Below are 52,353 nucleotides of genomic sequence, written 5' to 3'. Positions count from 1 at the left end.
CAGCAGCCCGCGGCTCCGGTGCAGCCCGCTCCGGCCCAGCCGCAGTCCCAGCCGGTTCCCGTCCAGCAGCCGGCCCAGCAGCCGTTCACGTTCGCTCCGAACACCGGCAGCGTCCCCGCGCAGCAGCCGTACCAGCAGAACCCGTATCAGGAGTATCCGTACGCGCCCGACGCGAACGACCCGGCGGGGGATCTCGACATCCCCGACTTCCTGCGCTGACGGCACGGCGAGAGACGACGAGAAAGGGTTAATCCATGGCAGGGTTCATGAAGAACGCGATGTCCTATCTGGGCATGTCCGACGTGTCCGAGAACGATGACGACTTCGACATCGACGAGGAGCCGGAGACGCCGGAACCTTCGGGCTCGTTCGACTCCGACCATACGGTGACCCCGATGCCGTCGAAGCCCGTGGCCTCCGCCGCCGCGGCATCCGCCTCCGGCGCGTCGGGATCACGTGCGTCCAACCCGTTCCAGGGCAGGCTCAGCCGCATCACGACCATCCACCCGAAGTCCTATGAGGACGCGCAGATGGTCGGCCGCGCCATCCGCGACGGCATTCCGGTCGTGCTCAACCTGACCGGCGTGCCCGAGGCCATCGCCTACCGCATCGTCGACTTCTCCGCCGGCGTCGTGTTCGGCGTGCACGGGTCGATGGAACGCGTCACGCCGCGCGTGTTCCTGCTGAGCCCCTCGCAGGTGAACATCAAGGTCGAGGAACCGTCCAACGCCAACAGCGCGCGCGACCTGTTCGCCGACTGACCGACCGACCACGGTTCCGTCCGTATCCCGATGCCCCACGGCTCATGGCGAGCCGCGGGGCGTTTCGGTATGTCGTCAGCGAACGTCCAGCCCGTTCCCAGCGGAGCTGATACGGTGGAGACATGCTGTTCCTCATCCTCATGCGCCTCGTCGACGGGCTGATCGACGCCTACATCACCGTGCTGTTCATCCGCATGATCCTCGACTGGGCCGCATTGCTTGCGCCCCGCTGGTATCCGAAGGGCGTCGTCGCCTGGCTCATCAACATCGTGTACAGCGTCACTGAGCCGCCGCTTCGGTGGCTACGTCGCTACATCCCGCCGCTGCGGCTCGGTGCCGTCGCGTTGGACATGAGCTTCATCGTCCTGTACTTCATCCTCGTCCTGCTGCGCGTGCTCATCTGATCCGCGGGCGGGCCGTATGCGGTCCGTCCCGGTCCGCTCCTGGTCCGCTCCGGTCCGCCCCCGATCCCGCGCGTGCGCGAAAGCGCGTGTCGCGCCGCCCATAAACGCGGATAATCTGCGTGAATGCTGGGGGTACGTGCTAATGTCATATGTTGATACCAACGTAAGCGAGGCACAGCCCCAAAGCGAGGTGTAGATTTATGGCTCTGTTGACGCCTAAGGACATCAGGGAGCGCACGTTCCAGACGGTGCGATTCAAGGAAGGATACGACGTCGACGAGGTCGACGACTTCCTCGACCAGGTCACCGAGACCGTCGAGGCGCTCGGCAAGCAGGCCGTCGCCGGCCAGTCGACCCAGGCGCTGGGTCCGGACGTGACCGCCCTCAACAAGAAGATCTCCGAGCTGAATGCAACGGTGCAGCAGCTGCAGGGGGAGAACAATCAGCTCAAGACCGCCGCCCAGCAGGCGGCCGCCGGTGGAGATCAGGCGCAGGCCGTCGCCGCCAAGCTGGCCGAGGCGGAGAACGCGAACAAGGCGCTGGCCGCGCAGAACGAGCAGCTCAAGGCGCAGGTCGACCAGCTCAACGCGCAGATCGACCAGCTCACCGCGCAGGCCGCCCAGGCCTCCGGCAACCAGGACGCCGTCGCCCAGCAGATCGCCGCCGTCCAGAAGGAACGCGACCAGTTCCGCGCCCAGGCCGAGGACATGGCCCGCAAGATCGCCGCCTTCCAGCAGCAGGCCGCCGGCCTCCAGCAGCAGGCGCAGCAGGTCCAGGAGCTCACCCGCCAGCTCGAGGAGTCCAAGAAGCGCGAGAACCAGCTGCGCGAGCAGGTCGCCAAGGTCGAGCCCGACACCGAGACCGGCTCCCTGCGCAAGATCGCGGGTGCCGCCGCCGGCGCCGGCAGCGAGCCCGAACGCGCCACCGCCATGCTCACCCTCGCCATGCAGCTGCATGACCAGTATGTGGACAAGGGCAAGGCGAAGGCCAAGGAGATCACCGAGAAGAGCCAGAACGACTACAACGAGCTCATCGGCAAGGCCAACGACTACTCCAACCGCACCCGCACGGAGGCCGACGAGTACAACAAGCGCGTCCACTCCGACGCCGACGCCTACTCGAAGCGCACCCGCTCCGACGCCGACGCCTACTCGGTCAAGACCCGTCAGGACGCCGACACCTACCTCGGCACCAAGCACAACGAGGCCGACCAGTACGAGGCCGAGGTCCAGCGCCGCGCCGCCGAGTACGACCAGAAGGTCCGCACCGCCGCCGACGAATACGGCAAGCAGACCCGCGCCGAGGCCGACGACTACGGCAAGCGCACCCGCAAGGCCGCCGACGAGTACGGCGAGCAGACCCGCAACGAGGCCGAAGGCTACGGCAAGAAGACCCGTACCGCGGCCGACGACTACGCGAACCAGGTGCGCGAGAACCTGACCCACGAGGCGAAGGCCATCGAGGGCAACATCCAGGGCCTCAAGCAGTTCGAGACCGAATACCGCGCCCGCCTCACCGAGTTCCTCGGCCAGCTGGTCAACCAGGTGTCGGACAACAACACCTACAACCAGACCGAGCAGTCCGGCGACTGATCCAAGGCCCGCATCTCGGTATGAACATGGTTCATCATGGACGGCCGCGCATCCGCGTGGCCGTCTTTGCTTGTCTCGCCGTCATCGCGCTGGCAGTCGACCAGCTCACGAAGCTCTGGGCCTTGTCCGCGTTGTCCGACGGACGCACCGTGCGCGTCATCCCCGGTCTGCTGTCGCTCACGCTGGTGCGTAATCCCGGTGCCTCGCTCGGATTCGGATCGGGCGCCACATGGGTGATTTCGCTGCTCGCCATCGTCGCGTCCGTCGCGCTCGTCGTGCTCGCATGGCGCACCACGTCGATGGCGTGGTCCGTGACGTTCGCGTTCGCGTTCGCCGGCGCGTTCGGCAATCTCATCGACCGCGTCGTCTATGCGGACGGATTCCTCGACGGCCGGGTCGTCGACTTCCTGAACTACGGATGGTCGGTCGGCAACGTGGCGGACATCTTCCTCATGGTGGCCGGCGTGGCCATCGTACTGATGATCCTCTTCAACGTGCCGTTCGGTTCGGACGCGCGTGCCGACGCGCATGATGCCGCCGATGCCGCCGCCGGTTCCGCAGCGGAAGGCGGCAAGGCATGAGCCGCCTCGCGCCGGCGCCCGACGCGCTGGTCGGCAGGCGGTTCGACGTGGCCGTCTCGAAGATGCTCGGCGTCTCACGGTCGAAGGCCGCGGACCTCATCGACACCGGACAGGCCAGGGTGCTTGACCGGTCCATCAACAAGTCGGGCATCCTGCAGGCGGGGGAGACCGTCGAATTCGACCTCGCCGAGGAGCGCGACACCCCCGAGCCGATCGCGACCGACATGGCCGTCGTCTACGAGGACGACGACGTGGTCGTGGTCGACAAGCCGGTCGGCGTCGCCGCGCACGCGTCCGTCGGCTGGACCGGACCGACCGTGCTCGGTTCGCTGCGCGACCGCGGCGTGCACATCACCTCCTATGGCGCGGCAGGGCGCGAAGGCATCGTCTCCCGGCTCGACGTGGGCACGAGCGGGCTCATGCTCGTCTGCAAATCCGACCTCGCCTATGTGGAGATGCGCCGGCAGTTCGCCGAACACGAGGTCGTCAAGACGTACCATGCGCTCGTGCAGGGATCGCTCAAACAGGACAAGGCGACCATCGAGGCGCCGATCGGGCGCGCGAAGGTCTCCGACTTCCGCTTCTGCGTGACGCCCGCCGGCAAGCCCGCCGTCACGCATTGGGACGTGATGGAGCGCTTCGGCTCCGAGGCGACCCTCGTCTCCGTGAACCTGGAGACCGGGCGCACGCATCAGATCCGCGTGCACTTCTCATCGATCGGGCATCCGCTCGCCGGCGACCACATGTACGGCGCGAACCCGGTGCTCGCCGCCGAACTCGGATTGGAACGCCAGTGGCTGCACGCCATGCAGCTGGAATTCCGCCACCCGCGCACGCACGTGTGGACGACCGTCACGTCAAACTATCCGGCCGATCTGGAGCATGCGCTCGACGTGATGCGCAAGCGACACGCGGAACCGGCGGAGGCGACGGCGGCATCCGTCCCGTCGGGTGCCGCCGTCGCCGCGTAGGTGGCGGCGAGCCGTTCGCCCACTTCGCGCAGCCGTGCGCGCAGGGACGCCGGTTCGACGATCTCGATGCTCGCGCCGTCCGCGTACTGCAACGCCCACCACAACGTCGCCTTCTCGTTGGCGACCACGCGCACCTTGTAGACGGGCCGCGCGCGCCGTCCCGCGTCGCCGCCGACGCCACCGGCATCGCCGGCGCCACCGTCGTCACCGCGCGGCGGCGCGACCCGCGTGACGCGCGCGTCGTCGAACCAGTCGAACAACGGTTCCAGCGACCCGGTGATGCGCATGCGGATCGGCACCGCCGGACCGGTCACCGGGTAGGGGCGTTCCGCCATATGCCGGTCGATGTCGAACGGCTCTCCCGGCACGTCGCTGAAATCGTCGAGACGATGCGTGATCGAATGGTCCGTCCCGTCGACCCTGAGGTCGCGGAACCGCTCCACGTGCAGGTACGACAATCCCTCGTAGACGTGCATGTGGCACACGAGATAGTACATGTTGTTCTTGTACATGAGATGGTACGGGTCCGCGCGGTATTCGCGCACCGTGCCATCGCCCCTGCGCCGGGGCACGAGATCGCCGTTCTCGTCGTACGTGCAGTAGTGGAACGTGATGACGCGCTCATGGTCGATCGCGTCGTTGAGCAGTTCGATGTTGTTGAGAAACTCCGTGTTGTAGTTCTTCGGCGTGTCGAGACGGCTCAATCCGCGCAACTGGCCGGAACGGCCGGCGAACGAGTAGATCTTGGCGATGAGGTCGCGCAGGTATTCGCCGTCCGGGCGCGACAGCATCGCCCCGTCGGTGAGCAGACGCATTTGCGCCGTGTCGAAGACCGGCTCGATGGTCCAGCCGGGGCGCGGGTCGGCGCTCTCCGCGTGCACGAGATCCGCACGGTCGAGATGCCCGACCCGGCGTCCGAGCGGCGACATCGCCTCGAACGCGCGCAGATGGGTGCGCACCGTCTTCTCGTTCACGCCGAGCCGCTGCGCGATCTCGGCGGCGGAAAGCCCGTGCTCGCGGTCCGTGTGCGCCGCGAGCAGTTCGAGGATCTCCACCACGATCTGCGCGGTCGAGGCCCGCGGTGTGCGGGAGGCGCCCGTCATGCCTCGCCGTATCCGGCGTCGTAGCCGTCGTAGCCGTCGTAGCCGTCGTCGCCGTATCCGCCCGCGTAGCCGTCGTCGCCGGAATCCATGTACTCGCGCGCGCTCACCCGGTTCACGTTGCGCGCGTCGTCCACGGCGTGCTGGATGACGCGGCGCACCTCGAACCCGTGGATCACGTTCTTCAGCACCGTCTGACCGCCCGACGACTGGTCGCGCGTCTCCAACGTGATCGTCGACAGTCCGAACAGACGCTGGAGCAGCGAGCGCGTAATCGTCATGTCGACCACGCGGAACAGCTTCGTCACGTCGTAGGTCTCACGCAGCACGCCGGTCTTCACCGCGAGCTCGTCCGCGGTGAGCGTGTACGTGGTGAACGTGAACGGCGTGCGGCACCAGTTGCGTTTGCGCTGCGACCACAGGATGTCGCCATCGGCCATACGAGACATGTCGGCTCCCTTCATTGCCATCGCCGATGCCATCATCGGCGCTTCCCATCCTACGCGCGACCGCCGTCCGGATTCCTCCGACGGCTCAGGTGAGCAGGGCGTGCGGTAGGGTGGAACGCATGGCCAATTCGGGAGACTTCGTTCATCTGCACAACCACACGCACTATTCGCTGCTCGACGGGGCGTCCAAGATCCCGGATCTCGCCAAGTACACGGCCGAGCTCGGCATGCCGGCGGTGGCGATCACCGACCACGGCAACATGCATGGCGCGTACGAGATGTACACGAACTGCGTGGCCAACGGCGTCAAGCCGATCATCGGCATCGAGGCGTACGTGACGCCGGAGACCGCGCGTCAGGACAAGTCCCGCGTGCATTGGGGCACCGAGGACCAGCGCCGCGACGACGTCTCCGGCGGCGGCCTCATCACCCACATGACGATGTGGGCGGAGAACGACGAAGGCCTCGTCAACCTCATCAAGGCCTCCTCCGTGGCGAACCTCGAAGGCCGCGTCCAGCGCTACCCGCGTATGGACAAGGAGGTGCTCGCCACCTACTCGAAGGGCGTGATCGCCTCGTCCGGATGCCCGTCCGGCATCATCCAGACCAGGCTGCGCCTCGGGCAGTTCGACGAGGCGCTGCGCGCAGCCGGCGAATTCCAGGACATCTTCGGCCGCGACAACTTCTTCATCGAGCTCATGGACCATGGCCTGAAGATCGAGAGGGAGGTCACCTCCGGCCTGCTGACCATCGCGAAGAAGCTGGACGCGCCGCTGCTCGCCACGAACGACTCCCACTACGTGCACGCCGAGGACGCGGAGGCGCAGGACGCGATGCTGTGCATCAACTCCGGCTCCCACCTCGACGATCCGGACCGCTTCAAGTTCGACGGCACCGGCTACTACATCAAGCCGGCCGCCGAGATGCGCGAGCTGTTCAAGGAGTTCCCCGAGGCGTGCGACAACACGCTGGAGATCGCCGAACGCTGCAACGTGATCTTCGACGACCACGAGGACGGCGCGTTCATGCCCCAGTTCCCCTGCCCGGAAGGCTGGGACGAGGCCTCGCTGTTCCTCAAGAAGGTCGAGGAGGGACTGGAACGTCGCTACGACGGCAACGTGCCCGAACACGTGTCGAAGCAGGCGGACTACGAATGCGGCATCATCTGCCAGATGCAGTTCTGCGGCTACTTCCTCGTCGTCGCCGACTACATCCAATGGGCGAAGGACCACGACATCATGGTCGGCCCCGGCCGAGGCTCCGCCGCAGGCTCGATGGTCGCCTACGCGATGGGCATCACCGAGCTCGACCCGCTGGAGCACGGCCTCATCTTCGAGAGGTTCCTCAACCCGGAACGCGTCTCCCTGCCGGATATCGACGTCGACTTCGACCCGGACGGGCGCCTCGACGTGATCAACTACTGCGGCGAGAAATACGGCCACGACAAGGTCGCCCAGTGCGTGATCTACGGCGTCATCAAAACCAAGCAGGCGCTGAAGGATTCGGCGCGCATCATGGGCTACGAGTTCTCGATGGGCGAGAAGGTCACCAAGGCGCTGCCGCCGTCGAAGAACGGCAAGGACGCGTCGCTCAAGGAGATCTTCGACCCCACGTCGAAGCGCTTCGCCGAGGCCCGCGAGTTCCGCGAACTGTACGAATCCGACCATGACGCGCACCAGATCGTCGACAAGGCGAAGACCATCGAGGGCCTGATCCGCCAGACCGGCGTGCACGCCTGCGCCACGATCATGGGAAGCGCGCCGATCACCGACACGTCGCCGCTGCTGGAACGCACCGACGGCACCGTCACGACCACGTTCGAATACCATACGTGCGAGACGCTGGGCCTGGTCAAAATGGACTTCCTCGGTCTGTCCAACTTGACGGTCATCCAGGACACGCTGAAGAACATCGTCGCCAACGGCAAGGAGGCGATCGACTACACGAAGATCCCGCTCGACGACAAGCCCACCTATGAGCTGTTGTCGCGCGGCGATACGCTCGGCGTGTTCCAGCTCGATTCCGACGGCATGCGCTCGCTGCTCAAGATGTTGAAGCCCGACAACTTCAACGACATCTCCGCATTGATCGCCCTGTACCGACCGGGCCCGATGTCGATGGAATCGCACATCAACTACGCGAAGCGCAAGAACGGTCTGCAGAAGATCACGCCGATCCACCCGGAGCTCGACGAGCCGCTGAAGCAGGTGCTCGACGAGACGTACGGCCTGATCATCTACCAGGAGCAGGTGCAGTCCGCCGCGCGAATCCTCGCCGGCTACTCGCTCGGCAAGGCCGACGTGCTGCGACGAGCCATGGGCAAGAAGAAGCCGGAGGTGCTGGCCAAGGAGAAGGTGCCGTTCTTCGCCGGCATGAAGGAGCACGGCTACTCGGAGGAGTCCGCGCAGGCCGTGTGGGACATCCTCGTCCCGTTCTCCGGATACGCGTTCAACAAGGCGCACTCCGCCGCCTACGGCCTCATCTCGTACTGGACCGCGTACCTGAAGACCCACTATCCGGTCGAGTTCATGGCCGCGCTGCTCCAGGGCACGAAGGACAACAAGGACAAGACCGCCCTGTATCTGGGCGAGGCGCGCCGCATGGGCATCCAGGTGCTTTCGCCGGACGTCAACGAGTCGCAGCTCGCGTATTCGGCCGTCGGCGACGTCGTGCGCTTCGGCCTCGGCGCGATCCGCAACGTGGGCGACAAGGCGGTGTCCGACATCATCGCCGAACGTTCCGGCGGCCACGGCAAGTACGTGAACTTCATGGACTTCATCCGCCGCGTGCCGTTGACCGCGCTCAACAAGCGCCTCGTCGAATCGCTGATCAAGGCGGGCGCGTTCGACTCGATCGACCCGAACCGCCGCGCCCTGTTCCAGATCCACGAGACCGCCATCGACTCGGTCGTCGGATTGAAGCGCAAGCAGGCGGAGGGCCAGTTCGACCTGTTCTCCGACGACGAGGACGGCGGCGCCGAGGCGATGGGCGACGCGGACGTCACCGTGCCCGACATCGAGGATTGGGACAAGAAGACCCGGTTGAACTTCGAAAGGGAGATGCTCGGCCTGTACGTGTCCGACCATCCGCTCTCCGGCATGACCGCCGTGCTCGCCGGCCTGCGCGAGATGTCGATCGCGCATCTCATCGACCGGGCGAAGACGATGGGGGAGGGCCAGCAGGTCACGCTCGCCGGCATCGTCACCAAGGTCGACAAGCGCGTCTCCAAGAAGGGCAACCCGTGGGCGCTCGTCACCATCGAGGACTTGGAGGCGTCCATCCAATGCCTGTTCTTCGGCAAGGTGTATGAGTCGGCCGCGCCGAACCTCAAACAGGACGAGGTCGTGCAGGTGCGCGGCCAGGTGGAGCTGCGCGACGAGGCCGTCTCGCTCCGGGCCACCGAGCTCGACGTGCCGTCGCTTGAGGCGGAGGACGCGCGGCCGGTCGTCATCACCCTGCCCGAAGTGGCGTTGAGCCGCGAGCACGTCATGCAGCTCGGCCGGGTGCTCACCAACCACCCCGGGTACTGCGAGGTGAAGCTCGCCATCGTGGACGGCGACGGCAAGGCCGAGGTCCTCACGTTCGGCGACCGGTTCCGCGTGAAACGCGACACCTCCCTGTTCGCCGAACTGAAGATCCTGTTCGGCCCCAGCTGCCTGCCCGCCGCCTAGCGCCGGAGCCACCCCCACCCGGCTTCGCCGGGAGCCCCCGCCAGCGGGGGCAAGAAGATCGGTCTCGCCGGTGGCGAGTCGGTGTTCCTCCCGCTGGCGGGAGGTGGCGCGTAGCGCCGGAGGGTGGTTATGATGACCACCCCCACCCGCTTCGCGGGAGCCCCGCCGGCGGGGGCGACAATTGGTTTACCGGCGGAGGGGCTTGAGCTCGAAGACCTCGTCGGACTGGTCGGCGACGGCGGGGGAGTGCGTCACGATGATGACGCACTTGCCTTCCTCATGGGCGAGCGAGCGGAAGATCGCCATGATGTCGTCCTGCGTGGCCATGTCCAGATTGCCGGTCGGCTCGTCCGCCAGGATGATGTCCGGATCGTAGCCGAGCGCGCGGGCGATTGCCACGCGCTGCTGTTCGCCGCCCGACAGGTGCAGGATGCGTTCGTTCGCGTATTCGGCGGGCAGTCGCACCTTGGCGAGCAGTTCGACGACGAGATCGTGCTTCGGCCTGTCGAACGTCTTGCCGGACGCCTCCATAGACAGGGTGATGTTCTCCTCGACGGTCAGCGCCGGCAGCAGGTTGAAGCTTTGGAAGATCACGCCGATGTCGTGACTGCGGAACCGGTAGCGGTCCGATCGCGCCAGATCGTCGCCGTTGTAGAGAATGCGGCCTTCGGTCGGGCCGGTGAGCCCGGACAGCAGCGAGAGCACGGTGGTCTTGCCGGCTCCGGACGGGCCGACGATCGAGATGACGCGGCCGGCATGGAAGTCGTGGCTCAGATCATCGACGACCTTCTTGCCGCCCTTCGTGTACGAGTAGGACACGTGGTCCATGGCGAGCACGACGCGCGGCTCGGGAGAGGGAGTGGCGGTTTCGACGGCCGTGGTGGTCGCGTCGGCGGGTGCGGTGGTATCAACGGTTTCGACGGTGGTGGTTGCGGTGGTCATGTGATGTCCTTTCGGGAATGGATGTCTCTCCCCCAGTCGGCTTCGCCGACAGCCCCCTCGTCAGAGGGGGCCGATTACGCGGTTGTATGGGGTGGTCGTGGAGCCACGGGCTCCCTCGTCAGCGGGGCCGATACTGGAGGAGCGATTATCGGGGCCGATGCCTAAAGGTCAGGAACGGTCGGCGAGGATCTGGAGGGGTTCATAGCGGATGATCGCGACGATGCCGGCCAGTGCGGAGACGAGCGTCAGGGCGAGGCCGATGAGCACGAGCTGGCCGACGACCTTGAGGTTCACGGTCGCGTCGATCTCGCTCACGTAGTCGACGGCCTGCGAGAATCCGCCGGGGCCGCTGGAGCGCGCGGGCTGGGAGGATTGCGCGTCGGAGGAGCCGGAATCCGAGGAACCGTTCGAGGAGCCGTTGGACGAGGACGAGCCCTGCGAGGACGAATCCTCCGAGGAGGAACCGTTCGAGGACGAATCGCCCGAACCGCCGGGTGCGCCGGGCATGTTCGCGTCGCGGCCGAACTGGGCCTGACGGCTCGACGCCTCGGACTCCTGCGAGGAGACCTGCTGGGCGAGCAGCTGGTTCGAGACGGGCACCGAGGCCGCGGCGCCGCCGGCCACGCCGAGCGCGATGCCGATCATCGTGACGATGAGCAGCTCGGTGACGAACTGCGCGGCGACCTTCGACTTGCGGATGCCGATGGCGGTGAGCACGCCCACCTCGTATTTGCGTTCGCGCACGTTGAACAGGTTGAGGACGACGAGCACCACGGCGCCCACGGCCAGCACGATGATCAGCAGCGTCAACGCGAACTTGGCGAGGTTGTCGAGCGGGACGAGACTGGACTCGTAGTTCTCGACGTCGGCGGAGGAGACGGTGTACGTGTCGTCGAGGCCCGCCTTCTCGACGTCCTTGACGAACGTCTCGTAGTCGCTCTTGCCGCCCAGCACATAGGTGAAGCTCAGCTGGGTGCGGGAGGCGGAGGTCTGCGTGGCGGCGGAGTCCGAGGACGAGGAGGAGTCCGAGGAATCGGTCGAGCTGGTCGATTCGGTGGACAGGCCGAGCTTCTTCAGCGTGCTCACCGACGTGTAGATCGCGTTGTCCGGGTCGGAGGAGGTGCCGCCCATCGGGCCGTTCGCGCCCGTGTTCGACGAGGTCGCGTTCTTGTAGATGCCGACGATGGTCAGCTCGTAGGTCGTGTCGTCGCCGGACAGGTCGGCCACGGTGATCGTGTCGCCCACCTTGAGCCCGTTGAAGTCGGCGAGCGCCTTGGAGATGATCACGTCGCCGTCGCTGGACGAGTCGTAGCCGAACACCTTGCCGCTGGACATCGTGAACGTGCCGTTCGCCGCGGCGGCGACGGCCTCGTCGGAGGAGAATCCGACGAGCGAGAAGTCGCCGGAGTCCATGCCCATGCCGCCGCCCATGCCGCCGGGGCCGCCCTGGCCGCCCTCGCCCTGCGCGTCGCCGGACGTGGCGGAATCGGACGAGTCGGACGAGCCGGACGAGGACGAGGAGTCGGTGGAGTTCGCCTCGTTGGACGTGGTCGATTCGACCGGCTGGAACGCGTCGGTGCCGTTCACGGACGTGGTCTCCGTGTAGTACGTGCCGACGTTGACGCTGGACGCCTTCGCATACTTCTGGTAGTCGGCGAGCGTGAGCGCGTTCTGGTCGAGCGCGTCGCGCATCGAGCCGAAGTCCGGCTGCTTGGACGAGTCCGACGACGAATCCGACGACGAGTCGGATGAGGAACCGGACGAGTCGGATGATGCGGTCTGTTTCGCCTTGTTCATCATCGCCTCGCGGTCCATGCCGATCGTGGCGGTGACGTTCGTCGAGGCGAGGCCGGTCTCTCGCGCGGTCTCGGCGGCGTTCCTGATGGACAGTCCGATCGTCGCGGCGGCGGCGATGATCGCCACGATGACGACGATGAGGATGTTGCGTCCCTTGTTGCGCACGACCGATCGCCATGCGTTCTTCAACACGAACATGGTGTTTCCTTGATGCTTCGATGCGCCGGACCCTGCGCCCCGCGCCACGCCTCCAGCATGCGGCGCGGGTTTGGGAGCGCGCTTGCCGCATGCTGGAGGCGGGCCGGTGGGAACCGCATGGGAATCGGGGGAGTTTCCTGAACGTGCGCTGGAAACGCTGCGGTCGGGCCGTCACTCCCGTCCGTACCGGATGCGCCCCTCGTAGTATTGGGTCTCCTTGAGTTCGCCGTCGATGACGCCTGCGAAGTGCTTCTCATGCGTGATCGTCGGCGTGCCTCCCAGATCCGTGGCGTTCTGGTAGGCGGCCTGATGGTATTTGAGCCAGTGGGTCATCTCCTTCGTCTCGGCGGGGTCGGTGACCGGCGCGCCCGCGTACGGGCTGTCGCCCCAGACGCCCGAATCGGTGCTGGGGATGCAGACGCCGTTCTCGCCGAGTTCCGGCTGACCGGTGTCCGGCGCGGGTTCGAGTGTGCCGCGTACCGTCAGCCAATGCTCGTTCGCCGGATTCTCGGCGCCGTCCAGCGAGGTGACGAACTCGTCCTCGATCTCGATGCTCGTCACCCACGTGTGCTCGGGGATCGGATGGTTCGCTATGGGGGAGCCGGCGGTCACGATGTGCTGGATGTCGAAGCGATCAGACTCGTCGGAGGCGATCGCCGCGGCCACGATGCCGCCCTGCGAGTGGCCGACGATCGCCACCGGCTCGTTCTTGCCGATGCCCGCCTGCTCCATCGCCTCGACGACCATGCGCGCGCTGTCGGCCTGGCGGCGGCGTTCCGCGTCGTCGCTCATCAGTTCGATGTTCTGCTCCCATCCGAACGGCGAATCCCATTGCCCGTCGGTGCCGGGCACGGTGACGAGCCACGCGTTCGTGCCGTCGGCCTTCTCGTAGCGCTGCACGGCGACCGTGCCGTAGGCGAGCCCCGAATCGAGGTCGATCTTGCCGAGCCGCTCCTCGCCGAGCCGGCGCAGGTTCTCCAACGATTCGCCGACCGACCGGGACCGGCCGACCACGTCGGCGCGCGCGTCGACGCGTCTGACGGTCAGCTCGTTGCCCTGGTAGACGTCCTTGAGCGGCCCCGACCATTGTCCGATCTTGCCGGCCGCCTGGCCCACCTCGTCGGTCTGGAGGATTCCGTCCTTGAGGTCGACGCCGACGAGCCGCGCCGCGATGCCAGACACGTAGCCCTCCTGGAACTGGGCGGTGATCCACGAGGAGTACCCGGGGGTGAACGCGTGCTCGACCGATCCGCCGTAGAGGAGGCCTCCGGAGATGCCGCCGATCATGGCGGCCGTGGCCCATACCGGGAACTCCCGGGTGATCGCCTGCGTGCCTTCGGTCACGACGCGTCTCGCCGTGCGTTCCGCCTCCGAGTAGAGGCCGTTGGCGCGTACGAGCAGATCCTCCATGCCGCGGATCCGGGAACAGGTCTCGCTGATTTCGGCGGCGCGCTGCTGGCATACGGCGATGAGTCGGTCGTAGGGGAGCGTCGTATGCTCCTTGCCCGCCTGAGATGCGGCACCGGAGGAGAGCGTCGGGCACAGGGGCACGCTCGTACGGTCGGCGGCGATGTCGGTCGCCGCCTTCGACCAGGCGAGCGCATGCACGTTCAATTCGGTGTACGCGTCCTCCAGGGCGGCCTGCGCCGCCTGGAACTCCTCGACGGTGGCCGGCGCGGACTGATGCCCGCCGTGGACGCGTGATACGATCTGCCATCCCATGTCACATCGCCTTCGCCATACGTGCCGTGGCGGCGGCATCGTCGTCATGCACGTCGAGCGGCGCGCGCAACGATTGGATGCGGTCGCGGAACAGGGAGGCGGCGTTGCCCTCCCAGTCGAGGCCGGTGCAGGAGGCGAGCGCCGTGCGCGCCCGTTCGGTCACGCGCGGCGTGTCGGCCGCCACGGCGATGACGCGGTCGCGGCTGGTGCGCGTCGCCTCGTGGCATCGGCAGGAGTCGTCGAACATGGTCTTCGGCTGGAGGCCGAATGAGGAGGAGCCGGCTGCGAACGGTGCGAACAGGCGCATCGTGCCCGGGAGCGTGGTGGTCAGCGTGTTCATGCCACCATTGAACGGGAATGGGCGGGGCGGCGTCCAGCCGGAACGGGGGCTGTGGTCGGAGCCCCCGTTGTCCACCGTTTGTTAAGGGCGTTGGCGGAGGACTACCCCTCGGTCGGCTTCGCCGACAGCTCCCCTGGCAAGGGGAGCCGGAGAACCGGAGTTACCAGGGTTTGGTGGCCTGGGTCTTGGTGGTGTCCTTCTTGGTCTCGTTGTTCTGCTTCGAGGCGGAATCCGAGGGCGTGGACTGCTGGTTCGCCTTGAGCAGCTCCTCGACCTGCTGCTTCTGCTTGGCGGTGAGCCCGCCGCCCTTCTTCGCGTTCTTCGACGCGCCGGTGCCCGAACCCGTGCCGTCGCCCGTCCGGCCGTCCGCGTCGGAATCGCCCTTCTGCTTGGCGACCTCCTTCGTGGTGCGGGTCGTGAGCTTCTTCGAGACCTGCTGGTTCTGGCGGATCGACTGCTTCACCGAAGGAACCAGCAGGAACGACAGGGCGCCGGCGTCCTGGAACTGGGCGTCGGTCTGCTGCTGGCCCGCGCTCAGCGCGTCGAGGTCCGCGTCGGATTTGCCGGCGGTCTTCAGGTTCTCGTTGAGGGCGGCGGTCGCCTGGTTGTAGCGCATGACCGCCACGAGGTTCACGCCGGCCACGCCGGCCACGCACAGGGCGAGCACGGCCAGCACGGCGAGCAGCACGCGCACGCCCATCGGCGCGCGCGCCGCCGGCTTGGAATCATCGTTCCGTGCGCTCATATCAGCCTCCTTGACAGTGCGAACTGCGCGCCCGCCTCCCAGGCGAGCAGCAGCGCCGCGGCGATGGCGATCGGCCAGACGACCGGCGTCACCCTCGTGCGCTCCTTGCGCGTGTCCGTCATCTTCCACTTGTCGCTCGTCTTCGCGGACAGTCCGGCGGTCATCGTGTCCGAGGCGTCCACCTTGAGATAGGTGCCGCCCATCTCATCGGCGATGTCCTTGAGATTGCCCTCGTCCATCTTCGACACGCCCGGCTGGCCGGTGTCCGGGTCGGTGACCCACTCCTGCGATTCCGCGTTTCCCGAGGAGACGCCGTCCGCGATCTTCGGGATGTTGCCGCCCTCGGTGGAGCCGACGCCCACGGTGAACGCGTCGTCGAGGTAGCCGCGCAGCGACGAGAACGTGCGCCGCGCCTTCGCCGAGGTCTGTTCGCCGTCGGTGATCACGTACAGCACGATCGCGTCGTCCGCATGCTGTTCGCGGATCTGCTTCAACGTGGTGACGAGCTGGTCGAGCGGCGCGTCGAGCGACGAGCCGGCGGACACGCTCGTCGCCTCCGGCACCAGCGTGTTCGCCCAGCTGCGGATCGCCGGCGCGTCGGGCGTCAACGGCACGTCGAGCGTGCCGGACGCGCCGAAGCGCAATGCGGCGAAACTCGAATCCGCGTACATCGTCGTCAGATCGTCGACGGCCTTGCGCGCCGCCTCCAGCCGCGTGATCGCCGTGTCCGAGCCGTAATGCGCGTCCGTGACGGCCATCGAGCCGGTCACGTCGACCGCGACCACCACGTCCGTCGCGTTCACGGCACGCGACGTGGTCGACGCGACCATGGACGGCGTCAACACGGCGAGCGCGACGAGCAGACAGACGAGCGTGCGGCGCACGCACGAGGCGACCGTCTCGTCGCCGGCCGCATGCCGGGCATGGCGGACGACGCCGACGACGGCGAGCGCGAGCATCGCCGCGGCGATCGCGCCGCCCACCGGCCATCCGAACGCGGGGGAGAGCGTCCAAACCGAATTCATCGCTTCAACCTCCATACCACGAGCAGCCACAGGGCGACCAGAACGGCCAGCGCGACCGTGAACCATGCGGGATCGTCCACCATGGCGGCCTGATGCGCGCTGCGGTTCTCCGCGGAACGCCGTTCGTCGATGTCGCGCACCAGCTCGTCGACGCTGCCGCCGTTCGACTGCGTGAGGAACACGCCGCCGTGCGATTCGATCTGATCCTTCATCTGCGTGGTCGTCTCGTCGCCTTCGCTCTGCGTGGGGCCCGAGAACAGACCGTCCACGGTGATCTTCGCGCTTGTCGTCAGATTCAGCGCCTGTTCGAGCGTGTACGTCGGCGTGCCGGACACCACGTTGTCGGTGGCGAGCACGATCGACGCGGCGCGCGTGCGCGTGGCGTCCGATCCGTCGGATGACGAGCCGTAGGCGAAGCCGGGCAGCATCGCCGCGCAGGAGACCACGCCGTCGCCGATCAGCGACGTCGTGTCCTTGCGGTTCTGCGTGCCTTCAAGCCAGTCGGCGATCCGCTGGTAGTCGGCGTCGCTCATCTTGTCGATGTCGTCCTGCGATTCGACGCCCTTCAACGCCTTCGACGCGGCATCCAGCTGCCTGGTGACCAGATCGTAGTCGTCGGTCAGCGGGAACACGGTGCGCGACGTCGAGTTGAAGATGCTCATGCCGATGCGTTCGCCCTGGAAGTGTCCGATCAGATCGCGGTACGTGTCGATCACCTGCCGGTCGTAGGGCAGCGTCGAACCGGACACGTCGAGACACAGCACGATGTCGCGGCTCGACGAGCGCTCCTCGCTCACGTCGACCGTCGCCGGACGCGCGACCATCGCGACCGCGACGGCGAGCGCGACGACGACGAGCACGGCGGCGCACCGGTTCAGCCACCGCCATTGGCGGAACAGCTTCGAGGCGCGTTCCGTGTTGAGGTCGTCGTCCAGCGTGAACACGCGCACCGTGTCGATGCGGTGCCGGCGCGACGAGAGCGCGACGACCAGGAGGATGATCGCGGCCGCGGCGAGCGCGCCGCCGAGCGCGGCCCACGGCCATTGCCATGACAACTGCATCAGCGTCCCCACCTTTCCACGAGATTCGACACCCATCCGGCCGCCTCCTCGACGCTCGCCTCTCGCGCGTGCGCGTTCACGGCGGCGTCGGCGAACTCGGGCGGGTAGAGCGCGGCGATCGTCATGCGCAGCAGGTCCAATCCGCCGCGCGCCGACGCCTCGCGCGGCTCGTTGCGGATGTCCGTGAGCGTGTGCGCGTTGAGGTCGCGGCCGGTCGACGCGGAGGCGAACTCGCGGGGCGATCGCCGCGAGTTCGGTGAACGCGCGCTCGCGGTCCAGCTCGCCGGCGTCGTGACGGGCGACCACGTCGTCGATGCGCGCGCGCCACGCCGCCTTGTCGCCGGTGCCGCTGTGCGCGCCGTGCGGACGCGCCTTGGCGCGGGGCCGGCGCGGTCGGGACAGCAGCACGACGACCACGACGAGCACGGCGGCGAGCAGCAGGAACGCGACGAGCATCGCGACGAACGGCCCGGTCATGTCGATCTGGCCGGCGGGCGTCAGATCGTCGGATTTCAACGCCAAAGTCAGGCCGATCGCGGTCATGCGGCGCCTCCCATCACGTCGAGGTCGGCCGGCGCGCGCAGCTGGTTCGCCGTGTTGCCGGCCAGGGAGCGTGCGACGAGACGCACGAACGCGTCGAACATCGCCTCGCTGGACGCGGCGTGGATCATATGCCCGCCGGCGCGGTCGAGCTCGCGTTCCAGCGCGGCGGCCATGTAGGCGCGATGCGTGTCCACTTCGGCCGCGGCGTGCGCGTCCGCGAGGAACGCGGGCAGACGCCGCGAGCCCATGCCGTCGAGCACGCCGACCTTGCGGGCGGCGACGAACGGGTTCACGGTCGCCACGTCGATGACCACGACCGAATGCGTGCGCGCCACCAGACGCAGCGTCTTCAACTGGTCGTCGCCCAACGCGTGCTCGTCGGTGGCGAGCACGATCAGCGCGTGACGGTCCTTGATGCGCCGCGCGTAGGCGAGCAGGGCGTCGATGTTGCGCGGCTGGTCCCAGTCGCGGTCCAACGCCTCGTCGAGCGTGCGCTCGAACTGGGCGAACCCGCCGTTGAACGGCAGACGCGTGATGTTCGCCGCGTCGGAGAGCACGAGCGACAGGTCGTCGGAGCGGCGCAGCGACAGGGCGGCGAACATGCGCAGCGCGTTCGCCGCGACCTCGAAGGCGCGTTCGCCCGACTCGCAGGCGCCCGTCATCTCACGGCCCACGTCGAGCATCATCCACACGCGCGACGTGACCTGCCGTTCGCGGCGCACCACCATCGGACGGCCCTGACGCGCGCTCGTCTTCCATTCGATCAGACGCGCCTCGTCGCCCGGCTCGTAGGCGCGCACGTCCATCAGCTCGTCCGATCCGCCCGGACGCCGCGACGCATGCTCGCCCTCGATCACGCCCAGCGCCTTGCGGACGGTGGGCAGGCTCAGCTGCGTGCCCAACGCCTCGATCCTGGCCCTGATCGGATCGTCGGTTCGCGTGTCGATCATGGAACGGGGACCGTCCTGACGATGCGGTCGACGACCTGGTCGGCGGTCACGCCGTCCGCCAGCGCCTCGAACGTGAGCACGATGCGGTGGCGCATCACCTCGTGCACCACCGACTTCACATCCTCCGGGACCACATAGTCGCGGCCCTTGAGCAGCGCGTTCGCCTGGCCGATGCGCGTCAGCGCGATCGAGGCGCGCGGCGAGGCGCCCAGGCGCACCAGCGAGGCCAGCCCCTGGATCGGATGCGTGCCCGCGCCGCGCGACGTGGCCGCCAGATCGACCGCATAGCGCATGATCGCGTCGGACACGTGCACGCGCTTGGCCGCCGCGCGCAGGAACTCCACGTCGCGGATCGACACCTGGTCGGCCGGCAGCTGCGACGGGTCGAACACGTCCGAGCCGCGGCGGGTGAGCAACGCCAGCATGCGGCGCTCCTCATCGGCCGTCGGATAGGTCATCACGGCCTTCATCATGAAACGGTCCATCTGGGCCTCGGGCAGCGCGAACGTGCCCTCCTCCTCGATCGGATTCTGCGTGGCGATCACCATGAACGGCTTCGGCAGGGCGATGCGCTCGCCGCCGATCGTCGTCGCGCCCTCGGCCATCGCCTCGAGCATCGCCGACTGGGTCTTCGCATTCGAACGGTTGATCTCGTCGAGCAGCACGAAGTTCGCGTGGATCGGGCCGATCTGCGTGGTGAACTTCTGCGAGGCGAAGTCGAACACCTGCGTGCCCACCAGATCGGAGGGCATGAGGTCCGGCGTGCACTGCACGCGCTTGAACGTGCCCGACACGGAGGTGGCGAGCGTCTGCGCGGCCGTCGTCTTGGCCAGGCCCGGCACCGATTCGATGAGGATGTGGCCGCCCGCCACGAGGGTGAGGATCAGGGATTCACGAAGATGATCCTGCCCGACGAGCGTCTGGGCGAAGCGCGCGCGGATGCGGTCGGCCAACGCCGCGGCCCGCTTCACGTCGTCCGCGGCGATCGCGCTCGCCGCCACGGGGACCCGCATGCCGGCGGGCTGAGGGGGCATCTGAGGATTCGGAGGGAAAATTGCCATGCGTTCCACTCTAACCGCGTGCGATGACCGCGGTTCCTGACAGCGGACTGGAAAGGCTGCGGGCGGGGGAGCGGGATGCGGCCCGCGTCCGGCCCCGCCCGGCCTCCGTCACGGCAGACGCCAGTCGACCGGTTCGGCGCCCATCGCCTCCAGCGCCTCGTTGGCGCGGGAGAACGGCTTCGAGCCGAAGAAGCCGCGCGAGGCGGACAGCGGTGAGGGATGCGGCGACTTGATGACGGCCGCGTTGCCGAGCAGCGGTTCGAGCGTCTGCGCGTTGCGCCCCCACAGGATCGCGACCAGCGGGCGCGGCCGGCCGGTCGCGGGGTCGACGCGGGCGTCCAGCGCGCGGATGGCGGCCTCGGTGACCTCCTCCCATCCCTTGCCCTGATGCGAGTTCGGCCTGCCTACGCCGACCGTCAGGCACCTGTTGAGCAGCAGCACGCCGCGTTCCGTCCACGGCGTCAGGTCGCCGTTGGACGGCATGGGGACGCCGAGGTCGGCGGTCAGCTCCTTATATATATTGACGAGGCTCTTCGGCAGCGGGCGCACGTCGGGGGCCACGCAGAAGCTCAGGCCCACCGGGTGGCCGGGTGTCGGGTACGGGTCCTGCCCGACGATCAGCACCTTGATCGAGTCGAACGGGATCGTGAACGCCCTCAGGATGTTGTGGGCGGCCGGCAGCCAGTGCCGGCCGGCGCGGTTCTCCTCGCGCAGGAAGTCGCCCATGCGGTGGATCGTCGGCTCGACGTCGGCCAGGGCCGCCGCCCATCCCGGTTCGACGAGTTCGCTCAGCGGTTTGATTTCGCTCATGGCTCCACACTCTACCCCGCATCGGGGGCGCGCGGTTCGCGCGTGATGCGCGTGTGATGTGCGCGTGGTGTGCGCGTGACACGGTGGGATGTTCCGTTCGGGCGGCCGTGCCGTTACACTCGGTGGGTAGTGTGACGAATGGAGGACAGGAACATCATGGCGAAGAACGACAAGGACGAGGTGGATTCCTTCGAGCCGGACGCGTTCGACAATCCGCCGAAGGGGCCGGCAGGCATGCATCGCGGCGCCCGTTCGGCCGCGGCGAGGTTCATGCCGTTCGTCGTGGTCGTGCTGGTCGCGGCGCTGTGCGGCGTCGGCGCGTGGGGCGTGTTCTCGGGCGAGGCCGGCAAGGTGAGGATGCCGTGGTCGCAGTCCTCCTCGACGTCGGCCGCGGCCTCCTCGTCGGACTCGGCGGCGGCGAAGAAGAAGGCCGCGGCGGCCAAGAAGGCGGCCGCCGAGAAGAAGGCTGCCGCCGAGAAGGCCGCGCAGGAGAAGAAGGCGGCCGAGGAGCAGGCCCAGTCCCAGCAGCAGCAGGCCCAGGCCGACCAGCAGGCGCAGCAGGCCGTCCAGCCGGACAAGACCAAGGGCGTGACCGTCATCAACGGCACCGGCATCTCCGGCTACGCCGCCACCAAGCAGAACGTGCTCGCCTCGGCCGGCTACACGAACGTCGCCGCCTCCAACCCGACCGGCAGCCTGCCGTCCGCCACCGTGGTGTGGTACGAGTCCGAGGCGGACAAGGCGACCGCCGACGACGTGGCGTCCACGCTCGGCATCTCGAACGTGCAGCAGGCCAGCGGCCTCGGCGGCGGCATCGTCGTCGTGCTGATGAGCTGACGGCCGGCGGGCCATCGCAACGGGCCGCGTCCATGGTCCGTTCCATTTTCGCGCTCCCCCTGTTGTCGTTGACATGGGTCACGTCTATACTGTCCCTTTAGTCGCGAGGCGGGGGGAGCGCGGTGTTGTAGTTCTTTTATTCCCTCCGCGTCGGGAGAGATTACAGCTCACACAGCTAAGGGAAGTGCAACATGGCGCAAGGAACCGTAAAGTTTTTCAGTAACGGCAAGGGGTACGGCTTCATCACACCGGATGGTGGCGGTGACGACGTCTTCGTCCACTACTCGGTGATTTCCGGCGAGGGCTTCAAGACCCTCGACGAGGGGGACAAGGTCGAATACGAGGCCGAGAAGGGCCCGAAAGGCATGCAGGCCACCAAGGTCACCAAATTGTGAACGTCGATGTGATGTGACTTTCGTGACATCGCCCACCATGAAATCCCTAGGTTCGTGAGGTTGAGGATTCGGACCCCTCAGGTTTGCCCCGGTCGGTATGACGGGGCTTTTTTCATGCCCTGACGCGGGCCGGCGACGCCGCCGGCCGGGGCTCCCGCCGCGCGGGGGCGGTCATGCCCAAAGCGCAATCGCATGGATGGATGTTGGCACTCGACGGGGTGGAGTGCTAATCTCATGGTTAGCACTCGGAGGCCGGGAGTGATAACCGGTGGCTGACGGCCGGTATCGCGCGGGCCTCGCGGGTGGACATCGGTACACCAGCCATTTGGAGGATGAACACAACCATGGCAAAGATCATCGCGTATGACGAGGATGCCCGTCAGGGCATGCTGGAGGGCCTCGACAAGCTCGCCAACACCGTCAAGGTCACGCTGGGCCCGAAGGGCCGCAACGTCGTGCTCGACAAGACCTACGGCGCCCCGACCATCACCAACGACGGCGTCTCCATCGCCAAGGAGATCGACCTCGAGGATCCGTACGAGCGCATCGGCGCCGAGCTGGTCAAGGAAGTCGCCAAGAAGACCGACGACGTCGCGGGCGACGGCACCACCACCGCCACCGTGCTCGCCCAGTCCCTCGTGCATGAGGGCCTGAAGAACGTGGTCGCCGGCTCCAACCCGATCGCGCTGCGCCGCGGCATCGAGAAGGCCGCCGACGCCATCGTCAAGGAGCTCGTCGCCGCCGCCAAGGACGTCGAGACCAAGGACCAGATCGCCGCGACCGCCACCATCTCCGCCGCCGATCCGGAAGTCGGCGAGAAGATCGCCGAGGCCCTGGACAAGGTCGGCCAGGACGGCGTCGTCACCGTCGAGGACAACAACCGCTTCGGCCTGGACCTCGAGTTCACCGAGGGCATGCGCTTCGACAAGGGCTACATCGCCCCGTACTTCGTCACCAACGCCGACGACCAGACCGCCGTGCTCGAGGATCCGTACATCCTGCTGACCTCCGGCAAGGTGTCCAGCCAGCAGGACGTCGTCCACGTGGCCGAGCTGGTCATGAAGACCGGCAAGCCGCTGCTGATCATCGCCGAGGACGTCGACGGCGAGGCGCTGCCGACCCTCATCCTCAACAACATCCGCGGCACCTTCAAGTCCTGCGCCGTCAAGGCCCCGGGCTTCGGCGACCGCCGCAAGGCCATGCTCCAGGACATGGCCATCCTGACCGGCGCCCAGGTCGTCTCCGACGAACTTGGCCTCAAGCTCGACTCCGTCGACGTCTCCGTGCTCGGCCACGCCAAGAAGGTCATCGTCTCCAAGGACGAGACCACCATCGTGCAGGGTGCCGGCTCCAAGGAGGACATCGACGCCCGCGTGGCCCAGATCCGCGCCGAGATCGAGAACACCGACTCCGACTACGACCGCGAGAAGCTGCAGGAGCGTCTCGCCAAGCTGGCCGGCGGCGTCGCCGTCATCAAGGTCGGCGCGGCCACCGAGGTCGAGGCCAAGGAGCGCAAGCACCGCATCGAGGACGCCGTGCGCAACGCGAAGGCCGCCATCGAGGAAGGCCTGCTGCCCGGCGGTGGTGTGGCCCTCGTCCAGGCCGCCAAGAAGGCCGAGTCCGATGAGGCCGTCACCTCGCTGACCGGCGAGGAGGCCACCGGCGCGTCCATCGTGTTCCGCGCCATCGAGGCCCCGATCAAGCAGATCGCTGAGAACGCCGGCGTCTCCGGCGACGTCGTGATCAACAAGGTCCGCTCCCTGCCGGACGGCGAAGGCTTCAACGCCGCCACCGACACTTACGAGGACCTGCTGGCCGCCGGCGTCACCGACCCGGTCAAGGTGACCCGTTCCGCCCTGCAGAACGCCGCCTCCATCGCCGGCCTGTTCCTGACCACCGAGGCCGTCGTCGCCAACAAGCCGGAGCCGAAGCCGGCCGCCCCGGCCGCCGGCGCCGACATGGGCTACTGATCGGAAGGCCGATCGGTTCCATCAGGTGACTGACTGAACGGGGCCGTGCATGTCTTGGGACATGCACGGCCCCGTTCGTCGTATCCGGGCACTGCAATCCGTCGGATCATCGCGCCCGGATCACTGCGCGAAGAGGCGCGTGGCCTGGGATTCCGCGTCCGCGTAGACCGTGGACGCCTGCGTCAGGGCGTTCTGGATCGACTCCAGCGACGTCTCCATCTGCTGTTGCGCGGCGCGCCACTGGGCCGCCACCGCGGTGAACTGCGTGGCCGCCGAACCGCGCCAGGCGTCCTGCAACGCGTTGAGGTTCGCGTACATGCCGGCCACGGCCTGTCTGATCTGACCGACCGAGGCCTGCACCGCGGCGCTCGATGATTGGATCCTTTCCGAATCCACCTGATATTGGGGCATCGTCGTCTCCTTTGTGTCATGGGCTGGTATTGTCTGTTGGTGCAACCGGTCGCTAAGGTGGAGTCTATGATGTCTGCACGAATGAGGAATGGAAAAACGGCCCCTGTGGTCGGAGCCCCCGTCGACGGCGTGTCGCCGATGCGGAAATGGCTTGTCTGCTTGGTTCTTGCGCTGATGTGTGCGATGTGGATAACTCCCGCGGCCCTCGCCGCGGACACGCCCACGACTACCAACGACATCACCGACACGCAGAACCTGCTCGGCAAGAACGAGTCGGCCGTCTCCGATGCGATGAAGCGCACCGAGGAGGAGACCGGCGTGCACGTGCGTCTGCTCTACGTCGACAGCTTCGGCACGAAGGACAAATCCGCGTTCGCCTCATCCGCATTGGAATCCACCGATCCGGAGCCGAACACCGTCCTGCTCGCCGTGGCCTCGGGCGACGGCAGCCTCGTCGTATGCGTCTCCAAGAACTCCGATGAATGGCTCAACAACCAGAAGACCATCGACGCGCTGAGCGAAGCCGCCATGCAGCCGCTCACCAAGCAGGGCGCGCAGGACTGGCCCGGCGCCGCCATGGCCATGATGGACGAGATCAAACAGCAGAAGCAGACCTCCACGAATTCGGGTGTGATGCGGATCGGCGTCATCGTGATGGTCGGCGTGCTCGGCGTGCTCGTCGTCGTCATCATCGTCACCGTCGTCGTGCGCCGTCGCCGCGAGGTCGGCGAGGACGCGGCGCAGGCCGTGGATGCCGACGATCGGGAGCCGTCGCAGGCTGAGGCGTCCGTCATCGGTGCCGCGGCCGGAACGGAGCCCGGGCCCGAGGATCCGACCGTCGTCTCGGACGACACGGTGGCGTCCCCGACCGTCATGGCCCTGGCGGAGGAACCGGAACGGCCGATGACGCGGCGTGAACTGCGCGAGGCGCGCAAGCGCCGTCGCGGGCCGTTCGGCCGCTGACGGCATCGGGGCGACAATGCACAGTCGGCTCTCAGGAAACCCACAGGCAACGAGTCCAAGCTGGGAGCCATGAGCAAGCCCATCGAAGCATCCATCGTCGTCGTCGACGACGAACCGTCCATCCGCGAACTGCTGGTCGCATCCCTTCACTTCGCGGGATTCGAAGTGAACACCGCCGCCTCCGGATCCGAGGCCATCGAAGTCATCGAGAAGGTCGAGCCGGATCTCATCGTGCTCGACGTGATGCTGCCGGACATCGACGGCTTCACCGTCACCCGCCGTATCCGGCAGGAGGGCATCAACGCCCCCGTGCTGTTCCTCACCGCCCGCGATGACACGCAGGACAAGGTGATGGGACTGACCGTCGGCGGCGACGACTACGTCACCAAGCCGTTCAGCCTGGAGGAGGTCGTCGCCCGCATCCGCGCCATCCTGCGCCGCACCCGCGAACAGGTGGACGACGACCCGATCATCCGCGTCGGCGACCTCGAGATCAACGAGGATTCGCATGACGTGACCCGCGCCGGACAGACCGTCGACCTGAGCCCCACCGAATACAAGCTGCTGCGCTACCTCATGGACAACGCCGGACGCGTGCTGTCCAAGGCGCAGATCCTCGACCACGTGTGGCAGTACGACTGGGGCGGCGACGCGGCCATCGTCGAAAGCTACATCTCCTACCTGCGCAAGAAGGTCGACGGCGTCATGGTCGAAGGCGAGGACGGCGAGAAGCACAAGGTCACGCCGCTCATCGAGACCAAGCGCGGCATCGGCTACATGATCCGCGAACCGAAGTCATGATTCCCCAGCCGAACTATCCGCCCAAGAACGGCCACCGAACGGACACGACGCGCGCCATCATCCTCAAGCCGCCGAAGCCGACCGGATGGCGGCGCGTCCCGCGGTTCTTCCTCGACCATATCGACCGCGTCTCGCTGAGCACCAAGCTCGTCGCATGCACGCTCGTGGTGCTCATCGTCGGCACGATCGGCATCTCCGCGTCCATCCGACAGCTCGTCGGCAGCTACCTGCTCGAAAAAACCGATTCGCAGATCACCTCGCAGCGCAACATCGTGCTCACCGGCACGCTGCTACGGGACTCCGACCTGCGCAACAACGGCCTCAACACGTATTTCCTCCAGGTCAGGCCCGTCAAGAACGGCAAGCTCACCGGGCAGGTCGACACGCTGCTCTACCCGGTACTCGACGGCAACGTCGTATCGATTCCCCAACTGCCGTCCAACAGCCAGATCGACGTGGATTCGCTCGGGCAGCCGTTCACCACGAGTGGGGTCTCCACGACGGTGGGGCAGATGGAGGCCGCGGCAGCGAAGAACGGATCGTCGTCCTCGACAGGCGGTTCCGATTCGTCCGATGGTTCCGGCGGTTCCGGCACGGCCGATGGTTCCGGTGGCCCCGACGCGTCCGGTGGCTCCGACGCCGGCGGCGCCGGGCAGGACGGGGCGGGGGATCCGGGAGTCGGACAGCCGGATATTGTCTCATCTCCCAGCCGCAAGACGCTCGACCAGGCGAGCGCGCCATGGCGAGTCGCCGCCTTCCAACGGCAGTCCGCCGACAAGACCGTCACCGCCATCGTGTTCATCGGTCTGTCACTCGCCGACCAGATCGACATCATCGACACGCTGACCAAATACTGCGTGACCGTCGGCATCGCGATCGTGCTGCTCGGCGGCTCCCTGGCCGCGCTCACCATCCAGCGCACGCTCGACCCGCTCAAACGCATCGAGAAGACCGCCGCGAAGATCGCCGCCGGAGACCTCACCCAACGTGTGCCGTGGGCGCCCGAGAATACGGAGATCGGCTCGCTCGCCGTCTCCCTCAACACGATGCTCGCGCGCATCGAGAAAAGCTTCCATGAACAGGAACAGACCACGGCGAAGATGAAACGCTTCGTCTCCGACGCGAGTCATGAGCTCAGAACCCCGCTCGCAGCAATCCACGGCTATGCGGAGCTGTACACGATGCAGCGCGGCATGCCGGGGGCCTTGGAGCGCGCCGACGAGTCGATCGCCCACATCGAGAAGTCCAGCCAGCGCATGACCGTGCTCGTCGAAGATCTGCTCTCGCTCGCACGCCTCGACGAGGGGCGCGGCATCGACATGACGCAGACCGTATCGCTCACCAGCGTGGTCGCCGACGCGCTCGACGACCTGTACGCGCTCGACCCCGAACGCGAGGTGACGCGCGGCACCATCGTCTACAAGCCGGCCGAAGGACTCGACCAGCCGTCGGACATCGCGATTGCGCCGGGCGAGATGACCCCCGTCACACTCACCGGCGATGCCTCCCGTCTTCGCCAGGTGGTGACGAACATCGTCGGCAACATCCACCGCTACACGCCCTCCGACTCGCCCGCCCGCATCGGATTGGGCATCGTACCCGCCTCCATCCGGCCCGACGAGCTCGCCATGCTACCGTCCACCGACGAGTCGATGCGACGATTCCTCGACGCGGTCGAAGTGGGGCATTCGATGCGCACCGGCACCAACTGCGCCGTGCTGCGCTTCGAGGACCACGGCCCCGGCGTGCCGGACGAGTCACGTGACCAGATCTTCGAACGGTTCTACACGGCCGATCCGTCGCGAGCCCGCGAGAAGGGAGGCACCGGACTCGGCCTCGCCATCGCGCAGTCCGTCGTCAAGGCGCATCACGGGCTCATCTGCGCCACACCCACCGACGGCGGCGGGCTCACGTTCACCATCGTGCTGCCGCTCGGTCCGGTCGAACCCGCCGTGGGAAACGACGGCGACGACACGATACGGGTCCGTGCGTCCAAGGCGACGAAGGCCAAGGAGAAGAAGGAGAAGGCCGCGAAGGAGAAGCCGAAGCGTCTGCCTTGGCTCAATCGGTAGGTGCCTGCACGTGAGCTTCCGCCGCACATGCCCCGGCGCTACGCCGAGGGCATGTGGCGGGGGAGTGCGGTAGAATGAATCGGCTTAACGATTGGAGACAAGGAAAGCGAGAGTGTACGATGCCCACCGGTCGAGTTCGTTGGTTCGATGCCGCCAAGGGGTATGGCTTCATCACCAGTGAGGAAGGCGGGGATGTGTTCCTGCCTGCGGCCGCGTTGCCCACCGGCGTCACCACGCTGCGCAAGGGCGCCAAGGTCGAGTATTCCGTAGTGGCGGGCCGCAGAGGGCCGCAGGCGATGGGCGTGAGGGTCGTCGCGTCCGCGCCGTCCCTGGTGAAGGCCACCCGTCCGAAGCCGGACGATATGGCCGCCATCTGCGAGGACCTCATCAAGATGCTGGATGCGGCCGGCAACACGCTGCGCCGGCACCGCTATCCCTCCGCGGCGGAAAGCCGCAAACTCGCCACGCTGCTGCGCGCCGTGGCCGACAATTTCGATGTGGAGGATTAAGACCGTTCCATGACCGATACCATTGAGACCCCCGGACAGGACGCGGCGACGCCGGACACGCCCGACGCGCCGCGCATCGACCCGCGCGAACTGGCGCGGTCCGTCGCGATCGCCGTCGCCGAGGAACCCGAGCAGGTCGGTGACGTCGTCGACGCCCTCGATCTGGGCGACGGCGTGACGGATTTCCGTGTCGCCGCGCACATCAAAGGCTACGAGGGATGGCAGTGGTCGGTCACGCTGTACCACGACGAGGAGCTTGACCGGTGGACGGTCAACGAGTCCTCGCTGATCCCCACCGACGACGCGCTCATGCCGCCGGCGTGGATTCCATGGAAGGATCGTCTGGAACCGACCGACCTGGCGCCCACCGATTCGATCGGCACCGACCCGGACGATCCGCGTCTCGAAGACGGCTTCCGCAGGACCGAGCCCGTGCCCGATACGGCCGAGGGCGTCGACGAGGGCGATACCGCCGATACAACCGGCGACGCCGCGGCCAGCGACGATGGCGATGCGGATTCCGACATCGACGGCGCCGCCGATTCCGCAGACGGTCGAAGCGAGACCGATCAGCGCGAGGACGTGGACGAGGCGGTCGAGGAATTCGACCTGTCCCGCCGCCACGTGCTCTCCCCGCTTGGGCGTGCGCAGACCGCGAAACGCTGGTATGAGGGGCCGCGCGGCCCGAAGGCCATGTCCACGAAGACCGCGTCCGGTCATCTGTGCTCGACCTGTGGGTTCTTCGTGCCGCTGAAAGGCGAGTTGAACCTGCTGTTCGGCGTGTGCGCGAACAAGTGGAGCCCGGACGACGGTCGCGTCGTCTCCCTCGACCACGGCTGCGGCGAACATTCGGAGATCGATCCGCCGGAGCCGAGCCGCCTGTGGGTGCAGTCGAAGCCTGCCTTCGATGACCTGCACATCGATATCATCGCGCAGAAGCCGCGCGAGGAGCGCGCGCAGATCGAACTCCTCGAACAGGAGGACGCCGGTGATGAGGCGGACGTCGCAGACGAACCGGAGACGGTGGAATCCGTCGACGCGGCGGAGACCGTCGTGACGGATGACGAGACCGCCGAGGCGACCGAACAGGACATCGAGGAGAACACCGAGATCGACGCGGACGCCCCCGAAATCGAGGAGAACACCGTGGAGGCGGACGACGGCCCGGAGCTCGAAGCGGTCGTTAGCCTCGCCGATACGGACGCGGACGCCGATACGGACGATGCGGACGGTACCGGAGAACCGGACTCCGCCGCTGACACGGACGTGACGGAGTCCGCTGATCCGGCCGTCGATTCGACGCCGACGGAACCGGAGACGCCCGTGGACGGCGAGACGAACGACCCGGCCGACAGTGGTTCCGCCGACGATGATCACACCGACGAGACGTCCGATGAATCCGAGCAGGATGGTGCCGCCGAGGCGGATGACACCGCGCAGTGACGCGGCGGCGGCGACGAACACGGCGAGGGGAGGAAGCGATGTCGTATCGCCTCCTCCCCTCGCCGTATCACTCGGGCGTGGTCGGGGATTCCACACCTGCCGCCTCGCCCTTGCCGCCGCTAGTGGGCCATCGTTCAGTGGACCACGGTGACCGTGCACTCCGCGAAGTTCACGATCTGACGCGACACCGAGCCGAGGAAATGCGCGTCCAGACCGCTCAGGCCACGCGAACCGACCACCAGATGGCTCGCATACCGGGATGCGGCCACCAGTCCCTTCGATGCGGTGATGTGGAAGGCGTGCGACTCCACCCCGACACCCTCGGGGATGGCGGTGTCGGCCAAAAGCCCGGCGAGCAGCTCTTCGGCGCGTCGCTGGCCCACCTCGATCGGCGCGACCGCACGCTCGTAGCCGGGCACCACGCCCAGATCCTTCAACTGCCAGCAGAACAGCACATGCAACGGCGCGTCATGCACCTGCGCCTCGCGGATCGCGAACGCCAACGCGCGACGCGACGTGTCCGAACCGTCCACGCCGACGACCACCGGGCGACGCGACTCCTCGACCACGCCCTCGCTCGGCACATAGTGCACGGTCTCCTTGACGGGGGAGAGGGCGTTCGCGATGTCGTCGGTCACCGACTCGTCCTCGCCTCCGGCGACGCGCACCACGGTGACCGGCACTTCGGCCTCCTCCGCGAGCGATGCGGACAGCGAACCCATGAACCAGCGGGCCACACGGCCCAGCGAACGGCGGCCCACGACGATCTGCTGCGCGTCGCGGCCGATCTTGAGCAGCGCCGCCGTGCCGGACGCCTTCACCGACGTGAGCTTCAGCCTGTCGGCGTCGAAGTCGATGCCGGCGCACGCCTCATCCACCCACTCGCGCAGTTGGGCGGCGATGTCGCGACGCACCTTGTCCCACGCCTCCTCGCTGTCCGGTTCGGCGCCCATATCCCATGAATGGGTCCATCCGAACACCGCATTGACGCGTTGACCCGTCAGACCGGCCTCGCGCATCGCCCATTTGAGCGCCGCGAACGACTCATCGGAACCATCCACGCCGACGACGATGTCGGCCGTCGGATCATACGGGGAATCGAATGTAGTCATCGTAAACCTCCCTTGGTCGTGACTGAAGGACATCCACCAGTCCCAGCATATCGCCTTCCCATACGTCCTGAGCGGAAATCCGGGACGCAACGGGGCAAACGTCACCGCGAATCGCTAAAGTGAGGGGCAGTGTCAATTGAGGAAGGACAATAATGTTCGAACGGTTCACAGACCGTGCGCGGCGCGTGATCGTGTTGGCGCAGGAGGAAGCACGCTCCCTCCAGCACAACTACATCGGCACCGAACACCTCCTGCTCGGACTGATCCGCGAAGGTGAGGGCGTGGCCGCCAAGGCGCTCGCCGCGAAGGGCGTGGAGCTCGACGCCACCCGCAAGCAGGTCGAGGAGATGATCGGCAAGGGCAACGCGACGTCCAACGGCCACATACCCTTCACCACGCATGCCAAGCAGGTGCTCGAACTGAGCCTGCGCGAGGCGCTGCAGCTCGGCCACAGCTACATCGGCACCGAGCACATCCTGCTCGGCCTCATCCGCGAGGGCGAGGGCGTGGGCACACAGGTGCTCATCAAGATGGACGTCGATCTGGGCGAGCTGCGCTCCACCACCATCGACATGATCCGCGGCAACTCCGGCGACGGCAAGGCCAAGGGCGATCTGGCGAACGCCGGTGGCGTGGCCGACAAGGCCAACAAGTCCGGTTCGGCCATCCTCGACCAGTTCGGCCGCAACCTCACGGCCGAAGCCGCCGAGGGCAAGCTCGACCCGGTCATCGGCCGCTCCCAGGAGATCGAGCGCGTCATGGTCGTGCTCTCCCGCCGCACCAAGAACAACCCGGTGCTGATCGGCGAGCCCGGCGTCGGCAAGACCGCCGTCGTCGAAGGCCTCGCGCAGAAGATCCAGGAAGGCGACGTGCCGGAGACGCTCAAGGGCAAGCAGGTCTACTCGCTGGATCTCGGCTCCATGGTGGCCGGCTCCCGTTACCGCGGCGACTTCGAGGAGCGCCTCAAGAAGGTCCTCAAGGAGATCAAGACCCGCGGCGACATCGTGCTGTTCATCGACGAGATCCACACGATCGTCGGCGCCGGCTCGGCCGACGGCGCGCTCGGCGCGTCCGACATGCTCAAGCCGATGCTCGCGCGCGGCGAACTGCAGACCATCGGCGCCACCACCACCGACGAGTACCGCAAGTACATCGAGAAGGACGCGGCCCTCGAACGCCGCTTCCAGCCGATCCAGGTGCATGAGCCGACGATCGCCGAGACCATCGAGATCCTCAAGGGTCTGCGCTCGCGCTACGAGAACCACCACAAGGTGACCATCACCGACGGCGCGCTCCAGTCCGCGGCCGAGCTGTCGGCCCGCTACATCCAGGACCGCAACCTGCCGGACAAGGCCATCGACCTGATCGACGAGGCCGGCGCGCGCCTGCGCATCAAGCGCCTCACCACGCCGCCGGAGCTCAAGGAGCTCGACCAGAAGGTCACGAAGCTCTCCGCCGAGAAGGAGCAGGCCGTCAAGGACCAGGACTTCGAGAAGGCAGCCTCCCTGCGCGACGACCTCGAGAAGATGCAGACCGAGCTTAAGGAGAAGCAGAAGGCCTGGCACGAGGGCGAGTCCGACGTGAAGATGGTCGTGGACGAGGACGTGATCGCCGAGGTCATCTCCTCCACCACCGGCATCCCCGTGGTCAAGCTCACGCAGGCCGAATCGAAGAAGCTCCTCAACATGGAGAAGGAGCTGCACAAGCGCATCATCGGCCAGGACGAGGCGGTCTCCGCGCTGTCCCGTTCCATCCGCCGCACGCGCGTCGGCCTCAAGGATCCGAAGCGTCCGTCCGGCTCGTTCATCTTCGCCGGCCCCACCGGCGTCGGCAAGACCGAGCTCGCCAAGACGCTCGCCGAATTCCTGTTCGACGACGAGGACGCGCTCATCCGCGTCGACATGTCCGAGTTCTCCGAGAAGTACGCCGCCTCGCGCCTGTTCGGCGCGCCCCCGGGATACGTCGGCTACGAGGAGGGCGGCGAGCTCACCGAGAAGGTGCGCCGTAAGCCGTTCTCCGTCGTGCTGTTCGACGAGATCGAGAAGGCCCATCCGGACATCTTCAACACGCTGCTGCAGGTGCTCGACGACGGCCATCTGACCGACGGCCAGGGCCGCAAGGTCGACTTCAAGAACACGATCATCATCCTGACCACCAACCTTGGCACGCGTGATATCGCGAAGGCCGCCAACACGGGCTTCAACCTGGGCTCCAACACCGAGTCCAGCTACCAGCGCATGAAGGAGCAGGTGAGCGCCGAACTCAAGCAGCAGTTCCGCCCCGAGTTCCTCAACCGTCTGGACGACATCATCGTGTTCAAGCAGCTCACCGAGCCGCAGGTGCGCCAGATCGTCGACCTCGACGTCAAGCAGCTCAACGACCGTCTGTTCGACCGCCACATGTCGCTCGAACTCACGGACGCCGCGAAGGATCTGCTCGCGCAGAAGGGCTTCGACCCGCTGCTCGGCGCCCGTCCGCTGCGCCGCGTGATCCAGCGCGACATCGAGGACGCGATCTCCGAGAAGATCCTCATGGGCGAGCTCACGGACGGCCAGCGCGTGGTCGTCGACGCGGAGGGTGAAGGCATCCTCGGCGAGTTCACGTTCAAGGGCGAGGACTTCGAGGAGCCGAAGGACGACGGCGAGGGCGGCAAGCCCGAGCTGGTCGGCGCCGACGCGGCCCCGTCCGCGGGCGACGCTTCCGGTGACGCGGAGTGACGTTCCGTCCATAGACGAACGAAGGGCTGGGTTCCAACCTGGAACCCAGCCCTTTTCGTATGCGCCGTCTGCCAGCGGGCGATCAGGCGCTGAAGTCGACCTCACCGAGCTTGTCGATGAGCTTCATGTTCTCCGAATAATCGACCGGGCAGGCGATGATGTCGATGCCCGAACCGGAGCGCAGGGCGGAGCGCAGTGTCGGGTAGAGTTCGTCCGCCGATTCGATGAGATGGCCTTTCGCGCCGAAGCTCATGCCGAGCGCCACCACGTCCGGATTGTTGAAGTCCACGTACTCGTGGCTGCCGTCGTGCAGATCCATCTTCCACTTGATGAGGCCGTACGCCTCGTCCACCCATACGAGGATCACGATGCGCGCGCCCACGCGCACCGCCGTCTCGATCTCCTGCACGTTCATCATGAACGAGCCGTCGCCCATCACCGCGAGCACCGGACGACCCGGGTTCTCCAGCGAGGCGGCCACTGCGCCGGGCAGCGTCCACGCCATCGTCGACAGCGAATTGTCGATCACGCACGTGTTCGAATAGTACGTGGGGTAGAGGCGCGCCATCCACATCTTCAACGCGCCCGTGTCGACGAGCGCGATGTCCGTGTCCGTCTCCATCGCGCGACGCGTATCCGCGACGATGCGCTGCGGCTTGAGCGGGAACGAGTCGTCCTGGGCATACGACTCGTACTCGTCCGTCAGCAGCTCGTGGATCTTCGGGTGGGACACGCCGAACGTCACATGATGGCGCTTCAGCGCGTCGACCAGCGCGGACAGGGTCGCGTCGATGCTGCCCATGATGTTCAGCGCCGTCGAGTAATGCGCGTCCGTGTCCTCGATGAACGTGTTGATGTGGATGATCGTCTTGTCGTCGTTCGGATTGATCTTCTTCGGATCGAACTGCTGGATCGAGAAACCGACCGCGATGATGAGGTCCGCCTCGTCGAACGCGAAGTTCTCGTAGTCGTGGCGCATGAACCCGACCACGCCGAGCGCCAGCGGAATGCGGTCGGAGATCACGCCCTTGCCCTCGAACGTGGTCGCCACCGGCACGTTGAGCTGCTCGGCGAGGGCGAGCAGACGGTTCTCCGCGTGCCCGCGCGCCACGCCGTTGCCGGCGAGGATGATCGGGTGCTTCGCGCCGCGGATGATGCTCACCGCGCGTTCGATCGTGTCCGGCGTGGGGGCGAAGCTCATCGGGTTCGGCAACGGCAGCGGATGCGCGTCCTCGGGTGCCGGCATCTCGGCCACGTCCTCCGGCAGAATCAGACAGGTGGCGCCCGGGCGGTTGCGCTGGGCGATCGAGAACGCCTTGCGCACCATCTCCGGTACGGAGGCGGGCTCCATCACCATCGACGTCCACTGGGTGAGCGGACGGAACACGCTCACCAGATCGACGATCTGATGCGACTCCTTGTACAGGCGGGTCACGTTGCCCTGCGCGCAGATCGCGACCAGCGGCGTCGTGCTCGCGTTCGCCTGCGCGACCGGCAGCGTGAGATTCAGCGCGCCCGGGCCGAGCGTCGCCAGGCACACGCCCGGCTTACCGGTCAGATGCCCCTGCGTGGCTGCCATGAACCCGGCGCCCTGCTCGTGGCGGGTCAGGACGAAGCGGATACGTCCGTCACGTTCGATGGCTTCCATAAGCGGGATGTTCTCCTCGCCCGGAATGCCGTACATGGTCTCGACGCCCTCGTTGACGAGACATTCGACGAACAGGTCGGCGACGGTGCGGATATGGGTCTTTTTCGATTGCTCCTGCGGCTCGGTCGCCGGGGATGCCGTTGCGTCTGGTGCGTTCACGGTAGGGAAAGTGTAACAGCACCACTGTGCGGATGGGCACATCGCCACATATCGGACGCGTGTCGGAACGGGTCGTCCTGCGCATCGGACATGCCGGGCCGTTCCCACTAAGAAGCCACTGAGAATTCACCTGGACGACGGCGCGTGAGGGACCGCCGTTCAACCTCGCGCCATACCGTGCAATCGTGAGCAGGATGCAGTCAGGCCGGCGCACGAAGGCCGGCAGGCGACCGGGAGTCGCCATCGCAGGTATCACGTTCCTTCTCGTCGGGGCGTTCGCCGTCCCGCACGCGTCCGCGTCGAACCCGGGGACCGTCCCATTCTCCGGCGCGGACGCGGCCACCGGGGAACGCACCGTCACCATCGCCGACATCACCGACTTCCACGGGCACATCGAACGCGGCGAGACGAACGCCGCCGGATTCGCGCTCGCCGACGCGCACAACCCGGGCAACATGGTGCCCGTCTCCGCCGGCGACCTCGTCGGCGGCAGCCCCTACGAATCCGCGTTCGAGAAGGACAAGCCCACGCTCGACATGGTCAAGGCGTGGGGGTTGACCGTCTCCGCCGTCGGCAATCACGAATTCGACCGCGGCGTCAAGGATTTCAACGACCGCATCGCGGACCCCGCCAACGGCATCGACTGGCTGAGCGCCAACGTGTCCGCCGCGAACAAATCGTCCAATGGGCTGCTGAACCACGTCAAGGACTACACGATCCGCACGGTCAACGGCAAACGCATCGCGTTCGTCGGCGCGCTCACCGACGCGCTCGGTGCCGTCGCCACGCCGAAGATCACCCGCGACGCCGACCTCGACGAGACCGCCGTGCAGGCCATCAACCGCGTCGCCGACCAGCTCAGCGACGGCGACGAGGCGAACGGCGAAGCCGACGCCGTCGTCGCGCTCATCCACGCCGACGCGTCCGCCGCCGCCGGAACCGGCGCGGCGGCGCTCGACCGCAACGTCGACCTCGTCTACGCCGGCCACAGCCACGCGCTCAAACGCATGACGACCGCCTCCGGCGCGCCCATCATCGAAGCGGGCAGTTTCGGACGCGACATGGCCGTGCAGGATCTCGTCATCAACGGGTCCGGACGGTCCGCACACGTCGACGTGCGCGACGTGGATCTCGGCAACGGCGTGACGCCGACCTCCGTCGCCGGCGTCGTCTCGCTCGCCGGCGCGGACGGCAACGACGGCATCGCGCGCGCGAAGCAGGCGGCGTGGCGGTCGGCCGGCGAGACCGACGCGCGCGTGCGCCGCGCCGGCGCCATCTACACGCGGGCCGCGGCGGACTCACAGCGTGTCGGCGGGCGTGTCGTCGGCACCGTCGCGCATGGCGCCTACTTCGGCAAAGTGCCGTCCGACGGCACGGAAAGCGCGCTCGGCGTGCTCGTCGCCGACGCCGAACGCGAGGCGGTGCGCCGCGGCGTGTACGCCGGCGACCGTATCCCCGTCGTCGGATTCTCCAACGACGGCAGCCTGAGGACCGCGAACCTCGACCAGAACGGCGACGGGAAGATCACCCTGCGCGAGGTCGACAGCATGATGGCGTTGCAGTTCAAGGTCGCGAAGACCACGCTCACCGGACGCGAGCTCAAGGCCGTGCTCGCCCAGCAGTGGCGCGAGCACGACGGCCACACCGTCGTCTCGCGTCTCGGCGTGTCCGGCAACGTGCGGTACCGGTATGTGACGGGCGGGCGTGCGCCCGACGTGCCGGGGGAGGGGAAGGACGACGCGGGCGGCGCGTCGATCGTGGACCTCACGATCGACGGACGCGAGATCGGCGACGACGACCTCGTCATCGCCGCGTCCAACTCGTTCCTCCTCCAGGGCGGCGACCGGTACACCGCGTTCCGCTCCGGCACCGACTACCAGGAGCTCGACATGGGGTATGGCGCCGCGCTCGTCGACTATCTCGGACGTCACCCGGATGTGAGCATCCCCCTGCCCGTCACCGGCACCGTCCTCGTATAGGGAGCGAAGCCGACTGTTCCGTAACCCGGCCCCCTCTGGAGGCTGAGCCGTCAAGCAAACGCCAGAGGCGTTTGTAGGCCGAAGGCGAACGACAGTGAGCAATATATTTTCAGCCGAAGGCTGTCCGTAATTGCGACGGGCTGTCGGCGAAGCCGACTGTGCGTAATCTTGCCCCCCTCTGGAGGGGGCTGTCGGCGAAGCCGACTGGGGGAGGTCCGTACATACGAAAGGAAGCCCGTCGTGAACGAAATCACGACGGGCTTCCTTCTTTACGCGTGGCGTGGATCGCGCCTACGCGGCGCGCGGCGTCACTTCACCGCGTTGAGCCACTGCTCCTTCGTGGCCTTCTCGGCCTCGAGCTTCGCCTTCTTCTTCGGGTCGGACTCGGCGGCGATCTTCGCGTCGAGCTCGGCGAGCTGCACGTTGAGCTGCTCCTCGAAGCTGGACTTACGGGCGTCGGCCTCCGGATCGGACTGCTTCCAGGCGGCGTCCTCGACGGCCTTGATCTGCTTGTCGACCGCGTCGAGACGGCCCTCGATGCGGCGCATGTCGTCACGCGGCACGTAGCCGATCTGGTCCCACTCCTCCTGGATCTTCGCGAGCTCTTGGCGGGCGTGCTTGGCGGCCTTCTCGTCGGCGACCGGCACGAGCGCCTCGGCCTTGACGAGCAGCGCCTCCTTGGCGGCCAGGTTCTCTTTCTCGGAGGAGGAGATCTGGTCACGGTCGGCCTGACGGGCGTTGAAGAACGTGTCGGCGGCCTCGCGGAACTGCGCCCACAGGGCGTCGTCCTCGTTGCGGCCGGCGCGGCCAGCCTTCTTCCAGCGGTCCATCAGCTCGTTGAACTTGCGAGAGGTCTCGCCCCACGCGGTGGAGTCCTTGAGCTCGTTCGCCTCGGCGATGATCGCCTCCTTGGTATCGCGGGCCTCCTTACGCTCCACGTCGCGGGCCTGCGCCCACTTGCGACGCGCCTGGTTGAACGTGGTGCGGGCGGCGGAGAAGCGCTTCCACAGCTCGTCGGCGTCCTTCTTGTCGATGCGCACGTTGTTGCGCTGGTGCTCCTGCCACTCGTCGAACAGGGCGCGGAACTTGTCCGCCGTGGAACGCCAGTTCGTGTTGTCGCCGAGCGACGCGGCCAGCTCCTCGGCCTTCACGACGATGGCGGTGCGGCCTTCGATGGCCTTCGCCATCGCGGCCTTGCGCGCCTCGGCGATCTGCGCCTTCTTCGCCTCGCCGGCAGCCTTCAGCTCCTCGTACTGGGCCTTCAGCGCGGCGATGTCGCCGACGACGGCCGGGGCGGCGGTCTCCTCGGCGAGCATCTTCAGGGACTCGTCGATCTCGCGCGGCTTGACGTTGCGGGACTTCAGGCGGCCCGCCAGTGCGTCCAGCTTCGCCTTGAGATCCAGGAAGCGGCGGGCGTACAGGGCCAGCGCCTCCTCCTTGGACACGTCCGGGAACTGGCCGACCTCACGCTCGGTCTCGCCCTCCTTGACGTACACGGTGCCGTCGTCGGCGACGCGGCCGAACGCCTCGGCCTCGCGGACCGCGGCCTCGTCGTGGCCGTGCTTGGCGGCCGGCGCGGCGGGGCGTGCGGCGGCGGGCTTGTGGGCGAACGCGGCCGGGGACGGCGCGTGCGGCTTCGGCACCGCCGAGGGTTTCGGAGCTGCCGCGGGCGCGGTCTGTTCCACCGCGGGCGTCGTCGCCTGCTCGGTGGGCTCGGTGGTGTTCTCGGTTTCGGTGACGTTGTTCTCGTCGGCCATGGCCAGCTCCTTACAGCTTGGAAGTATGTGCGGCGTGCGTCGGGCATCGCCTCCCCGGGGATCCGCTCGGAATCCCATGGGAATATGACGTTGTTTGACGCAACCCTCACCTATTATATTGATTCCGTGGCTAAAGGCGCATCAATTTCAGGATTTCCAGAGTGGCTCCCCTCTGAACGCGTTGTGGAGCAGCGTGTCATCGACACGCTCCGTGAGGTTTTCGAGCTCAACGGCTTCCTCGGCATCGAGACCCGTGCCGTGGAGACCGGGGCGTCCCTGCTGAAGAAAGGCGAGACCAGCAAGGAGATCTACCTGCTGTCCCGTCTGCAGGAGGTCGGGCGCGAGTCCGACACCCCGATCGAGGAGCGGCTCGGCCTGCACTTCGACCTCACCGTGCCGCTAAGCCGGTACGTGGTCGAACATTCCGGCCAGCTCGCCTTCCCGTTCAAGCGGTGGCAGATCCAGAAGGTCTGGCGTGGCGAACGCCCGCAGGAGGGCCGCTACCGCGAGTTCGTCCAGGCCGACATCGACGTGATCGGCCAGGGCGACCTGCCCGACCACTACGAGGTGGAGCTGCCGCTCGTCATGGTCTCGGCGCTCGAACGCCTGCGCGCGTTCGGCCTGCCGAAGGCGACCGTGCACGCGAACAACCGCAAGCTGTCCGAGGGCTTCTACCGCGGGCTGGGACTCACCGACATCGAGGGCGTGCTGCGCGAGATCGACAAGCTCGACAAGATCGGCGCCGACGAGGTCGCGAAGCTCCTCGTCGAGGAGTGCGGCGCGTCCGAGGTGCAGGCGCGCGCCTGCCTCGAACTCGCCGAGCTGACCGCCGCCGACGGCGCCGAGCTCGCGTCGAAGTTCGACGCGCTGTGCGCGGCCCACGGCATCGCGGCCGACTCCGAGGCGTACGCCCTCGCGAAGCAGGGCCTCGACACGCTCGCGATGATCGTCGACCAGGCGGCCGCCATCCGCCCCGGCTCCGTGATCGCCGACCTCAAGATCGCGCGCGGACTCGACTACTACACCGGCTCCGTCTACGAGACGTTCCTCGACGGCGCCGCGTCCCTCGGCTCGATCTGCTCGGGCGGCCGCTACGACAACCTCGCCTCGCAGGGCAACCGCAAGTACCCGGGCGTGGGCCTGTCCATCGGTCTGAGCCGTCTGGTCAGCTACATGCTGCACACCGCCGGAGCGCACGCGAGCCGCGTCTCGCCGGCCAGCGTGCTCGTCGCCGTGTGGAACGAGTCGGACCGCGCCGCGTCGAACGCGATCGCGAACACGCTGCGCTCGCGCGGCATCGCCGCCGACGTGGCGCCCACCGCCGCCAAGCTCGGCAAGCAGATCAAGTACGCCGACAAGCTCGGCATCCCGTACGTGTGGTTCCCCGGCCAGGAGGGCGCGGGCGACGAGGTGAAGAACATCGTCTCCGGCGACCAGAACCGGGCCGACGCCACGTCATGGGAGCCGGATAGTCTTAGTGCCCGGCAAACCGTAGTCATCGACTGAGAACCGCCGTCCCCGCGTCGTGTCGGACGGCGTGTCGGGACACGTCAGGAACTGACGTCAAGAACTGAAAGAGGAAGCATGAGCCAGACGGCTTACAGAACACATCATGCGACCGAGGTCACCGAGGCCCTGGTCGGTCAGAAGGTCACTCTCGCCGGTTGGGTCGACCGTCGCCGCGACCACGGCGGCGTCGCCTTCATCGATCTGCGCGACGCCACCGGCCTCGTGCAGGTCGTCATCTACGACGAGGACATGGCCCGCCCGCTGCGCAGCGAATTCGTCATCCAGGTCGTCGGCGAGGTCCGCCTGCGCCCGGAGGGCAACGAGAACGAACATCTCGCCACCGGCAAGATCGAGGTCGTCGCCGAGACCATCGAGGTGCTCGCCAAGTCCGACGCCCTGCCGTTCCAGGTGTCCACCGCGCTCGAGAACGAGTCCGAGAACAAGCTGCCCGGCGAGGACGTGCGTCTCAAGTACCGTTACCTCGACCTGCGTCGCCCGTCCATGCAGCACAACCTCAAGCTGCGCTCCGACATGGCCAAGGCCGCTCGCCACGCCCTGGAGGACATGGACTTCACCGAGGTCGAGACCCCGACGTTCATCAAGTCCACCCCGGAGGGCGCCCGCGACTTCGTCGTGCCGGCCCGCCTCGTGCCCGGCTCCTGGTACGCGCTGCCGCAGTCCCCGCAGCTGCTCAAGCAGCTGCTCATGGTCTCCGGCGTCGAGCGCTACTACCAGCTGGCCCGCTGCTACCGCGACGAGGACTTCCGCGCCGACCGCCAGCCCGAGTTCACCCAGCTCGACATGGAGATGGCGTACGTCGACCAGGAGGACGTCATGGCCATGGCCGAGAAGGTCATCGCCGCCATCTGGAAGACCGCCGGCTACGAGGTGCAGCTGCCGCTGCCGCGCATCACCTGGCAGGAAGCCATGGACAAGTACGGCTCCGACAAGCCGGACCTGCGCTTCGGCAACCCGCTCATCGAGCTCACCGAGTACTTCAAGGACACGCCGTTCCGCGTGTTCCAGGCCCCGTACGTGGGCGCGGTCCTGTTCAAGGGCGGCGCCTCCACGCCGCGCCGCCAGTTCGACGCATGGCAGGAATGGGCCAAGCAGCGCGGTGCCAAGGGCCTCGCCTACGTGTCCTTCACCGAGGACGGCGAGCTCAAGGGACCCGTCGCCAAGAACCTGTCCGAAGCGGAGCGCAACGGCCTGATGGAGGCCGTGAGCGCCGAGCCGGGCGACGCCGTGTTCTTCGCCGCCGGCTCCCGCGAGTCCTCCCAGCTGCTGCTGGGCGCCGTGCGCGTCGAGCTCGCCTCCCGCGCGGGCCTGCTGGACCCGAAGAAGTTCGCGTTCACGTGGGTCGTCGACTTCCCGCTGTTCAAGCCGACCGACGATCCGGACGACGACGACGTGGCGGTCGGCCACTCCAAGTGGACCTCCATGCACCACCCGTTCACGATGCCGTCCAAGGACTGGATCGACAAGTTCGACCAGGATCCGGAGCACGCCATGTCCGACTCCTACGACATCGTCTGCAACGGCGAGGAGATGGGCGGCGGCTCGGTGCGTATCCACCGCGACGACATCCAGGACCGCGTGCTCAACGTCCTCGGCATCAGCTCCGAGGAGGCGGCCGAGAAGTTCGGCTTCCTGCTCGAGGCGTTCAAGTACGGCGCCCCGCCGCACGCGGGCATCGCCCTCGGCTGGGACCGCACCGTGTCGATCCTCGCCGGCGCCGACACCATCCGCGACGTCATCGCCTTCCCGAAGGCCGGCGGCGGCCGCGACCCGCTGACCGGCGCCCCGGCCCCGATCTCGGCCGAGCAGCGCGCCGAGACCGGCGTCGACTACGACCCGGAAGAAGACGAGGACTGATCGTCCCCACCCAAGGGCGAGCCCCTATCGGGGCTCGCCCTTTTTTTATTCCCCTCCCTCCCATGGTGCGGTAAAATCCCCATGGTGTGGTGTCACAAAACGGCTTGATTCCGGGGTTATGGAGGAAGTGTGTTGCCGCACCATGGGAGAGTCACCGCACCATGGGGCGGTGCATGGCCGCCTCGCGCGCCAAGGCGCGTCGACGGTATTCGCCGCGGCGCGCGTTGGGACGGAGGGACGGGTCGGCGAGCGTGCGGTGCGCGTGGCTCGGCGCCGCCGTGAACGGCATGCCGGCCGCGTTCGCCACGGTCCGTGCGAAGTCGCGTTGTCCGTCGGCGTTCCGTATGTCGTCGGCGAACACCTCGATGACCGTCCATCCCATTGCCCGCAATTCACGGCGTTTGCGCTGGTCCCGGACGTATTGGCTTCGGAACCGGCGGTGATGGTCGCCGTCGTATTCGATGGCGACACGGCGCTCCGGGTACGCCATGTCGACGACGTACCGCGTCGTTCCGCCGGGAGCCGTGACGACATGGTGCATGACCGGCATCGGCAGGCCATACCGTAGCAGCGCGATACGAGAACGGGTCTCCTGCACCGAATCGGATGGCTGCATAAAAGGTCGTGCCGCCTCGCATCGCGCCCGGCCGACGATGCGCCGGAACGCCTTGAGGCGGTTGGAGAGATCGTCGAACGCGTACCCGAATCGCCGTGCGATCGCTTCGCCGAGCACCACCATTTCGACGAGGTCCAGGTATCGGGCGTACTGGATCCATGTGTCGATGGGATGCACGCATATCAATCCGTTGGGGAACGTATACGTGGCGAACGGCTGATTCCAAGTGCGGAAATCGACTCCGTCGAGGGACGAGCGCGTCACGCGATCACGCACCACGACGCGGAAATCGCACTGCGGCAATCCGCCGCACCGGGGCGTTTCGACGGCGTACAACGTCAACGCCGTGTCCAAGGCGAAGCAGGTCCCGCGTTCCGTCCTCACCCGTGGCAGCAGTTCCAGGCATGCCTGCGCCTTTGCCGCCGCCTGTTCGTTCAGACGGCGCCTCACGTAATCGTGGACCTCGCCGTTCACGGGCGCTTCGTCATAACCGTATGTGTTCATCCGGGCATGATAACCGAAGTCGGATCGGGGAGGGACATGATTCCGGGCGATGTGGATAACCCGGCCGATTTCGGATGCCGATGCGGCGTGTCCCGTCGGATTGTCCACAATCGACGAAGTCGTCGTTTCGTTCTAATGTACGAACGTCATTGTGAATACGGGTTCTTCGATATGCCAGAGGAGCCGAATGAAAGGGCCCCACCCAAGTTGCGCCTGTGAAGGATGACGGTACTCCAGCGGAACCACGCGTCGAAGCGTGCTGCCGTGCGTCATCCGTCAATGGGCTCCGGCTTCCGCCCGTCCGGGCGTGGCCGATCGCAGGCGACATATGCGCCGGGCCCGTTGGCCGTATCCGGTTCCACGCCGTCATCGACATCGCATTCCAAGCGGTACGCCCGACACGAAAGGCGCGACCCATGCAACCTTCCATCCTCACACTCACCGATATCACCTTCACCTACCCGGACGCCCCGGAGCCGTTGTTCGACAACGTCGACGTGTCGTTCCCACGCGGCTGGACCGCCGTCGTCGGCGACAACGGCATCGGCAAATCCACGCTCATGGCCATCGCGCGCGGCGTCCTTATACCCGATAAGGCGCCGTCGCGCCCGATCCGAAACGTCTCGTCATCGGGCATTGCCCGCAACGCGTCGACGTCCCGCCGGAACATCTCGACGCGTTCGCCGCCGATTGGTCACCGGAAGCGATCGCCGTACGCGACGCGCTCGGCGTGGACGACGACTGGCCGTACCGTTACGACACGCTGTCCGGCGGCGAACGCAAGCGCATGCAGCTCGCCTGCGCGCTCGCCGCACGCCCCGACGTGCTGATACTCGACGAGCCGACGAACCATGTCGACGCCGCCGCGCGGGCGTGCATCGTCGACGCGATGCGCGCATACCGCGGCATCGGCGTCGTCGTCTCACACGACGCGGCGCTCATCGACGCGGTGTGCGACAGGTGCGTCGTTTTCTCGCGACGTCATGTCGGCACGCGCAACGTGACCGTCGTCGACACGCTTCCGGGCGGATGGACGCAGGTCTCGGCGGCGATCGCGGCGCGCGACGGCGCCGACGCGGCGGCACTCGCCGCGGCGCGGCGCGAGACGGCACGATTGACGGCGTCCCGCGCGCGAAGCGCCGACAAGGTGCGGCAGGTCGAGGCGGCGAAACGGAGCGGCCGTCAGATCGACCGTCGCGACCATGACGCGCGGGACAGACGCCAATTGGCGAAGATGACCGGTCTCGACCGCGGCGTCACCCGCGCTACGCGCGGCTCGACGCCCGGGCGACGGCGGCGCGTAGGCGCGGGGCGGATCTCACAGTCGCGGCGAAACGATACGACGGCGACATCTGGATGGACGTCGCACCGAGCCGCCGACGCGAGTTGATACGACTGGATTCGGGCGTGATCCGGTTCGACGGACGGGACGTTATCGACGTCGGGACGGCGATCGTGCACGACGACGGCATGGCGGAACGCGCCGCCGGACGCGGCTTGTCCTTGCTGTCCCGTGCCGTCGTCTCCGGCGGGCGCATCCGCCTGTCGCCGGCCGCCGACGGCGTCCCGGCCATGGGACTTATGATTCCGACGATCTCGATCGGCCCGCGCGACCATGTCGCGGTGACGGGGGCGAACGGCACCGGCAAGTCGACGCTGCTGGGCGCGATGCTCGCGCACGCCGCCGACGTGCCGAAACTGGTCGTCGCGCAGGAGCTTGACGACGATGACCGCGCCGAGGCTTTGGCCCGTTTGCATGGGCTTTCCGCCGGCGACCGCGCCCGCGTGCTGGGCGCCTACGCGCGGCTCAACGTCGATCCGGACCGGCTGCTGGCCGGCGAATCCCCGTCGCCAGGCGAACTGCGCAAACTGCTGCTGTGCCTGGCGTTGCCTGACGGTCCGCAATTGATCGTCATGGACGAGCCGACGAACCATCTGGATCTGTCGTCGGGTACGGCGTTGGCCGGACTGTTGGCCGATTACCCGGGCGCGCTGGTCGTCGTCTCCCATGACGAGCGCTTCCTTGCCGGCTGTATTCCCATGGTGCGGTAAAACCCCCATGGTGCGGTGGCGCGAAACGGCTTGATTCCGGGGTTGTGGAGGAAGTGTGTTGCCGCACCATGGGAAGAACGGGTTATAGGGAACGGGTATAGGCGGGGCGGCGTGGGGAAGGGGGTATGCCGTTATGGTGGGCGGGTAATGAAGCCGTCGGCCGGTCGGCGGACACGCCCGTCGGCCGGTCGGCGGCGCGGACAAGTGAAACGAGGGGGACGTATGACGTTGGAGATACTGGACTGGCATGACGGGGACCTGCTGGCGAAGCCGGTGTTCGACAAGCTGAATGCGCTGGTCGCGGCCGGGGTGCCGGAATCCAAGATCCTGGGCGTGACCATCAACACGGACGAGGAGTCGGACACCGACCTGTGGTGCCCGAAGTACGGCGTGCCGTTCGCGATCACCGGCAACGTGGTCGTCGTGCACACGCACAAGACCCGCAAGGCGCCGCCCGAGTTCGCCGCCGCGTTCGTCACGGCGGACACGCGCGCCGACCTGAACGGTGTCGTCAAGCATACGTTGGAGGTCTCCAAGGTGAGTTTCGCGCCGATCGCGGCCGCCGTCGAGGCGACCGGCATGGAGTCGGGCGGCATGTCGCCGATCGGTCTGCCGGAGGGTTGGCCGCTGCTCGTCGACCAGCACATCCTGTCGATCCCCAAGCTGTACCTGGCTCCGGCATCCGCCCGTCGAAGCTCGTCGTGGACGGCTCGATCTTCGCCGACATCCCCGGCGTGAGGTTCGTCGCCGGCCTCGGCAAGCCGCGCCCCGTGCAGTGACATGCGCGCCCATGGTGCGGTAAGTCACCCATGGTGCGGTGAAACCCCCATGGTGCGGTGCCGCAAAACGGCTTGATTCCGGGGTTGTGGAGAGAATGTGTTGCCGCACCATGGGAGAAGACGGGGTCGTGGGGGAGGACGGCCCGGGGCTCCGGCGGAGGACCTGTAGGGAGGGCGCCGGGGCGATTTGCGGTGTGAGCGCTCACGGATGCGAGCCGGTTCGACGCCTGTGTCCGCCTGTCTCACATGGTGAACCGTCGGTGTCCGGCTGGTAGTCTGCCGGTAACACAGTGCCGTTATACTGACCTCCCATGTCAGAGAAACTGGAAGAAACGCGCCCTGTCGCGCCCCTCGTGCCGGGTAACGAGACCACCGGCCACCCGCTCGTCGAGCTGACCCACGTCGAAAAGCACTTCGGCGACCTGCACGTCCTCAAGGACATCAACCTCACCGTCAACAAGGGCGAGGTGCTCGTCATCGTCGGTCCGTCCGGCTCCGGCAAGTCCACGATGTGCCGCACCATCAACCGTCTGGAAACCATCGACTCCGGCGACATCCGCATCGACGGCAAGGCCCTGCCCCAGGAAGGCAAGGAGCTCGCCAACCTCAGGGCCGAAGTCGGCATGGTGTTCCAGTCGTTCAACCTGTTCGCCAACAAAACCATCCTCGAGAATGTGACGCTCGCGCCCATCAAGGTGCGCCACATGGACAAGAAGGAGGCCGAGCGCCTCGCTATGGACCTGCTCGCCCGCGTCGGCGTCGACTCGCAGGCCAACAAGATGCCGTCCCAGCTCTCCGGCGGCCAGCAGCAGCGCGTCGCCATCGCCCGCGCGCTCGCCATGCGCCCGAAGGTCATGCTCTTCGACGAGCCGACCTCCGCGCTCGACCCGGAAATGGTCAACGAGGTACTCGACGTCATGGTCGAGCTCGCCCACGAAGGCATGACCATGCTGTGCGTCACGCACGAGATGGGCTTCGCGCGCAAGGCCGCGGACCGCATCGTGTTCATGGCCGACGGCCAGATCCTCGAACAGAACACGCCTGACGAGTTCTTCGAGCATCCGAAGACCGAACGCGCCAAGGACTTCCTGTCGAAGATCCTCACCCACTGACCGACGGGAAGAGACAAGCAATGACGTTCAAACCATCAGTGAAGCGGATGGCGTGCCGCGTGGTCGCCGCCGTGGCCGCGCTCGCCTGCACGATGTCGCTGGCCGCCTGCGGCTCCGACGAGGCCGGCAAGATCCGCATCGGCATCAAATTCGACCAGCCGGGCCTCGGCTTCAAGAAGTCCGGCACCTACGTCGGCTTCGACGTGGACGTGGCCAAGTACATCGCCAAGAAACTCGGGTACTCCGAGGACGAGATCATCTGGAAGGAGGCCCCGTCCAAGCAGCGTGAGGCCATGATCCAGAACGGCGACGTGGACATGATTCTCGCCACCTACTCGATCACCGACGAGCGCAAGAAGGCCGTCTCCTTCGCCGGACCCTACTTCGTGGCCGGCCAGGATCTGCTCGTGCGCAAGGACGACACGTCCATCAACGGCCCCGAGGACCTCAACGGCAAGCGCCTGTGCTCCGTGACCGGTTCGACCTCGGCCGCCACCGTCAAGGAGAAGTTCGCCTCCGAAGTGCAGCTCATGGAGCAGCCGGGCTACGCGGAATGCGCGACCGCCCTGTTCTCCGGCATCGTCGACGCGGTCACCACCGACGACATCATCCTCGCCGGCCTCGCCTCCGCCTCCCGCGGCAAGCTGCGCGTCGTCGGCAAGCCGTTCACGCAGGAGTACTACGGCGTGGGCATCAAGAAGGGCGACACGCAGTTCGCCGCGCAGATCAACAACGCGATCGTCGACATGATTCAGGACGGCTCCTGGCAGCGTGCGATCAGCGACAACACGAGGGGTACGGCGTACTCGCCGAACGCGGAATACAATCCGCCGACGCCCGACGAGGGTGAGGGGGACAAGTGATGAACGGATTCCTCGAACTGTTCAGCCAATACGATGTGCCCGGCGCGTTCCTCGTCAACATCGAGCTGACCCTGTGGAGCGCCCTGTTCTCGATGATTCTCGGCGTGATCCTCGTGGTCATGCGCATCTCGCCGATCTCGTCCCTCAGGGCCGTGGCCGGCGCCTACGTGGAGCTGTTCAAGAACCTGCCGCTCACCATCATCATGGTGTTCATGGTGCTCGGCGCATACGCGCAGCTGAAGCTCACGTTCTCCGACACGTTCGCCACGAACTTCTTCTGGCTGGCGGTCATGGGCCTGAGTCTGTACACGGCCGCGTTCGTGTGCGAGTCGCTGCGCTCCGGCATCAACACGGTGCCGCTCGGCCAGGCCGAGGCGGCCCGCGCGCTGGGCCTCGGCTTCATGCAGTCCGCCACCGAGATCATCCTGCCGCAGGCGTTCCGCGGTTCGGTCGCCCCGCTCGGCAACACGTTGATCGCGCTGCTCAAGAACTCGACCGTCGCCGCCGCCGCGTCCGTCTCCACCGAGACGTCGTCACTGATGAGCCAGATGATCGAGTTCCGTCCGGACGTCATCGTCCAGATCTTCCTGATCTTCGCGTTCGGCTACGTGATTCTGATCATCCCGATCGGCATGCTCACCACGTACCTGTCCAACAAGCTCGCCGTGAGGAGGTGACCGAGTCATGGCCGATACTTCCAATTCCGTCCTGTTCGACGCGCCCGGTCCGAAGGGCCGTCGCACCATCCGCATCATCAACTGGGTCGCCGGCCTCGTGTTCGCCGTGCTCGTCGTGCTCATGCTCATGCGTCTGCACAATCCGCCGGACGGCGAGAACCAGCTGAGCTGGGAGCTGTGGAAGCCCGCCCTTGAGAAGGAGGCGTGGACCGACTTCTACCTGCCGGGCCTGTGGATGACCGTCAAGGCGACCGTGCTCGCCGTGGTCGGCGCCGTCGTGTTCGGTCTCGTGTTCGGCGTGGGACGACTTCTGCCGAACCCGCTCGTGCGCGGCGTGTCCGCCGTGATCGTCGAGTTCTGCCGCGCCGTGCCGGTGCTGCTGCTCATGATCTTCTTCTGGCGTTGGTTCGCGTTCGCCGGATTCCCGAGCCCCTCGTACTGGGCGGTCGTCATCGCGCTCGTGCTCTATAACGGCTCGGTCGTCGCCGAGCTCGTGCGCTCCGGCGTCGGCAACCTGCCGAACGGCCAGCGCGAGGCGTCCCTCGCTTTGGGCCTGACCGAAACGCAGTCGCTCATCCAGATCGAGGTGCCGCAGGCCGTCTACGCGATGCTGCCCGCCGCCGTCACCCAGCTCGTCGTCGTCCTGAAGGACACGGCGCTCGGCTCGATCATCATGTACACGGACCTGCTGCAGGAGTCGCGCCGACTCGGCTCGATGTACTTCAACATCCTGCAGACGCTCGTCATGGCCGCGGTCATCTACTTCATCGCCTGCTGGCTGCTGTCCCGACTCGCCGAATGGCTGCCGGAACGCATGCAGCAGCGCACGGCCGCGCCCGCCGAGCCCGAGCCGGTCGCGCCGATCGCCGCCGGTGACCCGTCGAACATCAACCAGATCGCCGTCGCCAAGGAGGTGGAGGAGCTGCCGCTCGGCGGCGCGCCCCGCCAGTACCACGTGCACCACCGCGGCACGAACGCGTCGATCCGCAACTGGCGCCGCACCCGCTACGAGCAGGGCTACGACGCGACGCAGCCCGAATCGCAGATCGACCCGGAGACCGGCCGTCTGATCCGCGACGAGGAGGCGGAACGCAAGGCGAAGGCCGCGAAGGCGGCGCGTCTTGCCGCCAAGGCCGCCAAGGAGAACGGCGGCGAGACGGCCGAGCGCCACGACCAGTACGGTCACGGCGAGAAGCACGACCGCGCCGTGTTCAAGCCGCACGGCGACATCGGCAAGAAGGGCCACGACGACATGGGCCATCGCCCGAAGATCTGACGGACGCCGCGCCCGCGTCGGACGCGCGTGGACTCGCCGTCCGCCAATCCGGCACGAAGAGTTCACCCACCGTTCGACCGATGCCCGCGCTACGTAGCGAAACGGCGGATAGGTTAGGGAGCATGACACCGTTCCCGAACCTATCCGCCGTCGTCGTATCCGCGCTCGCCCGCGCTCGCACCCGCCTCCGCCTCCGCGCCCGCGCCGTCGCCACCGCCGCCATCACCGCCGCCATCACCGCGGCCGTGCTCGCCGTCGCCCCGATTCCCGGCACCCTCCCGCATGCGCGCGCCGACCAGCTGCCCAACCCCGACTGGGTGGCGCTCCTCGCCGACTACGAGAAGGACTATTGGAAGGCGCCCACCAGCGCGCAGGACGGCGGCAAGGTGCTCGACAAGACCGTGATGCAACGCGACGAGGACCTCGCCGTCGCCATCAACCACAAGGGCGCGGAAGGCGCGGACGCCGAAGGCCTCACCCCGCAGCGCAAACGCGCGCTCGTCGACTCCGACCTGTTGCCGCGCGAGACCATGCCCGACGCGCTCGGCCCCGTGCTTGGCCGGTACATGAGCGAAGGCATCAACGAGCATAAGCTCGGCCGCGTCGTCGACCTGTTCCGCTTCAACGTCGCCTCCACCTACCTGTCCAAACGCGCCGCCATGCATCCGCGCCCCTACCTCGACCGTTCGGTGAGCACCTACAACGGCGTCAACGATCTCGCCGGGCTCCCCGCCACGCTCGACATCAAGGAGTCCCCGTCCTGGGGCGACCACATCCCCGGCTATTCGACCCTGCAGAAGAACAGCTCCTACCCGTCCGGCCACACGACGATGGCCTACTCGTGGGGCGTGGCGCTCGCCGGCATGATCCCCGAACTCGCGCCTCAGATCATGGCGCGCACCTCGGAGGCCGGCAACAACCGCATCGTGCTCGGCGTCCACTATCCGCTCGACATCATGGGCGGACGCATCGGCGGCTCCGCGCAGAACGGCCAATACTGGCACAACGAGTTCGGCACGTCGGTCGCGCCCGCCGCCCGCCAGCTGCGCGACTATCTCACGGCGCGCTGCAAGGCCGACGGTCATGGCGCGACGCTCAAGGCGTGCATCGCGGATCTCAAGGCCACCGGCGAGGGTGGCTACACGAACGGGTTCCTCGACCCGGTCGCCGACGAGCCGGTCACGGATCAGGCGTCCGCCGTCCGCGTCTACGTGAAGCGCATGACCTACGGATTCGCGCAGGACAAGACCGAGCAGGGCCGTCCGTTCACCGCGCCGCGCGGCGCCGCCGACGTGCTGCGTCTCGCCTACCCGCAGCTGCACGCCGACCAGCGGAACGCGATCCTCGCGAAGACCGCGCTCGACTCCGGCTATCCGCTATGGAAGTCGTCCGACGGCTGGCAGCGCATCGACTGGGCGAAGGCCCTGTGCGCCCGCGTCACGTTGGATACGAACGGCGACGTCGTCAAGGTCGAGACCGCCGACGAGACGCGGCTCGACGGCCCGACCGTCGTCAACGCGCAATACGCGGACCGTGGCGGCCATCCCGCCTCCGACGCGGCCGCCGGCGAGAACGGCGCCGCGCCGGACGGCCC

44 protein-coding genes and 2 pseudogenes are annotated in these 52,353 nt (G+C 67.1%); 28 read left to right on the top strand and 18 right to left on the bottom strand.

Features of this window, described 5'->3' with window-relative positions:
• The 6 genes and pseudogenes from BSTEL_RS12375 to BSTEL_RS09345 all read left to right on the top strand — a co-directional run.
• Positions 1-219: pseudogene (locus BSTEL_RS12375) on the top strand (cell division protein FtsZ); the annotation flags it as partial.
• Between the two features lie 35 nt (positions 220-254).
• Positions 255-761: a cell division protein SepF gene (locus BSTEL_RS09365; RefSeq protein ID WP_034529923.1), complete on the top strand. Its 507-nt coding sequence runs from the start codon at positions 255-257 to the stop codon at positions 759-761.
• Between the two features lie 122 nt (positions 762-883).
• Positions 884-1,165: a YggT family protein gene (locus BSTEL_RS09360; protein ID WP_034529922.1), complete on the top strand. Its 282-nt coding sequence runs from the start codon at positions 884-886 to the stop codon at positions 1,163-1,165.
• Between the two features lie 200 nt (positions 1,166-1,365).
• Complete coding sequence (locus BSTEL_RS09355) at positions 1,366-2,757, top strand: DivIVA domain-containing protein (protein WP_034529920.1); 1,392 nt, start codon at positions 1,366-1,368, stop codon at positions 2,755-2,757.
• Between the two features lie 26 nt (positions 2,758-2,783).
• Positions 2,784-3,338 (top strand): signal peptidase II, encoded by a 555-nt coding sequence (locus BSTEL_RS09350; RefSeq protein ID WP_034529944.1) that lies wholly within the window; start codon positions 2,784-2,786, stop codon positions 3,336-3,338.
• Positions 3,335-4,309, top strand: coding sequence for an RluA family pseudouridine synthase (locus BSTEL_RS09345; protein ID WP_034529919.1), 975 nt, complete (start codon positions 3,335-3,337; stop codon positions 4,307-4,309). Before BSTEL_RS09350 ends, BSTEL_RS09345 begins: the two co-directional genes overlap by 4 nt.
• Here the strand turns inward: BSTEL_RS09345 and BSTEL_RS09340 are convergent.
• Positions 4,201-5,412, bottom strand: a complete 1,212-nt coding sequence (locus BSTEL_RS09340) for a helix-turn-helix transcriptional regulator (RefSeq protein WP_084686243.1) — start codon at positions 5,410-5,412, stop codon at positions 4,201-4,203. The two genes, BSTEL_RS09345 and BSTEL_RS09340, sit on opposite strands and share 109 nt — an antisense overlap.
• Positions 5,409-5,879, bottom strand: a complete 471-nt coding sequence (locus BSTEL_RS09335; protein ID WP_420796411.1) for a PH domain-containing protein — start codon at positions 5,877-5,879, stop codon at positions 5,409-5,411. The genes BSTEL_RS09340 and BSTEL_RS09335 overlap by 4 nt, the downstream gene beginning before the upstream one ends.
• Before the next feature lie 98 nt (positions 5,880-5,977).
• Here BSTEL_RS09335 and dnaE point away from each other — a divergent pair, with 98 nt between their 5' ends.
• Positions 5,978-9,529, top strand: a complete 3,552-nt coding sequence (dnaE, locus tag BSTEL_RS09330) for a DNA polymerase III subunit alpha (protein ID WP_034529917.1) — start codon at positions 5,978-5,980, stop codon at positions 9,527-9,529.
• 186 nt (positions 9,530-9,715) lie between these two features.
• On the opposite strand, the gene BSTEL_RS09325 is transcribed toward dnaE, so the two are convergent.
• The 11 genes and pseudogenes from BSTEL_RS09325 to BSTEL_RS09280 all read right to left on the bottom strand — a co-directional run bounded on the left by BSTEL_RS09325 (position 9,716) and on the right by BSTEL_RS09280 (position 20,723).
• Positions 9,716-10,471 (bottom strand): ABC transporter ATP-binding protein, encoded by a 756-nt coding sequence (locus tag BSTEL_RS09325; RefSeq protein ID WP_084686242.1) that lies wholly within the window; start codon positions 10,469-10,471, stop codon positions 9,716-9,718.
• 168 nt (positions 10,472-10,639) lie between these two features.
• Positions 10,640-12,466, bottom strand: a complete 1,827-nt coding sequence (locus BSTEL_RS09320) for an FtsX-like permease family protein (protein ID WP_034529915.1) — start codon at positions 12,464-12,466, stop codon at positions 10,640-10,642.
• Between the two features lie 171 nt (positions 12,467-12,637).
• The gene (locus BSTEL_RS09315; RefSeq protein ID WP_034529913.1) at positions 12,638-14,188 is read right to left on the bottom strand and encodes a PGAP1-like alpha/beta domain-containing protein; all 1,551 of its coding nucleotides are present in this window, start codon (positions 14,186-14,188) and stop codon (positions 12,638-12,640) included.
• Position 14,189: 1 nt separating this feature from the next.
• Entirely contained in the window at positions 14,190-14,528 is a 339-nt protein-coding gene (locus BSTEL_RS09310; protein WP_034529911.1) for a hypothetical protein, read from the bottom strand.
• Between the two features lie 160 nt (positions 14,529-14,688).
• A complete protein-coding gene (locus BSTEL_RS09305; RefSeq protein ID WP_034529909.1) occupies positions 14,689-15,273 on the bottom strand; it encodes a DUF6466 family protein in 585 nt (194 codons plus the stop codon).
• Positions 15,270-16,313, bottom strand: a complete 1,044-nt coding sequence (locus BSTEL_RS09300) for a VWA domain-containing protein (RefSeq protein ID WP_420796410.1) — start codon at positions 16,311-16,313, stop codon at positions 15,270-15,272. Before BSTEL_RS09300 ends, BSTEL_RS09305 begins: the two co-directional genes overlap by 4 nt.
• Positions 16,295-17,359 (bottom strand): vWA domain-containing protein, encoded by a 1,065-nt coding sequence (locus BSTEL_RS09295; RefSeq protein ID WP_034529939.1) that lies wholly within the window; start codon positions 17,357-17,359, stop codon positions 16,295-16,297. Before BSTEL_RS09295 ends, BSTEL_RS09300 begins: the two co-directional genes overlap by 19 nt.
• A pseudogene (locus tag BSTEL_RS13070) lies at positions 17,359-17,902 on the bottom strand (hypothetical protein). Before BSTEL_RS13070 ends, BSTEL_RS09295 begins: the two are co-directional and overlap by 1 nt.
• Entirely contained in the window at positions 17,899-18,852 is a 954-nt protein-coding gene (locus tag BSTEL_RS09290; RefSeq protein WP_034529906.1) for a DUF58 domain-containing protein, read from the bottom strand. Before BSTEL_RS09290 ends, BSTEL_RS13070 begins: the two are co-directional and overlap by 4 nt.
• Positions 18,849-19,913 carry an AAA family ATPase gene (locus BSTEL_RS09285; protein WP_034529905.1) on the bottom strand — a complete coding sequence of 355 codons (1,065 nt, stop codon included), beginning with the start codon at positions 19,911-19,913 and terminating at the stop codon, positions 18,849-18,851. Before BSTEL_RS09285 ends, BSTEL_RS09290 begins: the two co-directional genes overlap by 4 nt.
• A gap of 108 nt (positions 19,914-20,021) precedes the next feature.
• Positions 20,022-20,723 (bottom strand): uracil-DNA glycosylase, encoded by a 702-nt coding sequence (locus BSTEL_RS09280; RefSeq protein ID WP_034529903.1) that lies wholly within the window; start codon positions 20,721-20,723, stop codon positions 20,022-20,024.
• A gap of 156 nt (positions 20,724-20,879) precedes the next feature.
• On the opposite strand from BSTEL_RS09280, the gene BSTEL_RS09275 reads away from it, so the two are divergent.
• From BSTEL_RS09275 to groL, 3 genes are all read left to right on the top strand, one after another.
• Positions 20,880-21,560, top strand: coding sequence for a LytR C-terminal domain-containing protein (locus tag BSTEL_RS09275; RefSeq protein ID WP_034529902.1), 681 nt, complete (start codon positions 20,880-20,882; stop codon positions 21,558-21,560).
• A 191-nt stretch (positions 21,561-21,751) separates the two neighbouring features.
• The gene (locus BSTEL_RS09270; RefSeq protein WP_034529900.1) at positions 21,752-21,955 is read left to right on the top strand and encodes a cold-shock protein; all 204 of its coding nucleotides are present in this window, start codon (positions 21,752-21,754) and stop codon (positions 21,953-21,955) included.
• Positions 21,956-22,299: 344 nt separating this feature from the next.
• Entirely contained in the window at positions 22,300-23,925 is a 1,626-nt protein-coding gene (gene groL, locus BSTEL_RS09265) for a chaperonin GroEL (RefSeq protein ID WP_034529898.1), read from the top strand.
• 120 nt (positions 23,926-24,045) lie between these two features.
• On the opposite strand, the gene BSTEL_RS09260 is transcribed toward groL, so the two are convergent.
• A complete protein-coding gene (locus tag BSTEL_RS09260; protein ID WP_034529895.1) occupies positions 24,046-24,336 on the bottom strand; it encodes a WXG100 family type VII secretion target in 291 nt (96 codons plus the stop codon).
• A gap of 183 nt (positions 24,337-24,519) precedes the next feature.
• Here BSTEL_RS09260 and BSTEL_RS09255 point away from each other — a divergent pair, with 183 nt between their 5' ends.
• From BSTEL_RS09255 to BSTEL_RS09235, 5 genes are all read left to right on the top strand, one after another.
• Positions 24,520-25,299 (top strand): TPM domain-containing protein, encoded by a 780-nt coding sequence (locus BSTEL_RS09255; protein WP_162178996.1) that lies wholly within the window; start codon positions 24,520-24,522, stop codon positions 25,297-25,299.
• Between the two features lie 69 nt (positions 25,300-25,368).
• Positions 25,369-26,100 carry a response regulator transcription factor gene (locus tag BSTEL_RS09250; RefSeq protein ID WP_034529893.1) on the top strand — a complete coding sequence of 244 codons (732 nt, stop codon included), beginning with the start codon at positions 25,369-25,371 and terminating at the stop codon, positions 26,098-26,100.
• Positions 26,097-28,172, top strand: coding sequence for a sensor histidine kinase (locus BSTEL_RS09245; RefSeq protein WP_084686240.1), 2,076 nt, complete (start codon positions 26,097-26,099; stop codon positions 28,170-28,172). The genes BSTEL_RS09250 and BSTEL_RS09245 overlap by 4 nt, the downstream gene beginning before the upstream one ends.
• A 119-nt stretch (positions 28,173-28,291) precedes the next feature.
• A complete protein-coding gene (locus BSTEL_RS09240; RefSeq protein WP_034529892.1) occupies positions 28,292-28,681 on the top strand; it encodes a cold-shock protein in 390 nt (129 codons plus the stop codon).
• Between the two features lie 9 nt (positions 28,682-28,690).
• Entirely contained in the window at positions 28,691-30,124 is a 1,434-nt protein-coding gene (locus BSTEL_RS09235) for a DUF3027 domain-containing protein (RefSeq protein WP_051923040.1), read from the top strand.
• Between the two features lie 134 nt (positions 30,125-30,258).
• Here BSTEL_RS09235 and BSTEL_RS09230 read toward each other — a convergent pair whose 3' ends face one another.
• Positions 30,259-31,236, bottom strand: a complete 978-nt coding sequence (locus tag BSTEL_RS09230) for a universal stress protein (RefSeq protein ID WP_034529891.1) — start codon at positions 31,234-31,236, stop codon at positions 30,259-30,261.
• 152 nt (positions 31,237-31,388) lie between these two features.
• On the opposite strand from BSTEL_RS09230, the gene BSTEL_RS09225 reads away from it, so the two are divergent.
• A complete protein-coding gene (locus BSTEL_RS09225) occupies positions 31,389-33,953 on the top strand; it encodes an ATP-dependent Clp protease ATP-binding subunit (protein WP_034529889.1) in 2,565 nt (854 codons plus the stop codon).
• A gap of 82 nt (positions 33,954-34,035) precedes the next feature.
• Here the strand turns inward: BSTEL_RS09225 and BSTEL_RS09220 are convergent, their stop codons facing one another.
• On the bottom strand, positions 34,036-35,694 hold the full coding sequence (locus BSTEL_RS09220; protein WP_034529933.1) for an acetolactate synthase large subunit: 1,659 nt from the start codon (positions 35,692-35,694) through the stop codon (positions 34,036-34,038).
• Positions 35,695-35,954: 260 nt separating this feature from the next.
• On the opposite strand from BSTEL_RS09220, the gene BSTEL_RS09215 reads away from it, so the two are divergent.
• Positions 35,955-37,739 (top strand): bifunctional metallophosphatase/5'-nucleotidase, encoded by a 1,785-nt coding sequence (locus BSTEL_RS09215; RefSeq protein WP_034529888.1) that lies wholly within the window; start codon positions 35,955-35,957, stop codon positions 37,737-37,739.
• A gap of 308 nt (positions 37,740-38,047) precedes the next feature.
• Here the strand turns inward: BSTEL_RS09215 and BSTEL_RS09210 are convergent, their stop codons facing one another.
• Positions 38,048-39,496, bottom strand: a complete 1,449-nt coding sequence (locus tag BSTEL_RS09210) for a DUF349 domain-containing protein (RefSeq protein WP_034529886.1) — start codon at positions 39,494-39,496, stop codon at positions 38,048-38,050.
• A gap of 126 nt (positions 39,497-39,622) precedes the next feature.
• Here BSTEL_RS09210 and hisS point away from each other — a divergent pair, with 126 nt between their 5' ends.
• Entirely contained in the window at positions 39,623-41,002 is a 1,380-nt protein-coding gene (gene hisS / locus BSTEL_RS09205) for a histidine--tRNA ligase (protein WP_034529932.1), read from the top strand.
• Positions 41,003-41,080: 78 nt separating this feature from the next.
• On the top strand, positions 41,081-42,880 hold the full coding sequence (gene aspS, locus BSTEL_RS09200; protein ID WP_034529885.1) for an aspartate--tRNA ligase: 1,800 nt from the start codon (positions 41,081-41,083) through the stop codon (positions 42,878-42,880).
• 151 nt (positions 42,881-43,031) lie between these two features.
• Here the strand turns inward: aspS and BSTEL_RS09195 are convergent, their stop codons facing one another.
• Positions 43,032-44,000, bottom strand: coding sequence for an endonuclease domain-containing protein (locus tag BSTEL_RS09195; protein WP_034529884.1), 969 nt, complete (start codon positions 43,998-44,000; stop codon positions 43,032-43,034).
• Positions 44,001-44,416: 416 nt separating this feature from the next.
• Between BSTEL_RS09195 and BSTEL_RS12910 the strand changes: the two genes are divergently transcribed.
• From BSTEL_RS12910 to BSTEL_RS09150, 9 genes are all read left to right on the top strand, one after another.
• On the top strand, positions 44,417-44,830 hold the full coding sequence (locus BSTEL_RS12910) for a hypothetical protein (RefSeq protein ID WP_162178995.1): 414 nt from the start codon (positions 44,417-44,419) through the stop codon (positions 44,828-44,830).
• Positions 44,731-45,390, top strand: a complete 660-nt coding sequence (locus BSTEL_RS12905) for an ATP-binding cassette domain-containing protein (RefSeq protein WP_034529881.1) — start codon at positions 44,731-44,733, stop codon at positions 45,388-45,390. The genes BSTEL_RS12910 and BSTEL_RS12905 overlap by 100 nt, the downstream gene beginning before the upstream one ends.
• A 17-nt stretch (positions 45,391-45,407) precedes the next feature.
• On the top strand, positions 45,408-46,052 hold the full coding sequence (locus BSTEL_RS11555; protein WP_156963261.1) for a P-loop NTPase family protein: 645 nt from the start codon (positions 45,408-45,410) through the stop codon (positions 46,050-46,052).
• A gap of 222 nt (positions 46,053-46,274) precedes the next feature.
• Positions 46,275-46,790 carry a YbaK/EbsC family protein gene (locus BSTEL_RS09175; protein ID WP_238567688.1) on the top strand — a complete coding sequence of 172 codons (516 nt, stop codon included), beginning with the start codon at positions 46,275-46,277 and terminating at the stop codon, positions 46,788-46,790.
• Between the two features lie 352 nt (positions 46,791-47,142).
• Positions 47,143-47,943: an amino acid ABC transporter ATP-binding protein gene (locus tag BSTEL_RS09170; RefSeq protein WP_034529880.1), complete on the top strand. Its 801-nt coding sequence runs from the start codon at positions 47,143-47,145 to the stop codon at positions 47,941-47,943.
• A gap of 20 nt (positions 47,944-47,963) precedes the next feature.
• Positions 47,964-48,806 (top strand): glutamate ABC transporter substrate-binding protein, encoded by an 843-nt coding sequence (locus tag BSTEL_RS09165; protein WP_034529879.1) that lies wholly within the window; start codon positions 47,964-47,966, stop codon positions 48,804-48,806.
• Entirely contained in the window at positions 48,806-49,483 is a 678-nt protein-coding gene (locus BSTEL_RS09160) for an amino acid ABC transporter permease (protein WP_034529877.1), read from the top strand. Before BSTEL_RS09165 ends, BSTEL_RS09160 begins: the two co-directional genes overlap by 1 nt.
• Positions 49,484-49,490: 7 nt before the next feature.
• Complete coding sequence (locus BSTEL_RS09155; protein ID WP_238567687.1) at positions 49,491-50,759, top strand: amino acid ABC transporter permease; 1,269 nt, start codon at positions 49,491-49,493, stop codon at positions 50,757-50,759.
• A gap of 122 nt (positions 50,760-50,881) precedes the next feature.
• Positions 50,882-52,353 (top strand): acid phosphatase (locus BSTEL_RS09150; protein ID WP_156963260.1); only part of this gene is annotated, 1,472 nt, incomplete at its 3' end.

This window comes from Bifidobacterium stellenboschense (assembly GCF_000741785.1).
GTDB classification, from domain to species: domain Bacteria; phylum Actinomycetota; class Actinomycetes; order Actinomycetales; family Bifidobacteriaceae; genus Bifidobacterium; species Bifidobacterium stellenboschense.
This window is presented reverse-complemented; position numbering and strand designations above follow the sequence as displayed.

Excerpts from the sequence above, each read along its gene's own strand:
- BSTEL_RS12910 (WP_162178995.1), top strand. The coding sequence starts at position 44,417 with ATGCAACCTTCCATCCTCACACTCACCGATATCACCTTCACCTACCCG.
- BSTEL_RS09350 (WP_034529944.1), top strand. The coding sequence starts at position 2,784 with ATGGTTCATCATGGACGGCCGCGCATCCGCGTGGCCGTCTTTGCTTGT.
- BSTEL_RS09210 (WP_034529886.1), bottom strand. The coding sequence starts at position 39,496 with ATGGCCGACGAGAACAACGTCACCGAAACCGAGAACACCACCGAGCCC.
- BSTEL_RS09355 (WP_034529920.1), top strand. The coding sequence starts at position 1,366 with ATGGCTCTGTTGACGCCTAAGGACATCAGGGAGCGCACGTTCCAGACG.
- BSTEL_RS09300 (WP_420796410.1), bottom strand. The coding sequence starts at position 16,313 with ATGGAGGTTGAAGCGATGAATTCGGTTTGGACGCTCTCCCCCGCGTTC.
- BSTEL_RS09305 (WP_034529909.1), bottom strand. The coding sequence starts at position 15,273 with ATGAGCGCACGGAACGATGATTCCAAGCCGGCGGCGCGCGCGCCGATG.
- BSTEL_RS09320 (WP_034529915.1), bottom strand. The coding sequence starts at position 12,466 with ATGTTCGTGTTGAAGAACGCATGGCGATCGGTCGTGCGCAACAAGGGA.
- BSTEL_RS09285 (WP_034529905.1), bottom strand. The coding sequence starts at position 19,913 with ATGGCAATTTTCCCTCCGAATCCTCAGATGCCCCCTCAGCCCGCCGGC.
- groL (WP_034529898.1), top strand. The coding sequence starts at position 22,300 with ATGGCAAAGATCATCGCGTATGACGAGGATGCCCGTCAGGGCATGCTG.
- dnaE (WP_034529917.1), top strand. The coding sequence starts at position 5,978 with ATGGCCAATTCGGGAGACTTCGTTCATCTGCACAACCACACGCACTAT.
- BSTEL_RS09195 (WP_034529884.1), bottom strand. The coding sequence starts at position 44,000 with ATGAACACATACGGTTATGACGAAGCGCCCGTGAACGGCGAGGTCCAC.
- BSTEL_RS09255 (WP_162178996.1), top strand. The coding sequence starts at position 24,520 with ATGTGGATAACTCCCGCGGCCCTCGCCGCGGACACGCCCACGACTACC.
- BSTEL_RS09260 (WP_034529895.1), bottom strand. The coding sequence starts at position 24,336 with ATGCCCCAATATCAGGTGGATTCGGAAAGGATCCAATCATCGAGCGCC.
- BSTEL_RS09245 (WP_084686240.1), top strand. The coding sequence starts at position 26,097 with ATGATTCCCCAGCCGAACTATCCGCCCAAGAACGGCCACCGAACGGAC.
- BSTEL_RS09175 (WP_238567688.1), top strand. The coding sequence starts at position 46,275 with ATGACGTTGGAGATACTGGACTGGCATGACGGGGACCTGCTGGCGAAG.
- BSTEL_RS09230 (WP_034529891.1), bottom strand. The coding sequence starts at position 31,236 with ATGACTACATTCGATTCCCCGTATGATCCGACGGCCGACATCGTCGTC.
- BSTEL_RS09215 (WP_034529888.1), top strand. The coding sequence starts at position 35,955 with ATGCAGTCAGGCCGGCGCACGAAGGCCGGCAGGCGACCGGGAGTCGCC.
- BSTEL_RS09280 (WP_034529903.1), bottom strand. The coding sequence starts at position 20,723 with ATGAGCGAAATCAAACCGCTGAGCGAACTCGTCGAACCGGGATGGGCG.
- BSTEL_RS09325 (WP_084686242.1), bottom strand. The coding sequence starts at position 10,471 with ATGACCACCGCAACCACCACCGTCGAAACCGTTGATACCACCGCACCC.
- BSTEL_RS09275 (WP_034529902.1), top strand. The coding sequence starts at position 20,880 with ATGGCGAAGAACGACAAGGACGAGGTGGATTCCTTCGAGCCGGACGCG.
- BSTEL_RS09335 (WP_420796411.1), bottom strand. The coding sequence starts at position 5,879 with ATGGCAATGAAGGGAGCCGACATGTCTCGTATGGCCGATGGCGACATC.
- BSTEL_RS09340 (WP_084686243.1), bottom strand. The coding sequence starts at position 5,412 with ATGACGGGCGCCTCCCGCACACCGCGGGCCTCGACCGCGCAGATCGTG.
- BSTEL_RS09250 (WP_034529893.1), top strand. The coding sequence starts at position 25,369 with ATGAGCAAGCCCATCGAAGCATCCATCGTCGTCGTCGACGACGAACCG.
- BSTEL_RS09225 (WP_034529889.1), top strand. The coding sequence starts at position 31,389 with ATGTTCGAACGGTTCACAGACCGTGCGCGGCGCGTGATCGTGTTGGCG.
- BSTEL_RS09315 (WP_034529913.1), bottom strand. The coding sequence starts at position 14,188 with ATGGGATGGCAGATCGTATCACGCGTCCACGGCGGGCATCAGTCCGCG.
- BSTEL_RS09240 (WP_034529892.1), top strand. The coding sequence starts at position 28,292 with ATGCCCACCGGTCGAGTTCGTTGGTTCGATGCCGCCAAGGGGTATGGC.
- BSTEL_RS09160 (WP_034529877.1), top strand. The coding sequence starts at position 48,806 with ATGAACGGATTCCTCGAACTGTTCAGCCAATACGATGTGCCCGGCGCG.
- BSTEL_RS09345 (WP_034529919.1), top strand. The coding sequence starts at position 3,335 with ATGAGCCGCCTCGCGCCGGCGCCCGACGCGCTGGTCGGCAGGCGGTTC.
- BSTEL_RS09235 (WP_051923040.1), top strand. The coding sequence starts at position 28,691 with ATGACCGATACCATTGAGACCCCCGGACAGGACGCGGCGACGCCGGAC.
- BSTEL_RS09310 (WP_034529911.1), bottom strand. The coding sequence starts at position 14,528 with ATGAACACGCTGACCACCACGCTCCCGGGCACGATGCGCCTGTTCGCA.
- BSTEL_RS09295 (WP_034529939.1), bottom strand. The coding sequence starts at position 17,359 with ATGCAGTTGTCATGGCAATGGCCGTGGGCCGCGCTCGGCGGCGCGCTC.
- BSTEL_RS09155 (WP_238567687.1), top strand. The coding sequence starts at position 49,491 with ATGGCCGATACTTCCAATTCCGTCCTGTTCGACGCGCCCGGTCCGAAG.
- BSTEL_RS09170 (WP_034529880.1), top strand. The coding sequence starts at position 47,143 with ATGTCAGAGAAACTGGAAGAAACGCGCCCTGTCGCGCCCCTCGTGCCG.
- BSTEL_RS09270 (WP_034529900.1), top strand. The coding sequence starts at position 21,752 with ATGGCGCAAGGAACCGTAAAGTTTTTCAGTAACGGCAAGGGGTACGGC.
- BSTEL_RS09290 (WP_034529906.1), bottom strand. The coding sequence starts at position 18,852 with ATGATCGACACGCGAACCGACGATCCGATCAGGGCCAGGATCGAGGCG.
- BSTEL_RS09365 (WP_034529923.1), top strand. The coding sequence starts at position 255 with ATGGCAGGGTTCATGAAGAACGCGATGTCCTATCTGGGCATGTCCGAC.
- BSTEL_RS09360 (WP_034529922.1), top strand. The coding sequence starts at position 884 with ATGCTGTTCCTCATCCTCATGCGCCTCGTCGACGGGCTGATCGACGCC.
- aspS (WP_034529885.1), top strand. The coding sequence starts at position 41,081 with ATGAGCCAGACGGCTTACAGAACACATCATGCGACCGAGGTCACCGAG.
- BSTEL_RS09165 (WP_034529879.1), top strand. The coding sequence starts at position 47,964 with ATGACGTTCAAACCATCAGTGAAGCGGATGGCGTGCCGCGTGGTCGCC.